Here is a 56,826-nt window from a genome sequence, read left to right as displayed (position 1 = left end):
ATCACCGCGGGGATCAGCGTCCGGACGAACGCGGGCAGGACAGTCGCGGTGCGCGACCTCATGGGGCGACCTCCCGCTCGCCGGCCTTCGCCGCAACCAGCTCCGGCTCCTGCCGCGCGGGCACCTGCTCGTCGGCCCACAGGTCCGGCTCCGACGCACCCCCGAACCGCAGGTACAGCACCGGTACGACGAACAGCGCGACCACCGTCGTCGTCACCAGCCCGCCGAGCATCACCACCGCCATCGCGTGCACGATCTCGAAGCCCGGAACGTTGCCGACCACCACGATCGGCGCCATCAGGACCGCCACCGCCAGCACGGTCGCCAGCGTCGGCTCGAGCACGTCCCTGGTCCCCCGTGCGACCAGGTCCGGCCCGAACTCCGTCTCGGCGTCCTGCCGGTACCGGCGGATCAGCAGCACGACCACCCGGGAAGCGATCCCGAGCACACCGAGCAGCCCGGCCACCGACCCCAGACCGAACGTTCCGCCGGCGATCACCGCCGCCACCAGTCCGCCGCACAGCGTCAGCGGCAGCACGACGAAGGCCAGCAGCGCCAGCCGCCAGCTCCCGAAAGCTGCCTGCAGCAACAGCAGGACCGTGATCGCCGCGGCCGCGCCGACCGCGATCGTGCGCAGCTGGGCGGCCCGCTCCTCCTCGTAGCCGCCGAGCAGCTCGGCGTGGTACTCCAGCGGGAACTGCACCTTGCCCAGGTGCGCCTGGACGTCGCCCGCGACCGCGTCGACGTCCCGGCCGCCCACGTCGGCGACGACGTCGAGGTACGGCGCGACCGCCTCGTGCCGGATCGCGACCTGGTTCGGTACGACCCGTACGTCGGCGACGTCGCCGAGCCGGACGTGGCCGCCGGCGGGCTTGTCGATCAACAGGTTCTCGACCCCGGCGACGTTCTGCCGGATCGCGGGCGTTCCCCAGACGACCACGTCGAACACCTTCTGCTGCTCGAACAGGTTGCCCACCGTGATGCCACCCATCAGCGCGGTCGCGGCGCGGCGTACGTCGCCGGGTTTCACCCCGGCGGCCTGGGCGCGGGCGAGGTCGACCTGCACCTGGACGGTCGGCTCGGTCAGTGCACGGTCCACCGTGACCCCGGTGACGCCGTCCGTGCCCGCCATCAGGCCGCGCAGCTCCTCGGCGGTGCGGTCCAGCTGCGCCGGGTCGTCGCCGTAGACCCGGACCACCAGGCCGTCGCGGCTGCGGTCGAGCACGTCGGTCACCCGCTCGTCGGAGTACGTCAGGACGTCGGCCCGTACGCCGGTGATGCCGCGCACGGTGTCCCGGATCGCCGTGAGTGTCGGGTCGTACTCCGCGTCGGCGCCGATGTTGACCCAGACCTCGCCGGAGTTGACGTTGACGATCTGGTCGGAGGCGATCGCGCGGCCGACCTGGCCGCCGGCGCTGTCGACGCCGGGAACGGAGCGCAGGCTCTGTACCGCCTGCTCGGTGAGCTGGGTCATCTTCGGCAGCGAGGTGCCTGGTGGCGCCTCGAGGTGGACGAGCACGTCGCGTTCCTTCAGCGCGGGGCGCAGCGAGGTGTCCAGGAACGGCACCGCCGCCAGGCCGATCAGCGCCACCACGGCTGCGGTGACGACGGCGGCCCGGGTCCGGCCGGCGAGCGCGGGCGCGCGGCGGTCGTACCCGGCGCTCAGCCGGCGGGCGAAGTGGCGGCCTTTCGGCGCGGGGTGGTCGCCGGCCAGCAGCATCGCCGCCACCACCGGCGTGAGGACCAGGGCGACCAGCATCGAGGCCGCCACCGCGAGCAGGTACGAGAGCACCAGCGGCGGCAGGAAGGCGTCGCCGACACCGGTGAGGAAGAAGAACGGGAGGGCAGCTGCCGCCACGACCAGAGCGGCGTACAGGATGCCGCCGCGGGTCGCGCCCGCCGAGGCGACCACGGTTTCCGTGCCGGCGGCATCCTCTCCGTGGCGTCTGGCGCGCAGGCGCGCGGCGAGACCGTGGGAGTCGGTGATCGCGTCGTGCACGATCGCGGTGAGACCGAGCAGGAGGCCGGCGACGACCATGAAGTTGATCGGGGTGTCGCGCAGGTACAGCACGACGGCCGCGACGGCGAGCGGGACCGGGATGGCGACCAGCGTGATCAGCGCCCGGCGCCAGTCGCGGAACAGCAGCAGGAGCAGCAGCACCAGCAGGATGCCCCCGGCAACGAGCGCCCACTGCAGCCGGTCGAACGACGACTCGATGAACGACGCCGGCCGGTAGAGCGAGGTGTCGATCCGCAGGTCGCCGAGGCCGGGCCGCATCGCGGCCAGCGCGGCCTCGACGTCCTTGGTGACCTGGACCGTGTCGGCGCCGGGGAACTTCTCCACCACCAGCAGCAGGCACCGTTCGCCCCCCGGGCAGATCGCGTCGCCGATCAGCGGCTGGTGGTTCTCCACGATCTGCGCCACGTCGCCCAGCGTCCGGGCGGTGCCGCCGGCCGGCTGGCCCTCCAGCGGTACGCCGGCCAGTTCCTGCGGGGTCGAGATGGCCTGTTCGTGGAAGATGCCGAGCCGCTGGTTGACGGTGTCGATGAAGCCACCGGTGCCCGGCGAGGAAGCCTCCAGGAACGACAGCGGTGAGACCTCGAGCGCGTTGCCGGTGGTGCGGATCACCTGCGCCAGGGTGGCGCCGGTGCCGCGCAGCCGCTGCGGGTCGACGAGCACCTGCAGCTGCCGGTCACGGAATCCCCAGACGGTCACGTTGGCCACGCCCTGCACCGACATCAGCCGGGGCGTGATCACCCAGCGGGCCAGGACGGACTGGTCGATCGGGGTGAGCGTGTCGGAGGAGAGTTTGATCATCGACAGCCGGCTCGTCGACGACAACGGCTGGATCATCTGCGGCAGCTTGGACACGTGCGGCAGTCCCGCCACGGCCGTTGCCTGCGACAACCGTTCTTGCACCACCTGGCGGGCGTCCAGCAGGTCGGTGCCCGGCTCGAACCTCATCACCACCGAGGACAGCCCGGGCAGCGACACCGACTCGATGCTGTCCAGGAAGGCCACGCCGGCGAGCAGGTCCTGCTCCAGCGGGACGGTGATCATCTGCTCGACCTCTTCGGCCGACAGCCCGAGCGCCTCGGTCTGCACCTCGACCGTGGTCGGGGTGAACTCCGGCAGCGCGTCGGTCCGCGACCGGCCGATCTGGACGATGCCGACGATCATCACCCCGACGGCCAGGGCGACGACAAGTCGACGGAACTTGATGCTCGATGCCACGATCCACCGCATGCTCGCCCAAACCTCCCCCAGAGGAGGCGGCGGCTCAGGGCAGCACGACGTGGCACGCCGGACTGCGAATCCCCGTGGCCACACCCCCTCGCTCATCCCGCGCGACCTGTGGCACGACTCGCGTGGGCCCCTTCCTTCGGAGAGTAGGTCGGTGGAAGACCGGCGTCAACGCGCTGGTTCTCAGGACTTTCTCAGTTCTTCGGTGGCCGGCAGCCGGAGCCGGAAACGCGCACCACCGAGCGGTGAGTCCTCGACCTCGACGCGGCCGCCGTGCGCCTGGGTGATGTCGGCAACGATCGCCAGGCCGAGGCCGGCGCCGCCGTGGTCGCGGTCGCGGGCGCCGTCGAGCCGGGTGAAGCGTTCGAAGATTTCCTGCCGGTGCTGGGGCGGGATGCCCGGTCCGTCGTCGTCGACCGTGAGCACCGCCTCGCTCCCGGTGACGGTGAGACCGACCCGGACCTGCCGAGTGGCATGGGCGACCGCGTTGTCGACCAGGTTGCGGACCGCCTGTTCCAGCAGCACCGGATCACCGGTCACCTGGACGGGCTCGACGGCCCGGATGTCCAACTGGACAGCGGTTTGGGTGACCGGGTGACCGCTCACCGTGTCCACGACGTCGTCGAGGTCGACGGCGACCTTGGTCCATCCCAGTGTGCCGGCGTCGGCCCGCGCGAGCAGCAGCAGCTGCTCGGCGAGCGCCTGCATCCGGACCGTCTCGGCGAGCAGGTCGGCGCTGACCTGCTCCCAGTCCACCGGGCGCCGGCTGTCGCGGGCCGTCTCGAGCTGGGTCCGCAGACTGGCGATGGGGCTGCGCAGTTCGTGCGCGGTGTCGGCGACGAACCGGCGTTGGCGTTCCGTGCTGGCCTGCAGGCGGGCGAGCATGGCGTTGACCGTCCGGGCCAGCCGGCCGAGCTCGTCTCGCTGCTCGGGTTCGAACACGCGGCGGTCCAGGTGCTGGGCGGTGATCGCGTCGGCCTCGCGCCGGATCCGCTCGACCGGTGCGAGCGTCCGTCCGAGCACGGTCCACATCGCCACCGACAGCAGCACCACGAAGACCGGGATCGCGGCCAGGCCGACCTGGCCGGCCAGCACCACCGTCTCGTCGATCTCCTCGATCGAGACCCCGACGTACACGGTGGCCGGGCCGTTCGGCGTACTGGTGCCGTGGGCAACGACGCGGTAGGCGCCGGAGTCGGCGGCCGGGATCCGGTCCACCCGGTGCACGACGGTGGTTCCCGGCGACTGCGGAGCAAGGTCGAGTGGTGCGGTGCCCGCGATGTTCCGGCTGGCGGACAGCACGCGGCCGCCGTCGCCGACCACCTGGACGAGGTCGCTGTCGCGCACCGCTGGGTCCGGCGGGAGCTTCAGCGCGGCCGCGAGCTCGCCCAGGTCCTGGGCGCGCAGCCGGGCGGTGTCCATCGCGTCGTCGACCAGCACGACCCGCAAGGCGGCCGCGAGCAGCACGCCGCCCACGATCAGGACCGTCGCCGTGGCAGCCGCGGCGATCAGGACCATCCGGGTCCGCAGCGACGGCGACCGTCTCCACGGTCGCAGCTCACCCATCGCCGGTCGCCACCGGCTCCGGGGCGCGGGGGTCCTCGTCGCCCATCAGGTAGCCGTGGCCACGGACCGTCCGGATGCTTCCGGTGCCGAACGGCTGGTCGATCTTGCGCCGCAGGTAGCCGACGTAGACCTCGACGACGTTCGGCTCCCGGTCGAAGTCCGCGCCCCAGACGTGGTCGAGGATCTCCGCCTTCGAGCGGGTGCTGCCGGCGTTGCGCATCAGGTACTCCAGCACCGAGAACTCCCGCCGGGTCAGCTCGATCGGCGTCGTGCCCCGCCGGACCGTACGCCGGGCCGGGTCGAGCACCAGGTCGCCGACGACGAGGTTGACCGGCCGGGCCGGCGCGGTCCGCCGCAGCAGCGCGTTGAGCCGCGCGATCAGTACCTGGTACGAGAACGGCTTGCGCAGGTAGTCGTCGGCGCCGAGGTTCAGCCCACCGGCTTCGGCCTCGGCGCCGACCCGCGCGGTGAGGATCAGGATCGGCGTCCAGCACCCTGCGGCCCGCAGCTGCCGGCACACCTCGTCGCCGGACAGCCCGGGCAGCATCAGGTCGAGCACGATCGCGTCGTAGTCCTGCTCCCGGCCCTTCCACAGGCCGGTTTCACCGTCGTGCGCCAGTTCGACGGTGAAACCGTGGTCCTCCAGACCGTGCCCGATGGCGCGGGCCAGCCGGCGCTCGTCCTCGACGACCAGGATTCGCATCTCACCTCCCGATCGCGGTCACCGCGCCGGCGCCGTGTGGGCGTAGACGTCCTTGCTGTGCCGGTAGGCGCTCTTCTCCAGTTTCAGCGCCTCGGCCCGCGCTTCGGCGCGGTCGGCGGTGCTGAGCATCCGGGCGCTGGTCAGCTCGAGCGTCTCCTTGGTCGGGTCGTTGCCGTAGAACCCGACCCGGACGTTGCCGACGCCCGGCGCGTAGTACTTGAGCTGGTGGGCGCCGGGTTCCTCCTTGCTGTACTCGTCGGTGACCAGGACGCCGCTGAAGCAGCCGGCCGCGACACAGGTGCGCTGGTTGGTCCGGTAGGTCTTCGCCCGGTCCGACCAGCCGACGGCCGGACCCCAGCCCTGGGCGTAGCTCGGCCCGCCCGGGTCCGCCGTGATGGTGATGCCGGCCCGGGCGCCCTTGACGCCGTGGATCCAGGTCGGGTTCTCGACCAGCCTTCCTTCCTCGTACACCTCCGGGTACTGACCGAAGTGCCACACGTCGCCGTTGGCGGCCTGGGCGAAAAACGCGAGTTCGGCCTCCTCCAGCACGCCGTCGCGGTAGTCGCGGTCCCACACCACCACGTTGCGCACACCGTCGATGACCTTGGTCAGGTCGGTGACGATGGAGGTGACGGTGTGCCCGATCACCTCACCGTCCTCGATCGTCTGGCCGCGGAACGTCATCCGCATCCCCGGCCGCAACGGCAACCACTTGTTGGTGACCGGGATCGAGCGGGCGAACGCGGCCCGGTCGTAGCCGGGTTGCGGGACGAACTCGGTCGTCGGCTTCGGCGAGGGCGCCTTGGACGGCGGCGTGGACGGCGGCGTCGCCGGCACGGACGGGCTGACGTCGCCCGGCGGCGAGGTGCTGACCGGTGTGCCGGTCGGTGCGGTGATCGGCGTGCTGACCGGTACGGTCGTCGGTGCCGGCGCCTGGGCGCCGCCGGCTGGATCGTCGGCACTGCAGGCCGCCAGTGCCGCGGGACCGGTGAGGCCGGCCGTGAGCAAGATGACGTGCGCGAAACGAGAACGCCGCATCCGGATTCCCTCCCCCATGTGGCACCGCGGTCGCAGGCCTGATGGCCTGTCCCCCAACCAGGTGCCTTTGGTTCGGAGTGTCGCGCGCCGGAGCCGCCACGAGAAGAGGTACCGGCGAACTGCGCGGTGACGATTTGTGATCCACCTCTTGCCGAGGCGGTGGCCGTGTGCTCAAGATGACAGGGAAGGCGCACGCGACACGGCACGCGTCGTACGGCCGTGGGGTGAGCCGGTCAGGGGGCGTTCATGGGGGACGTGGGAGTGGTCGCGTCCGAGCAGGGCGGCTGATCATGGCCGCCGGCCCGGCACTGGTTGCGACAGGGCTGCGCAAGGCGTACGGACGGGTCGTCGCGGTCGAGTCGCTCGATCTCGAGGTCGCCGCCGGGACCGTGCTGGGCTTTCTCGGCCCGAACGGTGCCGGCAAGACGACCGCGATCCGTCTGCTCACCACGGTTCTGGCCGCCGACAGCGGTTCGTTCACGGTCGCGGGTGTGCCCCACACCCGGCCCGCGCAGATCCGCCGCCGGGTCGGGGTGCTGCCGGAGAGCGCGGGCTATCCCCCGGCGCAGTCCGGCGAGGAGTGGCTGCGCTACCACGCCGAGTTGTTCGGCCGGGACCGTGCCGACGCCCGCGGTACGGCGCGCCGGTTGCTGTCCGACGTCGGGCTGGCCGACCGGGGGTCCGCGCTGATCTCGGCGTACAGCAGGGGCATGCGGCAACGACTCGGGATCGCCCGGGCCCTGGTCAACGACCCGGACGTGGTGTTCCTCGACGAACCGGCGCTGGGCCTGGACCCGATGGGCCAGGCGCAGGTGCTCGACCTGATCGGGCGGATCGCGCGCGACCGCGGCGCCACGGTCCTGCTGAGCACCCACGTACTCGCCGACGTCGAGCAGGTCTGCGACCGGGTGGTGATCCTCAACCGCGGCAAGGTCGTTGCCGAGGGCACGGTCGCGGAGGTGGTCCGGAAGGCCGCGGCGGCCCGGAACGGACGAGTCCGGGTGCCGCCGGAGCAGGTCGAGCGGGCACTCGGCGCGCTGGCCGGCACCGAGATTCTTGCCACCGCCAACGGCCGCGGGTCGCTCGGGGAGCTCGAGCTGAGTCTGCCGGCCGGGGTGGAGGTGGAGACCGCGGCGACCGAGGCGATCTCCAGCCTGCTCGCGGCCGGCGTACCGGTGCTGGGCTTCTCGCTGGAAGGCGGCCGGCTCAGCGACGCCTTTCTCGCCGTCACCGAGGAGGTCTGATGGCCGTCGATGCGGGATGCCGAGCCACCCAGCCGGAGGTCGAGAACCGATCGGCCGCGGACGGACCGCGGCGCGGCCGTCCGGCCTGGCTGGTGGTGGCCGGGCGCGAGTTGCGCGACCTGTGGCTCGGCGGACGGGCGCTCGTCCTGCTGCTGGCCTACTCGATCATGCTGAGCGTGACCACCTACCTGACCGCGACCAACGAGGCGCTCAACTTCCTCGAGCAGCGGGAGGCGGTGAGCCTGACGCTGCAGGTCGCCGTCGCGGTCGGCGTACTGCTGAGCCTGCTGGCCGCCGCGGACGCGATCAGCGGCGAACGCGAGCGCGGCAGCCTCGAGTCGTTGCTGCTCGCACCGATCCCGCGATGGTCGCTCACGGTCGGTAAAGGGCTGGCTGCGCTGACGTTGTGGCTGGCCGCGTTCGTGGTGTCCGCGCCGTACGTGTGGTACCTCGGTCGTGGCGTGAAGGTGGTCACCACGTCCCTGGTCAACGGCTTCCTGGTCGGCTGCCTGCTCGCGCTGGCGATGACCGGTCTCGGGCTGGTGATCAGCACCTTCGCGGCGTCGAACCGGGTCAGCCTCTCGGTGAGCGTGTTCGTGCTGCTCGCGCTGTTCGCGCCGACGCAGATGCCGTCGTCGGCGCAGCGCGGCTGGTTCGGGGACCTGCTGCTGCGGGTCGATCCGTTCACCGCCGCTCTGCGCTACCTGGGCCGGATCATCATCAACGCCCGCACGTTCGCCCAGGAAGGTCACTGGCTGGTCGGTCCCGCGATCGTCGCCGGCGTCCTGGTCGTCGCCGCCGTCGCCGTCTCGACGCGGTTGCGGCTCGGAACTGGAGGCCGGGGATGAGGCTCGGGGTGCGGCTGCTCGCGGCGGTCGCCGTTGTGCTGGTGACTGGTTCTGTGCCGGCCGCGGCCGAGCCGGGCGCTGCCGGGGCGGATCCTGTGGTCGTCACGCTCGACCGCAGCGAGGCGAGTATCGGGCTGGGCCAGACCTTGCGCTTCAGCTCGGAGGTCCGGAACTCCGGTGAGCAGGACGTAGCCGGAGTCATCGCGCACCTGAACGTCTTCGCTGTCGATCCTGGCGTTTACGTCGACCCGGAGGACTGGTCAGGCGAGCGCACGCAGTACCTCGAACCGCTCGGCGGAGGTGAGGCGGAGTCGCTGGAGTGGGAACTGCAGGCGGTGAACTCGGGCCGGTTCGTGGTTTACGTTGCGCTCAGCACCGACCAGCCCGCCGCACCGGTGACCTCCAGCAAGTCGCTGCGACTGAGTGTGGCTCAGGAACGCACGCTCGACACGAGCGGGGCCGTGCCCGTCGCGGCCGGGGTGCCCGCAGTGGTCGCGCTGCTGATGGGTCTGGTGATGGTTCGGCGCCGGCGGCACCGACCGAACGACCGGCAGCACGAATCCGCCTGAGGCCTACCTCGGTGGCACGCGGCGCGGGGCGCGGTCGTCGGCGAGGAACCACGCGGCCAGCACGCCCGCGATCGCGCCGAACAGGTGGCCCTGCCAGGAGATGCCGTCCTGCGGCAGCAGACCGCCCAGGAGCGCGCTGCCCCACACGATCACGACCAGCACACCGATCAGCACCTGCCCGATCCGCCGGTTGAACACCCCTCGCGCGACCAGGTACGCCGCGTACCCGAAGACCAGGCCGCTGGCGCCGATGGTGATGGTGTTCGGCGGGGACACCAACCAGGTGCCGATGCCGCCGACCGCGGTCACGATCGCGGTCACCGAGAACAGCCGGATCGCGCCGGAGAGCGCGATCAGCGCACCCAGCGTGACCAGCGGCAGCGTGTTCGAGATCAGGTGCCCGAAACCGAGGTGCAGGAACGGCGCGGTGACCACCCCGACCAGGCCCTCCGGATCGCGCGCCAGGATGCCGTACCGGTCGAGCGCGCCGTTCAGCGCGGTGTCGACGATCTCGCTCAGCCACATCAGGCCGACCAGGATGACGAGCAACTTGATCCCGCCGCCCGCCCGGGCACCGCCGGTTGCCGACGGCGAGCGGCGCGCTGGACTCGTGTAACTCATGCCTTCCACCATGCCCGATCGACCCAAGCGCCACCCCTGCGAACAGCGTTGCGCGCCGGTGCCCCAGCTGTGAGAACTCGGTCGGAATACTGGTCGGACCCGCCGGCCCTGCCACATCGCGGACGGCAGGAAGCGGGCACCTTGCGGTCTGTGTCACGATGTGCAACTCGCAGATCGCACTGTGCGATTGGGTGGGGGCACCCTGCTGGCCACCGCGGCGTTGTCATCACCGCGGCGCCACATCCTGTTCGTCCGCCGGGCCGTTCGGCCCTGCCCGTCCTGAGGAGGATCGCGATGCCGCCGGCCGTCTACATCATCGGACTCGCGATCTTCGCGCAGGGCACGTCGGAGCTGATGCTCGCCGGGCTGCTGCCCGAGCTGGCCACCGACCTCGGTGTCTCGATCCCGCAGGCCGGGCTGCTGATCTCGGCGTTCGCGGTCGGCATGCTGGTCGGCGCCCCGGTGCTCGCGGTCGTCACGCTGCACTGGCCACGCCGCAACACCCTGCTCGGCTTTCTCGCGGTCTTCGCGCTCACCCACGTCGCCGGCGCGCTCACCCCGAACTACGAGGTGCTGCTGGCCACCCGGGTCGTCGGCGCGTTCGTGTACGCGGGGTTCTGGACGGTCGCCGCGGTGACCGCGCTCGCTCTGGTCCCGGCGGGCCGGCGAGCGAAGGCGATGAGCGTGGTGACCGGTGGACTCACCGTTGCCACCATCATCGGGTTGCCGGCCGGCACGGTGATCGGCCAGCACCTCGGCTGGCGCGCGGCGTTCTGGGCGGTCGCGCTGATGTCGGCCCTGGCGATGATCGGCGTCCTGCGCACGATCCCGCCGGGCACCCCGTCCCCGCCGGGCACCCCGTCCCCGGCGGGAGAGCGCGCTCCCCGGCTCCGGACCGAGCTGCAGGTGATGGCGAACGCGCGGCTCTGGCTGGCCTACGCGACGACCGCGCTGGTGACGGCGGCCATCCTGGTCGTGTTCAGCTACCTCGCTCCCCTGCTCACCGAGGACACCGGCCTGCCGTCCGGCGCCGTGCCCGGCGTGCTCGCCCTGTACGGCGTGGGCTCACTGGTCGGGATCACGCTCGGCGGCCGGACCGCCGACGCGGCCCCGTTCGGCACGCTGGCGATCGGGATCGCCGGGGTGGTCGCGCTCTCCACCGTTCTCGCGCTGTGGGCGGCGCAGCCGGTGATCGCGATCTCGGCGATCTTCCTGCTCGGCGGTTTCGGCTTCGCGCTGAACCCGGCCCTGAACGCCCGGGTCTTCACGCTGGCCGAACGGGCGCCGACCCTGGCCACCGCGGTGAACTTCGCCGCGTTCAACGTCGGGATCACCGTCGGACCCTGGCTCGGCGGCCTCGCGATCGACGCCGGCGCCGGCTACCCGGCGCTCGGCTGGATCGCGGCCGCCCTCGGAGTCGTTGCCCTCAGCACCGTAGCCCTCGCCGTCGGCCTCCGCTCCCGCCCGGACCCTGTGTCGACCTGGTCGTGATCGGCGAGGTGCTCGTCGGAGCTGCTCAGGTGAAGGCGTTGCTGAGTCTTCGGATGCCCTCCTCGACCTGGCTGACGCCAGTGGTGTGGGCGAAGCTGAGCCGCAGATGGGGACCGGGCGCCTCGGCCGCGAAGTACGGGCTGCCGGCGACCACCGCGACTCCGGCGCTCAGGGCGGCGGAGACCACCGTGGTCTCGTCGGTGCCGTCGGGCAGCCGCAGCCAGAGGTGATTGCCGCCGTGCACCGGCTGGGCAGGTCGTAGCTGCGGCAGCGTACGGCGAAGTGCGGTTTGTGCAGCGACCCGGCGATCTCGCAGCGCCGCCGCGAGCGATCGCAGGTGCCGGCCCCACGCCGGAGCGCTGACCAGTTCCAGGGTGGTTTCCTGCAGTGGCCGGGGTAAGAAGAAGCTGTCGATGACCTGGATCCCCCGCAGCCGCTCGAAGATCGGCCCCCGGGCCGACAGCGCCGCGATCCGCAGACTCGGCGAGGCCGGCTTGGTCAGGGAGCGGACGTGCACCACGACGCCGTCCGGGTCGTCGGCGGCCAGCGGCGGCGGCAACGGCGGCGAGTCGGCGTGCACGAGCCGGCGCGCGTAGTCGTCCTCCACGACGAACGCGCCCGCTGTCCGCGCGATCCGCAGGACCTCCGCGCGCCGCTGCGGCGCGAGCACGGCGCCGGTCGGGTTCTGGAACAGCGGCTGGCAGACGAACGCCTTGGCACCGGTGGCCCGGAACGCGTCGGCCAGCAGATCAGTACGCACCCCGTCGCCGTCAACCGGCACCGGAACCGGTCGCAGACCGGCGGCACGCGCGACCGCCAGCAGACCCGGATAAGTCGGGGACTCGACCAGCACGGGTGCTCGCGGAACGGCCAAGGCCCGGAGCGCGGTGGTCAGCGCACTCTGGCCGCCCGCGGCGATCAGGACGTCGGAACCGCTCAACGGCCCGTTCACCCCGCCGATGTCACGGGCGAACCAGTCCCTCAGCTCCGCGACTCCTTCCACCGGCGGCCGGGACCACGCGCCCGGTCTCCGGGCCGCCCGGGCCAGCGCCGCGGAGAGAGCGCGTTCCGGCTGCAGCGTCGGATGCAGGTAGCCGCCGTTGAAGTCGATCACCCCGGCCGGCGGCGTGAACAGGCAGCCCAGGACGCCGGCCGTCCCCGTACGACGAGCTTCGGCATCTCCGGCGTCTGTCGCCGGATGCGCGCTGAGCGTCACTTCCTGCCAGGAGACGTCGCCGGCCACACCACCGGTCGGCGCGCCGGCCCGGAAGACACCAGCGCCGGGCCGGGAGACGACGATGCCCTCGGCCACCAACGCCGCGATCGCCCGGGACACCGTCACCGGACTCACCCGGTACTGGTCGACGAGCGCTCGGCTCGACGGCAGTTTCTCGCCTTCCGAGTAGCGGTGTACTGCGTCCCGCAGCCTCGCGGTCAACTGAGCGACACTGCTATCGTCGTGCATGACGGCACAGAATAGCGCTACCCTCCGCCCGGCGAAAGCAGTCGCCGGCGGCACCGTCCTGGCCGCCCTGGCAGTGGCGTCGTTCTCTCTCAGCTTCCCGGCCACCGTGTGGGCGCTGACCGGCTTCGGGCCGTGGACGGCGACCGGCGTTCGCGGACTGCTGGCCGGAGTGCTCGCGGTGAGCTGCCTCGCGGCGGTCCGCGTGCCTGTCCCGGCGCGGCACCACTGGCCCGGTCTGCTCACCGTGGCCGGAGGATGCGTCATCGGGTTTCCACTGCTGACCACGCTCGCACTGCAGACCTCCACCACCGCACACTCCGCCGTGGTCATCGGAATCCTGCCTCTGGCCACTGCCGCGATGTCGACCGCGATCACCGGCCGCCACCAGCCACCCGTGTTCTGGGGTGCCGCCGTCGTGGGCGCCGGCACCGTCGTCGCCTTCACCCTGCTGCAGAACCACGGACGCCCCACGCTCGGCGACGCCTACCTGTTCGGCGCCCTGCTGGTCTGCGCCGCCGGCTACGCCCAAGGTGGCCGGCTCGCCTCCCAGTTGCCAGGCTGGCAGGTCATCGCGTGGGGCGTGGTCGCCGCACTCCCGGTGTCCGTGGTGGTCACCGGACTCGCCCTGCTGTGGGAGCCGGTCCACCTCGGCGCCCAGGCGGTCACCGGCATGGCCTACCTCGCCGCCGTCTCCCAGTTCGGTGGCTTCGTGCTGTGGTACCGCGGGATGGCGGCGATCGGCGTACCGAAGGCGAGCCAGTTGCAGCTCGCCCAGCCGCTGCTCACACTGGTGTGGTCGGTGCTGCTGATCGGCGAGCACCTTCCGCCCCTGGCGCCGGTCGCCGCCCTGGTGATCGTGGCCTGTATCGCCGCGACCCAGCTGGTCAGTTGACCGGGCCGCGCGGGTCGATGTGGCTCGGGTCGAAGTCGGCCGTGCGGTGGAAGACGTACTTGTTCAGCACCCAGGTCAGCGCCCAGAGGCCGACGCCGACGATCATCAGGTATCCGGCGATCTCGTAGTCCTTGGTCGCCCGCCCCGACAACGGGCTGGCCAGGTAGACGCAGAGCACCCCACCGAGAACCGGCAGCACGGTCGGCGCGTGGAAGTGCTGGTGCTGCACGCGGTCCTTGCGCAGCACCAGCACCGCGGCGTTCACGATGGCGAACACCACCAGCAGCAGGAGCGCGGTGGTCCCGCCCAGCGCCGCCAGGTCGGCGAACCCGATCAGGAAGAACGCCAGCAGGGTGGTGAACAGGATCGCCACCCACGGCGTCCGCCGCCGGTGCAGGACGCGGCCGAGCGGGCCGGGCAGCACCTTCTCGTGGGACATGCCGTAGAGCAGCCGGCTGGCCATCAGCATGTTGATCAGCGCCGAGTTGGCGACCGCGAACATCGTGATCCAGGCGAAGATCTGCAGCGGGAAGGCGGGAGCGCCGGCCTCGACCACCTTGAGCAGTGGGGTGGAGCCCTCGTTCAGGTCCTCCGGCGAGACCAGGGCGACCGCCGAGATCGCGACCAGGACGTAGATCACGCCGGTCACGCACAGGCCGATCAGCATCACCTTGGGAAAGATCCGGACCGGATCCTTGGTCTCCTCGGCCATGTTCACCGAGTCCTCGAAGCCCACCATCGCGAAGAACGCCAGCGCGGTCGCCGCGGTCACCGCACCGAAGGCGCTGTCGCCCTCAGGGGTCTTGAACTCGGTCAGCCGGGCGGTGTCGCCGTCGCCGCCGGCGATCGCCCAGGCGCCGATCGCGATCACGATCAGCAGACCGGACAGCTCCACGCAGGTGAGCACCACGTTCGCCTTGACGCTCTCGCCGACGCCGCGAAGGTTGACCAGGGCAATCAAGGTCATGAAGAGCAGCGAGGTGATCACCAGCCAGGTGCCGCGGTCGGGGTCGATGTCGGCGGCGGAGAAGAAGTTCGCCGCGAACGCCTTCGACGCGCTGGACGCCGAGGTCAGCCCCGAGCTCATCACCGCGAAGGTCAGCAGGAAGGTCAGGAAGTGCACCCCGAACGCCTTGTGCGTGTAGACCGCCGCACCACCGGCTCGCGGGTACTTCGTGACCAGTTCGAGGTAACTGGTGGCCGTCAGCAAGGCGACGACGAACGCGCACAGGAACGGCAGCCAGACCGCGCCGCCGACCTCGCCGGCCACCTTGCCGGTCAGCGCGTAGACCCCGGTGCCGAGGATGTCGCCGATCACGAACAGCATCAGCAATCCGGGGCCCATCACCCGTTTCAGCTCGGGGCGGTCGGCTGCGGGCTCAGTCGTCGCCGTGCTGGTGCTCTCGCTCATCCTGCCTCCTGGGATCTGCTGCTGCAGTCGACCACAGCCCGACGCCACCGACAGACACTCGGCCTGAAGCTGACAGGTCGTTCTGACAGGGCGTGATGACCTGGTGACGCATCTTCGTCTCATCGTCCCACCGGGTCAAGGCGACCGTGGCGCGGACACGCTTGCCACCGGCCCGGGGTCGGGAGCAGCACCCGCGATGGTCCATGCCACGAGATAGCGTGTCGGATGCCGGACTTGTCCACCACTGGCCGGGAGACCGCATGCTCGAATCCGTCGGAGTCAGCGCCGCCGACGAGACCGCCTACCGCGCCCTGCTCGCGATGCCCGGCTGCTCCCTGGACGACCTCGCCCACCGCCTCGGCCGGCCGGCCGCCGACGTGCTCGGCACGGTCGAACGGCTGGAGGAGCTCGGCCTGCTGACCAAAACCTCCGACGACCAGCCACATCTGCTGCCCACCAGACCCGACGTCGCCGTCGACGCCCTGGTCGCCGTACGCCGGGCCGAGCTCGACCGGGTTCGCGCGGAGGCGCGCGAGCTGCTGTCCGAGCTCCGCGCCCAGGAGCAGTACCGGCCGGAGAACCTGGTCGAGGTCATCGTCGGGCAAGAGGCGATCGCGGCCCGGTTCGCCCAACTCCTGAAGGGCACCACGGACCAGCTGCTCGTGCTCGACCGGCCGCCGTACGCCGCGAAGGCCGAGCAGTCGGACACCACAGTGCGCGGACTACTGAGCGAAGGTGTCACCGTCCGGGGCATCTACTCCCCCGACTCGCTGGAACTGGGTGGCGTCGACGAGGCGTACAGCGCGGCCGACGCCGGCGAGACCTCGCGGGTGCATCCTCAGGTGCCGATGAAGCTGGCGGTGTTCGACCGGACGGCCGCGTTGCTGCCGCTGTCGGTCGATCAGCTGGTCGACAGTGCGCTGGTGGTCCATCCTTGTGCGCTGCTGGACGCGTTGATCGAGATGTTCACCCTGCTGTGGGACCAGGCGGTGCCGATGGCTCCGGCCGAGCGGGACCCGCTCGACGCGCGGCTGATGACGCTGCTCGCGGCCGGGTTCAAGGACGACGCGATCGCCCGGCAGCTCGCACTGAGCAGCCGGACGGTCGGGCGCCGGGTCGCCGAGCTGATGGACTCCCTCGGCGCCCGGACCCGTTTCCAGGCAGGCATTCACGCCCAGCGCCGCCACCTGCTCGACCCGAACTCCTAGCAGGCGGCGAGCATCTGCTGCAGCGCGGTCTTCTCGGCCGGCTGCAGGGACAGGGCGTAGGTGTACTTCACCCAGATCCACTCCCGGGCGTAGATGCAGTGCACCGAGGTGTTCGTCGGCTTCCACGACGCCGGGTCCTTGTCGCCCTTCGACCGGTTGCTCGACGCCGACACCGCGATCAGCTGCGCGATCGTCAGGTCGTTGGCGAACCGCTGCCGCTTCGCGGTCGTCCAGCTGTTCGCGCCCGACTTCCACGCCTCGGCCAGCGGCACGATGTGGTCGATGTCGATCGCGGAGTCGTCGGTGGTGTAGGTCGCGTCGTACACGCTGTACCAGCGGCCGGCGGTCGGTTCGCAGTTCGCGTCGACGGTCACGCCGGTGCCGTCGCGCTTGAGCACCTGGTCGCGGGTGTCGCACGTGCCCGAGACGGTGGTCCAGTGGGGGAACAGGTCGCGGCTGTAGCCGGTGGTCGAGCCCTCCGCCCGGACGGTGAGCGCGGCGAGCTGGGACTGCGCCGTGGTGGCCGACGGAGGGTCGGGCGGGTAGGCCAGCGCGGTGCCGGTTCCGACGAGCCAGGTGGTCACGACTGCGGTGACAACGGTGAGAGTACGACGCATCGGTCCGGTCCTCCGAGGGTTGGGCGGATCCCCCTGACGAGCTGACCCCAAGCCTTCCCTGTGCACCGGACCGCGGAAACCACCGGGCGGTGAAAGCTGCGTGAATCAGTCGTGCTCGACGACGGTCAGCGTCCAGCCGGCGCCGGTCCGGTCCAGCTCGGCGTTCCACCGCTCGGCGACGAGCTTGTGCAGTGCCTTCGCGGTGCCCGGGTCCTTGCCCGACTCCAGCAGGTGGCGGGCGACCAGGCCGCGGGTGTGCTTGGCATTGTGCGACACGACCGAGCGGACACCGTCTCGCTCCCGGACCACCGACACCGCGACCCACTTGGCCGCCTGGTCACCGGCCGGCCGCCACGCCGCGGCGTACGTCGACGAGCGGCAGTCGACGATCACACCCTGTCCGGCCGCGGCGTCGAGCGAGGCCTGCAGCGGATCGCGCCAGACCGAAGCCAGCGGCCCGAGCCCGGGCAGCGTCGTACCCATCGACAGCCGGTACGCCGGAACGCGGTCGGCCATCCGGAGTGCGCCCCAGGCGGCGGAGACCACCAGGAGCCTGCTGTTCGCCCGCCGCTTGCAGCCCGGCGACAAGGTGGCGTAGCCGAGCGCGTCGTAGAGCACGCCGGTGTAGAGCTCGGACGCGGGGACCGACGGCTCGGTCCGCCAGCGGAGGTTGCGCTCCACCTCGGCGGCCAGCGAAGGACCCACCCCGAGTACGGCGTACGCGTCGGCGCTCGCGGACACCTTCGCCAACGTGTCGAGCACCGTCTCCCGGGTCGGGGTGAGCTCGGGGAACGACAACCCGGCCAGCTCGACCGGGCGGCCGCGGGAGCGACCGGTCTTGCCCTCCGACGGCGGCAGCAGAATCAGGGTCACGCGGTCTCCAGGTGCGCTGTCAGGTGAGGTCGTCCAGAACGGCCAGATCGTCGAGCGACGGTTCCCACCGCCCGGCGGCGACGTTCTGCGCGATCTGCTCGGGCCGGGTCGCGCCGGCGATCACCGAGGCGACCGCGGGCTGGGCGGCCAGGCCGCCGATCGCGACGTCGAGCAGGGTCAGGTCGCGCTCGGCCGCGAACGTCTCCAGCGCCTCGATCCGGTCGAAGTCGGCGCGGGCCAGCCGGTCGGGCATCTTCGCCAGCCGGGTGCCCTCGGGCGGCTCGGCGCCGCGCTTGTACTTGCCGGTGAGCAGCCCGGACTCGAGCGGGAAGTACGGCAGGACGCCGATGCCGAGGTGCTCGCAGGCCGGCACCAGCTCCTCCTCGGCGGCGCGGTCGAGCAGGGAGTACTTGTTCTGCGCGCTGATGAAGTGCTCGGTGCCACCGGTCCGGGCGGCCCAGTCGGCGTCCACCACCTGCCAGGCCGCGAACTGCGAGCTGCCGAGGTAGCGGACCTTGCCCTCGGCAACGAGCTCGGTGAGCGCGGCGAGCGTCTCCTCGATCGGGGTGACCGGGTCCGGCACGTGCAGCTGGTAGAGATCGATCCAGTCGGTGCCGAGCCGGCGCAGGCTGGCCTCGACCGCCTTGCGGATGTAGCGCCGGGATCCGCGCACGCCCCAGTCGGGGCCGTTCGCGCCCTTCATGTCACCGCCGAACTTGGTCGCGATCACCACCTCGTCGCGGCGCGCCCCGAGCGCCTGACCGAGAATCTGCTCGCTGGAGCCCAGGTCACCGCGGTAGACGTCGGCGGTGTCGAACAGCGTGATCCCGGCGTCCACCGCCGCGGTCACCACCGCCTGGGCCTGCTCGGCGCCGATCCGGCCGCCGAAGTTGTTGCAGCCCAGGCCGACCACGCTCACGGTCAGGCCGGAGTCACCCAGCTGGCGGTACTCCATCTCGGTCATGGCGGAAATACTGTCACGGGCAAACCCTCTCGATGCCGCTGGGCCGGGCGGCATAGAGTGCCGGTCATGCCGAGTCTCACCGTCGACGGCGCCCGTACCCGGGCCGCCGCGCTCACCGTTCACAGCTACGCCGTCGATCTCGACCTGACCCGGGGCGACCGGACGTTCGGATCCACCACCCGGATCCAGTTCGCCGCGGCCAGCCAGCACAGCTGGCTCGACGTGAAGCCCGGCGAACTGCTGTCGGTCACGCTGAACGGTGAGGCGGTCGACGTCGCCGGCCTGAGCGACGGACGGCTCGAGCTGACCGGCCTGACCGCCGAGAACGAGCTCGTCGTGGTCGCCTCGATGCTGTACTCCAACGACGGCGAGGGCCTGCACCGCAGCGTCGACGCCGCCGACGGGCTGACCTACCTGTACGCGATGTCGTTCCTGGACGCCGCGCCGCGGATCTTCGCCTGCTTCGACCAGCCCGACCTGAAGGCGCCGTACCGGTTCACCGTGACCGCGCCGGAGGACTGGATCGTGCTGGGCAACGGCGCCGCGACCCAGGTCTCCCCCGGCCGCTGGGAGCTGGCCGAGACCCAGCCGCTGTCGACGTACTTCGTCACGCTGGTCGCCGGCCCGTACCACCAGCTGCTCGACTCCCACGACGGCATCCCGCTCGGGGTGGTGTCGCGGCAGTCGCTGAAGGAGGCGCTGGACCGCGAGGCGGCCGACATCTTCGAGGTGACCAAGCAGGCCTTCGACGAGTTCCACCGGCTGTTCGGGTACCGCTACCCGTTCGGCGCGTACCACCAGGCGTTCGTGCCGGAGTTCAACGCCGGCGCGATGGAGAACCCGGGCTGCGTGACGTTCCGCGACTCGATGGTGTTCCGCTCGGCCGCCACCGACGCCGAGCGGTCGAACCGGGCCCGCACGATCGTGCACGAGATGGCCCACCAGTGGTTCGGCGACACGGTCACCATGCGGTGGTGGAACGACCTGTGGCTGAACGAGTCGTTCGCGGAGTACATGGCCCACCGGGTGTCGACCGCGGCCACCAAGTACGCCGACAACTGGATCGACTTCGCCTTCGTCCGCAAGTGGTGGGGGCTGCAGGCCGACCAGCGCTCGTCGACGCACCCGGTCGCCGCCGACCCGGTGAAGGACGCGCTCGCCTCGCTCGACGACTTCGACGGAATCTCCTACGCCAAAGGCGCAGCCGTGCTCAAGCAGCTGAACGCCTACCTCGGCGACGAGGTGTTCCTGGCCGGGGTGCGCGCGCACATCAAGGACAACGAGTTCGGCAACGCGACCTTCCCGGAGCTGGTCGCCAAGTGGACGGCGGCCGGCGCTGTCGGACTGGAGGACTGGGCGCAGGCCTGGCTGCGCACGCCCGGGCTGGACACGATCACCGCCGAGCGCACCGCCACCGGCGTACGGCTGGTCCGGACCGCGCCGGCCGACCACCCGGCGAACCGGCCGCACAAGTTCACGATCGGCGCGTACGACGCGTCCGGGCAGGGCGAGCTGCTGCCGGTGCTGCTGGACTCCGACCAGGTCGAGATCGAGCTGGACCCGTCGGTCGCGGTCATCGTGCCGGACGCCGCCGACGACACCTGGGCCAAGGTCCGGCTCGACGCCGACAGCCTGGCCCGGTTGCCCGAGGTGCTGCCGAAGATCGAGGACGGCGTCACCCGGGCGGTCGTGCTGAACAGCGTGCGCGACGCCAGCGCCGACGCCGAGCTGGACCCGAAGCTGGGCTTCGAGATCGTGCTCGCGGCGCTGCCGACCGAGACCAGCGACATCGCCGTCAACTCCCTGGTCGGCTGGGCGCAGACCCGCCTGCTCGGCATCTACCTGCCGTACGAGCCGTACCGCGGCCGGCTGGCCGCCGTACTGACCGAGCGGCTCGGCACGGTCGAGGCCGGCAGCAGCGTGCAGCTGATGGTGCTGCGCGCCGCGATCCGCACCACCGATGACGTCGACCTGCTGCGCGGCTGGCTCGACGGGGTCGCCGTGCCGGGCGGTGTCACGGTCGACGCGGAGCTGCGCTGGCTGATCACCCTGCAGCTCGCCCGGCTCGGGGCGATCGACGACGCCGGCATCGACGCCGAGCTGGCCCGCGACACGTCGTCGGAAGGCGTCGTGCACGCGACCCGCTGCCGGGCCGCGCTGCCGACCGCCGAGGCGAAGGAACGGGCCTGGGCGCAGATCATGACCGACGGCGACCTGGCCAACTACGAGCTGTACGCGGTGTGCGAAGGCTTCTGGCACCCGGCGCAGGCCGAGCTGACCGCGCCGTACGTCGAGCGGTTCTTCGCCGAGATCGCCGGCACCGAGAAGCTGCGGTCGGGCTGGGTGGTGGCCCGGTCGGCGCTGCTCGCGTTCCCGTCGTACGCGATCGACGAGCGGGTCGCCCAACTGGCGGCCGTGCTGGTCGCGGACGAGTCGGTCGCGGCCGGCATCCGGCGTTCGGTCGGCGACGAGGCCGACGACCTGTCCCGGGCGCTCGCCGTCCGGGCGGCGTACCCGGCCTGATCGGGGTCGAGCTCCTGGCGGAGAAGCCCCCGTCAGGAGCCGCCGCGACGGCCGGCTGGGATGTCGCAGCGGCGGTTACTCCGGGTTGTGACTAGTGTGACTGGTGTGACCAGAAGGACCCCGCTGAGCAGGCAAGATGTGATTTCGTGACGTAACCTCCACAATGACCGCCCGGCACGGCGCGCCGGTCTTGGTCAGGCAGCACGTCCCGGGAGAGACTGTCGAGAACCGCACAGGAGAACAAAGGCAATGCGCGAGGCGAGGCTCGTCGGTCTGAGCCAGGACGGCAAGCAGCTGATCCTGGCTGTGGACGGCACGGGTGAGGAGTTCGCCGTCCCGGTCGACGACCGGTTGCGTGCGGCCCTGCGCGGCGACCGTGCCCGACTCGGCCAGCTGGAGATTCAAATGGAGAGCGCGCTGCGCCCACGAGACATCCAGGCTCGTATCCGCGCCGGCGAAAGTCCCGAGGCGGTCGCTGCCGTCGCCCAGATGCCGATGGAACGCGTGATGGCGTTCGCCGGCCCGGTGCTCGCCGAGCGCGACCACGTCGCCAACCTCGCCCAGCGTGCGTCCGTCCGCCGCCGCGGTGGCGGCGACGCCCCGACCCGCAACCTCGGCGCCTGGGTGACCGAGCGGCTGCGGATCCGCGGCGTCGACCCCGCCGCCGCCGAGTGGGACGCCTGGCGCCGCGAGGACGGCCGGTGGGCGGTCCGGGTCTCGTACTTCGTGGCCGAGGACGACGAGAAGGTCGCGATGTTCGCCTACGACGCTCCGGGGCGCTACGCCGTACCGGACGACGACGAGGCGCGCTGGCTGGTCGGCGAGCAGGCGCAGGTGATGCCGCCGCAGCAGTCCGAGCGGCGGCTGACCGCGGTCGCCGACATCGACCTGAGCCTGGCGCCGGACCACGGGGCGGACAGCTACGAGGCCGGGTTCGAGGACACCGTCAACCTGACCCGCGGCCGGCAGTTCGGTCGCGGGGACCAGCCGCGCGACTACGGCCGGGACGTGGACCGTGACTTCGGGCGGGAGCCCACGCCGCGCGACACCGGGCGGGACTGGCCCGGGCACACGCGGGAGGTTGCTGCGCGGGACACCGGCCGGGATGCGGGCCGGGACGGTGGGCAGGGCTTCGGCCGGGAGCCGGCCGCGCGGGAGTCCCGTGACGCAGGCCGGGACGGTGCCGGGTTCGGCCGCGACGGTGGCCAGGGGTTCGGGCGGGACGCGGGTGGGCGTGAGTTCGGGCGCGAGGGCGCTCGGGAGTCGTTCACCGGGCGGGACGCCGAGCGGGGCCCGCGCCGGGTGCACTCGGTGCCGAGCCCGGACGAAGAGCCGACCCTGATCGACGTACCGATCGAGCCGCCGCCCGCGCTGCGGCCCGCCGTTCGCGCGGTCGAGCGACCGGCCCAGCCGCCGGCCGAGGCCTCGTCGATGGCCCCGCCGGAGGAGCAGGCCGCCGCGCCGGAGAACCGCTTCACCGAGCGCCGCGTCTCCCCCGCCGACCCTCGGCAGCCGGAGCATCAGCAGTCCGGCGGCAGCCAGGCGGAGTCCCCGCCTGCTGAGCCGATGGTGGACCGCCGGGGCGACACCCGCTCGGATCAGCAAGCAGACGCGCCCGCGGGGCGCCGGCCGGGTGTGTCCGTGGGAGACCGAGCAGGCGCTCCGACGGGCAGTCGGCCAGGCGCATCGACCGGGGTGCGTGCGGACGGGCCTGCCGCGAACAGGGGCGGCGGCCCCGGAGGTACCCAGCTCGGTGCGCCAGTCGCGAACCAGCCCAGCGCCCCAGCGGGTGGCTCGGCAGGCGGCCAGGGTGGTGCTGTGGCCGCCGGCCGGCAAGGCGGAGCACCCGCAGGCCAGCCGAACCGGCCTGCACCTGCGGACGGCCGCCCTACTGCGCCGGCCGGCAACGAGTTCCGCGACCCCGCTGCGCGGTCGGGTCAGCCCGCCGCCAGGTCGAGCGAGCCGGTCACCAGGTCGAGCGAGCCGGCTGCGAGGTCGGGCGAATCGCGTCGGCCCGAGAGCCGGCCGCACCCGAACGCCCCGGCGAACCAGCCGTCGATCCCGAACCCGTTCGATCCTCGGCGCGCGGACCAGCGTCGTACCGAGCCTGCCTCCGGCAACCAGCCCGCCGCTCGCGGCGACCAGTCGGCGCCCGGTGCACCCGCCGACGCTCCGGCCCGACCGGGCACTGCGCCGGAGAGCGGTGCAGCAGCGGCCTCGGCCGGCGGTGCGCCGCCTGCCGGTGCGCCTGAGGGCGAAGCTGCGGCGGAGCCGAAGAAGAAGCCGGCTCGGCGCGGTTCCAAGCGGGCCAGTGTGCCGAGCTGGGACGAGATCATGTTCGGCAAGAAAGCGGACTGAACCGAACGAACGCACACCTGGTTCACCACATCGACAAGCGCCCTGCCCGACACGTCGGGTGGGGCGCTTCTCGTTGCTGTTCACGCCCCGCGCCGCGCTGGAATGCGTCCGCAGCAGGAAGCTCACGCTGCGGCGACGGCTTGGTCACGGATTGTCGTCTCAGATGCCGGTCGGTGTTTGGCGCGGCCGGCGGTCTCTGCCATGATCTTCCGCATGCGGATCACGCTGTGTTGTTGCTGTTGTTGTTGTCGCTGACGCGCGCCGTCTGAGGCGCACGAGGCCCTGCCTGCTTCGAGGCACTGTCCCCGGCCCGCCCGCCGACACCCAGCACCCACAGGATTCCGGACTCTCCGCAATGAACCTCTTTGCTTTCGCCGACCTGCTCGCGTCCCGCGGGCTGCGCCTGCTGCCGGGCTCGCACGCCGTTCCGGTCGAGCTGCTCATTCAGTTGCCGGACGCAACGATCGCCCGGTTCACCGCCCGCGGCACGACCCTGCGGCTGCGCCAGTACGCCGCGACCGCGCTGACCTCGGTCGTGATCGCGGCCGAGTGCGGCTGCGGCGACCACCACCCGCAGACCGGCCCGAACCGCGTCACCCTGAGCGCGTACGCCGAGCCGCTGGCCGAGCGGCTCATCGACGGCGAGCTGATCTTCGGCTGGACCCGTCATGAAGCCGGCCTGCTCCGCCTGGCCGACACCGCGCCGTACCTGTTCGACCTGCTCGCCGCGCTCCCCCAGCCGGTCGCCCGCGCCCGGCATGCAGTTGCTGCCGAGCACCGCAACCTCGTCGGCGTCGCCTGACATCGCAGAGCCGACCTCAGCGGAAGTCCTCCGCGTGGTCGACTGCCCACTGGGCGAACGTCCTCGGCTCCCGGCCGGTGACCTGGTGGACCGTCGACGTCACCGGTAGCCTCCCCGTCCCATCGACAGCATCCGCAAGCACCGCCAACCGCCACTCCAGGTACTCCTCCGGGCACCCTTCGGACCGCCACTGGTCGACCGCCTGCGCCGGAGTCAGCTCTTCGAACGGCACCTCACGTCCGATCGCGTCGGCGATGGCGCGTACCTGCTCGGCCTGCGAGACCTTGGCCGGACCGGTGATCGTGCAGGCCTGCCCGACGAGCTGGTCACTCAGCAGCGCCCGGACCGCGATCTCCGCCACGTCCGCCTCGTGAACCCACGGATAGCCCGCCTCGCCGTACGGCGCCCGGACCGGCTGTCCTGCCCGGACCACCGGCGCCCACCCGAGTGCGTTGGCGGCGAACAGGCCCGGCCGGATGTGCGTCCACTCCGCGCCGGTGCGCTCGACCGCCACCTCGACGTCCCGGTGGGCTGCCCGTTCCTCCTCGAGGTGGGTTTGCAGCGCACCGGCCGGCGCGGCTTCCGCCACGAATCCGGCCGCGGCCGCGGAGTGCACCACGAATCGGTTCACTCCGTGCCGTACGGCGGCGGTGACGAACCCGTCGTCCGGCACGGAGCCGGCCAGGTACGCGAACGGGAACAGGTAGACGCGGTCAACCTGGGCCAGCGCCGCGCTCCAGGACTCCGGCTGCTCGAAGTCGCCGTACACCACGTCGACGCCCGGCGGCAGCTTTGCAGCGGTCGGCGTACGCGTCATCGCGCGCACGTCAGCACCTGCCGCTGACAACTGCCGCACCACCTGACGGCCGATCGTGCCCGTGGCGCCGGTGACGAGAATGGTCATGCCGCCGGCCGCAAGGTCTCGCCGGCCCACTGCGCGAAGGTGCGTGGCTCTTGACCGGTGATCGCGCGCACCGTTCGGGTCACGTCGCGAGGCGAACCGTCGGCCTCGGCCCAGATGGACAACAGGGCGTCCACCACGGGGGTGGGCAAGTAGGGGACCGTCGCACGCCACTCGTCGCCGGTCAGCTCACGAATCTTGACCGGTGTTCGGAGAGCGGCGGCCATGGTTTCGATCTGCTCGGCCTGGGTGATCGACTCCGGCCCGGTGAGGGTGTAGTCCTGGCCGACATGCCGGGTGTCGTTCAGCAGGGCCACCGCCGCATCCACGACGTCGTTCTCGTGCACGACCGCGACCTGCGCAGCCGGGTACGGAAGTGCGACCTCGCCGGCCTGGATCGGCTCCACCCAGTCGAGCGCGTTCGTGGCGAACACGTCGGGGCGCAGGATCGTGAGCGGCAGCCCTCCGGCGCGATACACCTCTTCCGCGGCCCGGTGCTCAGCCGCGATCACGCCGGCCGCCGGCAGCAGCACCGAAGCCGACGACAGCAGCACGACCTGCTCCACGTCGGCCGCACGCAGTTCGGCGACGACGCCCTCGGCTGACTCCGTGGACGGGTAGAGGAAGCACGACCGTACGCCGTGCAGCGCCGGCCGCAGCGTTTCCGGCCGGGTCAGGTCGACGGCAACGACGTCGTACGGACGGCCGGCCGCTTGTTCCGGACGGGAGGAAGCGGCCCGCACCGCGACACCGCCACGCCGTAGAGCCGCGGCCACTCCCCCGCCGATCTTGCCGGTGACACCGGTGACCAGGACTGTCATCAGTCTCCTTTTCATCTGAATGGATGAAAAGCAGGATATCATCCACACGGCTGATAACCTAGGATCATGGACGGACGGACCCGAAACGCCGAGCGCAGCAAAGCTGCTCTGCTGGACGCGGCGCTCACCGAGTTCGCCGACCATGGCCTGGCCGGCGCCCGCGTCTCGGAGGTCGCCCGCCGGGCCGGGGTGAACAAGCAGCTGATCAGCTACCACTTCGGCGGCAAGCAGGGGCTGTACGACGCGGTGATTCGCGGCTGGCAGGAGCAGGAGCGATCCTTCCGCGCAGAGTCGGCCTCGCTCGGCGATCTCGCCGTGCGTTATCTCGAAGCGGTGACGGCGGATCCCCGCTGGGCCAAGCTGACGGCACGGGCGATTCTCGACGCCGGCGCACGGGGTGCATCGGCCGACGACGACGACAGCAGCGACCTGTCCGACCTGCACCGGCGCAAGCAGCAGGGCGAGCTCGCCGACGATCTCGACCCGGCAGCGGTTTTGCTGGCGATCACCGGCATGGTGACCGCCCCGGTGCTCTACGGTCCGATCCCTGGCAACTACGCGGACCAGCTTCGCCGCATCGTGGACCGGCTCAAGGCCTGAGCGGCATCACGCGACCCGGTCGGGCAGTGGCCGGGACGGGCTGGTGGTCGCGACGTACGCCAGCGCGTCGTACTCCTCGGTGAGGTGGGTCGGTGCGAACTGGTACCGGTAGGTCCAGCGCTGGACGTAGGCGCCGAAGCTGCGGAACATCTGCGGTTCCTCCAGCCACTTCTTCACCTCGACGGGCGCGTTCGCCGCGGCCCGGAGGTCGAGGAAGTGGTCGCCGGGATTCGCGGCCGCCAGTTGACCCTCGAGCGAGTTGAAGCCGCCGCGGTCGAGCTTGTTACTGATCACCGGCCCGTCCATCGCGCCCGGCCACGGACCGGGCAGCATCCTCCGCGCCCGGAAAGCGCCGGACCCACAGAGCAGCGCCACCGCGTAGTACGCCGATCCGTACCGGTCGCGGAGGTGCTTGCCGAGCGGCCACAGACCGGCGGTCTGCCGACTGGCCGCGAGGTGGCCGTTGTGCGCCCAGAGCACGACCTTGCCGTTGTCGCCGGCAACATCACTCACGGCATCGGCCATCAACCAGTCACGGACCGCGAAGGTCGTCTTCGCCGGATCCTTGTGCTCTCGTGCCGTGCACACCACCTCGGCCGCACGCACCAAGCGACGCGCGGCAGCCAGCACGTCGGCGGGCGCCTCGTGCTGGTCCAGATACCCGACGAGTGCCTCGGTCTCCCGGACCAGCATGCGGGTGGGATCGGGTTTGGCGCCCGGTCCGGCGTCAACCTCCGCGGCGATTCCGCTGTCGAACAGTTCGAGGCGTTCCGGCGCGTGCTCGGCCAGGTGGTCGCGCACGCGGGCGAGCGAAGCCGAGCACTTCTGCGGGTCGACGCCGGCGAACCCGACCTGCTGCCCCGCCGGGCGGCCCTCGTTGCAGGAGCGCATCCACTCGACCATCGCGACGACCTCCTCGGTCCGCCAGGTCCAGAAGCCGAGGTCGCTCACCACCGTGGCCGCGTCCCCGGGTCCGCCGCGCACGTACGCGTCGACCGCGGGCGCGGCCGACTCGCTGGCCTCCATCGCGAGTACGTCGTACCCGAGTTCGGTCACCAGGTACTCCAGCAGCCGGTGCTTCAGCTGGAAGAACTCGCGCGTCCCGTGCGTCGCCTCGCCCAGTCCGACCAGGCGGACGTCCTCGAGCAGGTCTTTCAAGGGGGCGAGATCGCCGGTGGGCCCGCCCGGTTCGACTCCGGCCAGCGGCCACGCCGTCTGCTGCAACCAGGTGCGCACCCCAGGCTCATCCACCGGCAGAAGCCTATCCAGCCGCGCCGGACGGTCGAACTCTTGAATAAGTAACACGCATGGTTTAACTTACACGCACGTCACCGCAGGGTGTGCGGCAGATCACGTCCGCCCGCCGCCCCGGCGGTCCCCCGCCTGCTCCGGCCCGCCACCTGGAGGTCCCCGCCATGCCCGTACGACGACGTCTGCTGGCGGCATTGCTGCCCGCCGTGCTGCTGACCGGCATCCTGACCACTCCACCGGCCACCGCGGCGACGATGTACCCGAGCGGCGTCGGCGCCGATCTCGGTCCCACCCCGACGACTCTCGGCGTCACGCCGGCTGCCGGCGCCGATCCAGCCGGCTTGCGCACGGGAACCGAGCAGGGCCGCACCTTCTGGCGGACGGACCAGGCCGCCGGCACCAGCTACTTCAGCTTCGACGTGGACCGCGACTACGTCGACGAGCTCGGCACCGACGACGTCGTCGTCACCGTGACCTACCTCGACAGCGGCACCGGCACCCTCGATCTCCAGTACGACGCACAGGCCGATCCGGAAGCGAGCGCCGACGACGTCCAGCTGAAGAACACCGGCCAGTGGCAGACCGGCACCTTCGCCCTGTCCGGCATCGCGTTCGCAGACCGCCTCGGTGGCGCCGACCTCCGATTGTCCGGCAGCGCCGACATCACGGTGGCCGGCCTGCGGATCAGTACGGCGGGCGCCTCCGTCACGCTCGGCGCGACGCCGGTGGAGAGCGGGATCTCGGTGCGGGCCGGGGACCGGCCGGAGAACCTGATCACCGGCGTGCAGGACGGGCGTTCCTACTGGCAGACCGACCGGACCGCTCCCGCGCCGGGCACCAGCTTCTTCTACGTCAACGTGTCCGACACCTACCTGTACGACAACCGCGGCCTGGTGCTCGTCAGCGTCGACTACTTCGACCAGGGCAGCGGCCAGTTCGGGCTGCACTACGACTCCCCGGGCGACACCATTCCGGAGAGGTTCAAGAACTCCGAGGTGGTGACCTACGGCGACACCGCGACCTGGAAGACCCACACCTTCGCTCTGCCCGACGCGGTGATGACCAACCGGTCGAACGGCGCCGACTTCCGGATCCACCACGGCGACGGCGCGGTCGATCTCAAGGTGGCGGCGGTCCGGGTCGCCAAGGTCGCCGGCGCACTCGACGTCACCGAAGGCCTGAACGACCTGATCGACGCGGCGACCCGGGCCCACAAGGCCGCGCGTGAGGGCACCCGCGACGGGCAGTACCCGGTGGGCAGCCGCACCACGTTGCTCGCCGCGATCGACGACGCGCGTGCGGTGGCAGCGACTCCGGGCGTCACAGACGTCCAGGTCAAGGCCGCACTGCAAAACCTGCAGAACAAGCTCGACGCCTTCACCGCCTCCGTCGTCGACACGAACTTCGCCCCTGCCGGCACCGCGACAGCGAGCAGCGGCACCGGCGTCGCGAACGTCAACGACCGTGACCACGGAACCGCCTGGACCAGTGGCGCCGGCGACGCCTGGCTGCAGATCGACCTCGAGACGCGGCGTGCGGTGAACGACGTCCGGGTCGAGTGGGCGCAGGCCTACTCCCCCGACTACACCGTCCAGGTCTCCAACGACGGCCAGACGTTCACCACCGTCGGCCGGACCGGCTCCCCCGGCGCCAACCAGTTCAGCAAGACCCGCTTCGCCACCACGACCGCGCGCTACGTCCGGATCGCGCTCTCCGGCTCTCCGAGCTACGTGGTCAAGGAGCTCCAGCTGCGCGAGTCCCCGGTCGTCGTGCCCCGGCCGACGCTCGTCCGGACAGTGAATCCGACTGAGGACGCCGTGGTCGCCGACTTCGACGCCACCCGGTACGGCGCCGACCGCAGCGGGCGGGCCGACGCGACCAAGGCCATCCAGAGAGCTCTCTACGCCTGCCAGGACGCGGGTGGCGGCACGGTGTGGCTGCCGGCCGGCCGGTACCTGGTCAAGGACACGCTCGAAGTCCACTCGTTCTGCACCTTGCGCGGCGACCGCCGCGACCCCGACCAGACCGGACGCGACCTCGCGAAGGGCGGCCGGGGAGGGCGCGCCCCCGACTACGGAACGGTGGTGATCGCGGATCTGGCCTCCGGTGACGACGGCCCCAGCCTGTTCCGCATCGGCGGGTCGGCCGGTGTCGTCGGCGTGACCACCTGGTACCCGCGGCAGAGCGCGACCCGGCCGGTCCCGTACAACTACACCTTCGAGATCCCCGGCGGCGCCTGGATCGGCAACGAGAACTACATGATGGCGACCGTCCAGGACGTCACCCTGCTGAACTCCTACCGCGGCCTCGGCATCAGCACGATGCCCAGCGACCGGGGCACCGCGCCGAGCTCGGGCCAGGTGCACGAGTCCAGCACCATCCGGAACATCCGCGGCACCGCTCTCTTCGAGGGGGCCCGGGCCTACAACGGCGCCGACGTCGGCACCTGGGAGAACGTGACCTTCAGCAACGCCTACTGGTCGCAGGCCCCGGCCGCCTTCCGGCCGCCGGCCCGCGAGGCGCTGGACAGCTGGACCCGGGCGAACGGCACCGGACTGGTGCTCGGCGACCTGGAGTGGGACCAGTTCCACAAGATCACGCTCTCCGACTACAAGGTCGGCATCCAGGTGGTGGCCGGCCAGCGCGCCCAGTTCACCGGCAGCTTCCTGCAGCCCGACATCCGCCGCACCGGCACCGCCATTCTGGTCGACGTCATCGACGACCGCTGGGGCATGACGCTGGCCGGTGGTCACGTCGAGGGCAGCGCACACGCGATCCGGAACAACTCCCGCGGCTACGTGAAGATCACCGGCACGGAAACCCAGGGAGCGCTCTCCGGCACCGTTCACCGGATGTCGGGCACCGCTCCCACGTACACCCAGCGCCCGCTGCCCGCGCCGGCGCGCAAGAGCCTCACGGTCGTCGACGCGCCGCACGGCGTCGGCTACCTGCCCACGGCCGACGCAACCAGAGCGGTCCAGAAGGCGCTGGACCAGGCCGGCCGCAACGGCGGTGGCATCGTCTATCTGCCCGCCGGGTGGTACCGGATCGGCACCCACCTGACCGTGCCCGCCAACGTCGAGCTCCGCGGCGCTTCCGCCGTACCGAACCGGGACCAGAGCGGCGCGAGCGGCGGCACCGTGCTGCACGCCTTCGAGGGCCGCGGCACCGCCGCGTCCGACACCGCCACCGCGCTGCTCACCCTGAACGGCAGCCGGGCCGGCATCCGCGGACTGCGTGTCTTCTACCCCGAGCAGAACCCCGGCAAGCCCGAAGGCATCGTCGCCTACCCGTACGCCGTCCGCGGCAAGGGCAGCCAGACCTACGTGATCAACGCAGGCTTCCCGAACGCGTGGAACGGCATCGACCTCACCACCCACCGCAACGACCGGTTCGTCGTGCGCAAGGTGGCCGGCGCGTTCTTCGACCACGCGATCTCGGTCGGCCGCAGCGCCGGCGGCCGGATCGAGGGCGTGCTGTCCAACGGCAACGCGGTCACCCGGGTCGGCTACCAGCAGCCGCACTGGATGAACGAGGGCGGCATCTTCGAGCTGGTGATCGACAAGTACATGCGCAAGCAGGCCACGATCGTCACCGTCGACGGCGCCACCGGGCTGACGCTGTTCAACGTCTTCGCCTACGGCTTCCACGACGGCCTGGTGGTGAACGACGGCCAGGTCGACGCGTTCAACCTCGGCACCGACAACCTGGGCGCTGACGGCCACACGGTGAAGGTGGTCAGGGGCGACGTCGAGGCCACCAACCTGGCCCGCTACAACGGCGCCACCAGCACCGGTCCGGTCACCCTGCACAACGTGATGGTGATCAACGTGAACCAGCGCCCGGTCAGTGTGCAGGCCAGCGGCGACGGCACCGTGAAGCTGCTCGGCAACGAGTCCGAACCCGGCACGTACGAAGTCGGCGCGCAGGTCACCGCGACGGCCACGCCGGGATCGGATAGCGTTTTCCAGCACTGGACCGTCAACGGCGACGTGGTCTCCACCGACGCGTCGTACAGCTTCACCGTCACGGCGGACCAGGTGCTGACCGCGCACTTCACCACTGGTTAAGGAGCAAGATGGCTGACTCGACCACGCCGCACCAGGTCGCGATCGTGGGGTGCGGCATCATCGGGCACACCCACGCCGACACCGTCGCCGCCCGGGCCGACGCGGTCGTCACCGCCCTCGTGGACGGCGACGAAGCCGCGGCCTCGGCCCTGGCGGCCCGGCTCACCGAGGCCGGGCAACCGGAGCCGACGGTGTACGCCGACCTGGGCGCGGCGCTGGCCGGGTCGGACGTCTCGCTGGTCGCGATCTGCACGCCGAGCGGGACCCACGCCGCGCTCGCGGAGCAGGCCCTGGCGCAGAAGGTGCACGTGGTGATCGAGAAGCCGCTCGACGTCGACCTGCCCCGGGCCCGCCGCCTCGGCGCGGCGGCCACCCGGGCGGCGAACCACGGCGTGATCTCCTCGGTGATCAGTCAGCACCGGTTCGATCCGGGCAGCGCGCGGGTCGCGGAGGCCATCCGTGCCGGCCGCTTCGGGCAGCTCACCTCGGCGGTCGCCACGGTGGCCTGGTGGCGCAGCGACGAGTACTACGCGTCCGCCGGCTGGCGCGGGACCTGGGCACAGGACGGCGGTGGTGCGCTGATGAACCAGGGCGTGCACACCGTCGACCTGCTGCTGTGGTTCATGGGCCGGCCGGTCAGCATCCAGGCCCAGGCCCTGCGCGCGGCTCACCACGCGATCGAGGTCGAGGACACCGTCGTCGCCACGCTCACGTTCGAGAACGGCGCGGTCGCCACGCTGCACGCGACCACCGCGGCCTTCCCCGGCGGCCGCACCCGGGTCTCGGTGCACGGCACAGCGGGCGGCGCGGAGCTGGAGGACGACGTACTGCGCCGGTTCACCGCCGACGGCAAGGAGGCGGACCTCCCGGTCGAGACCGAGCCACCCGGCGGCCACGTCGCGCAGTACGCGGACATCTTCGATGCCATCGGCAACGGCGAGCAGCCTGGCATCACCGTGCACGACGCGATCGACGCGCTGGCCACCGTCCGCGCCGTCTACGTCGCCTCGACCCTGCAGCGCCCCGTCAAGTTCGCCGACGTGCTCGAAGGCCGGTACGACGACGTCGACGTCTCCCGCGGCATCGGCTTGCCGCCCGGCTAGGCCGGCGGCTGTCCGGGCTCGCGGTCGTTGAGGATGCGCTGATAGAGGTTGCTGTCGCGCCACTGGCCGTCGATGTGCAGATAGCGCGGTGCGAACCCGTACTGCTGGAAGCCGCACTTCAGCAGCACCCGTTGCGACCTGGTGTTGTCGTGGTTCGTGCTCGCCGCGATCCGATGCAGCAGCAGGATCTCGTCGGCGATCGCGCACACCTCCGTGACCGCGGCCGTCGCCAGTCCCCGGCCGACCTCCGCGACGTCGACCCAGTAGCCGAGGTCGGCATTGCGCCACGGCCCCAGGACGATGTTCGACAGCGTCACAGTGCCGATCACCCGCTCACCGTCCGCGAGGACCCAGGGCACGGTGTTGTCACGCTCCAGCAACTCGGCGATCCTGGCCGCCTGGAAGTCCGGGTCGTACCACTGCGCATCTCGCCGCGGCTCGTACGGCGCCAGCTGCTCGCGGCTGCGCCATTGCGCCTCGCAGAACGACGCGGCGTCATTGGTTCGCAGCGGCCGGAGCAGAACGTCAGGGCCGAGTCGACGGGTCAGAGCCGAGGTCATCGGGACAGGTTAAGCCGTCGGCCGCGCGGCAGTTTCGTTACCATGCCTCATGGCCGGTGAACGCCCTGCCGTGGGCCAGCAACGGCGCGAACAGCTGCGCGACTTCCTTCGGACCCGTCGGGCGCGGCTCACCCCCCGCGACGTCGGTCTGCCGACGTCCGGGCGACGGCGTACGCCGGGACTGCGGCGCGAGGAGGTCGCCACCCTGGCCGGCGTCGGCGTCTCCTGGTACACCTGGCTCGAGCAGGGCCGCGCCATCAACGTCTCCGTCGAGGTGCTCGACGCGATCAGCCGCGCGCTGCGGCTCACCGGCCCCGAGCGAGCGCACCTGTACGTGCTGGCCGGGGTCAACCCGCCGCCGGCCGCTCCCGCGCCCGGTGCGGAGATCACCGCGGAGCTCCGGCACCTGCTCGACGCGTGGACGGCCGGCCCCGCGATGCTCCAGGACCGCTCGTGGAACCTGCTCGCGATCAACGACGCCGCCCGGACCGTGTTCGGGTACGACGACACCGACTACAACTGCCTGGTCTCGTACTTCACCAACGCCCGGTACCGCGCCCTGCACGTGCACTGGACCTCACTCGCACCGGAAATCGTGGCGGCCTTTCGCGCCGATGCGGCGAAGTACCCCGGTGACCCGGGCTTTGCCGCGGTGATCCGGGAGCTCAGCGCCATCAGCCCGGAATTCGTGGAGCACTGGCAGCGGCACGACGTGGCCACGCACACGCAGGCGGTCAAGGCAGTGCTTCACCCCGCAGCCGGCGAGCTGATCTTCGACAAGACCGCACTGGTTGTCGCGGACCGCCCGGAGTGGCGATTGGAGCTCTACCAGCCACGCCCCGGGTCGGGGACCAAGGAGCGGTACGAGCAGCTGCTGAGCACCCCGTTGGTCCGGCCGGCCTGACCGAGCCTGGTGGTGCCACTCACAGGTTCAGCACGCACTGTTCGTGGGGTGGGCGGCTCGGCAGGCTGAAGTCATGACAACGAGCATCTCCCGTTTCCACGACAAGTTCGCCCTCGTCACCGGCGGCACGAGCGGCATGGGCCTGGCCACCGCGCGGCGCCTGCTGGCCGAAGGGGCACAGGTGGCCGTCACCGGCCGCGACAAGGTGCGGCTCGACGCCGCCGTCGAGCAGCTGGACGCCGGTGGCCGCGTCCTCGCGCTGCCCGGCGACGTGGCGAACGTGGCCGATCTCGACGACCTGGCCGCCGCGATCCGTGACCGGTTCGGCCGCCTGGACGTGGTGTTCGCCAACGCGGGCGTCGCCACCTTCGGACCGTACGGCGAGGTCACCGAGCACGAGTTCGACCGCGTCGTGGGCATCAACTACAAGGGCGTCTACTTCACCCTGCAGAAGACGATTCCGCTGCTGTCCGACGGCGCCGCGATCGTCATCAACGCGTCCTGGACGCTGCACCGCGGCCTGGCCGGCAGCGCGCTGTACGCGTCGACCAAGGCCGCGGTGCAGAGCATGGCCCGCACGCTCGCCGCCGAGCTGGCCCCCCGGGGCGTGCGGGTGAACTCGGTGAGTCCCGGCTACATCGAGACCCCGATGTTCCACGACGCGATTCCCGCCGACGAGCACGCGGCGGTGGTCGCCAAGGTGGCCGCCGGGCGGCTGGGCCAGGCCGACGACGTCGCCGACGCGGTCGCGTTCCTCGCCTCCGCCGAAGCCTCCTACATCAACGGGCAGGACCTGGTCATCGACGGCGGCCTGGTCGCCGCGGTGGCCTGACCGGCCGGCGGCCGAACCCCGTCGTATCCTCGCCGCCGGACGACGAGCCGGTCCGTCGCGCTACTTCGGCAGCCGGCGGGCCTGGCTCGAACCGCCCACCCGCGGCGTGAAGGCGTCGTGGAAGATCGTCGACGCGGCACCGACCGCGGCGGCGTCGGTCTGCAGCATCGACTCCTCGACCGCGACCGTGCGGGTGCCCTTCGCGATCGGGAACGCGTTCACCGCCCGGTCGATCTCGGCCAGCAGGTCGCCCGCGATCTCCGGCTCGAAGGCCGGACCGCCGACCACGATCAGGTCGATGTCCAGCAGGTCGACCAGTCCGACCGCGCCCTGCGCGATCACGCCGGCCACCTGGGCGACCGCCTTCCGGGCCGCCTCGTCACCGTCGGCCGCCGCCCTGCAGACCGCCTTGTAGCGCTTCGCCTCGTCGGTGGCCTGCGGGTCGGTCTCGACGTAGCCGAAGCCGGCCGCGATCACCGGCAGCGACGCCGTCGGGTTGCACTCGGCCATCATCCGCGGGCCGCCGCTGCCGTCCCACTCCCCCATCCGCAGCGCGGCCAGCTGGCCGAACTCGCCGGCGTTCGCGGTCAGGCCACGGTAGATCGAGCCGTTCAGGATCAGGCCGCTGCCGACCCCGGTCCCGAGGTACAGGTAGGCGAAGTCGCGGGCCCGGGCCGAGCGGCCGATCCAGCGCTCGCCGATCGCGGCGGCCGTGCCGTCCTTTTCCACCAGCACCGGGTGGTTGAGCTTGTGCTGCAGCAGCTGCCGGATCTCCAGCCCGCGCCAGGCCGGCTGCAACGGCAGGTCGAGCAGGGTGCCGTCGGCGTTGATCGGCCCCGGTACGGCGACCCCGACGCCGAGCAGCGAGGCGGTGTCCACCTGGCTGATGCTGACCGCGGCGGTCACGGTCGCGGCGGCCAGGTTCACCAGCCGGTGCGCGTCGAGGTCGGCGGCCAGATCGACGGTCTCCCGGCGCACGATCGTGCCGTCCAGGTCGACGACCGCGACGGTCAGCAGCTCCGGGTCGATGTGGATGCCGACCGCGTGCGCGGCGTTCGAGCGCAGCCGGACCGGCGTCCGCGGCTTGCCCAGCCGCTCGGCCCGCTCCTGCGCCTCCTCGACCAGCAGGCCCTGCTGCAGCAGCACCCGCAGGATCCGCGACACCGACTGCTGGGTGAGCCCGGTCCGCCGGGAGATCTCGGTCCGGCTGATGATGCCGGCCAGCCGGATCGTCTCGATGATCACGGCCTCGTTGAACGAGCCCAGGTCGTACTGGTTCGCGCCCGACCGGGTCGGTTCGTCCAGCACCGCCGCGTCACTGTCAGGCGTGACCATCGCCCACCTCCTCGTCCTCGTGTCCCCGGATCGGAACAGCAGCTGCCGCGAGCACCGGTCAGCTCGGCACGTCAGCGCAGATCGTACGCCTCGCCCGCTCGCCGTCGCCCGGCTGCGGCCCGCGTGCCGGGACCGGGCCCGCCCTGCTCACGGCGCCTCCAGCGCTCCGTCGATCCGTCGTACGCCGGCCGCCCACTCGTCGTGGCCGGACAGCTCCGCGGGGTACCGGGCGGCCGCCTCGAGGTCGATGTCGATGCCCCAGCCGGGTCTCTCGTTCGGGGTCAGCCAGCCGTTCCGGATCCGCAGCGTGCCAGGGAAGACCTCGTGGGTGGCGTCGTTGTAGATGTGCCCCTCCTGGATGCCGAAGGCCACCGAGCTGACGTCCAGGGCGACGTTGGCCGCGGCGCCGATCGGCGAAGTGTCGCCCGGCCCGTGCCACGCCGTCCGGACCCCGCAGAGCTCAGCGAGGTCGGCCAGCTTGCGCGCCGGGGTGAGACCGCCGATGTCGGACACGTGCGAGCGGATGAAGTCGACGCCGCCGTCGCGGACCAGCCGGACGGCGTCGCTCATCGAGGTGGTCAGCTCGCCGACGGCCAGCGGCACCGGAGAGGCTGCCCGGACCTCGGGCAACCGGTCCCAGTGCTCGGGCGCCAGCACGTCCTCCAGGAAGAACAGCCGGTACGGCTCCAGCGACCGGGCCAGCAGCACGGCCTCCTTCGGCGTCAGCCGTGAGTGGGTGTCGTGCAGCAGCTCGATGTTGTCCGGCAGCGACTCCCTGGCCGCCGCGAACAGCTCCGGCGTGGTCCGCAGGTAGTCCCGCGCGGACCAGCCGTTGTGGTACGGCATGTCCGGGTACAGCGTGGCCAGCCGCGGCGCGCCGTACCCGCCGCCTCCGGGCGTGGACACCTGCAGCCGGATGTGCCGCCAGCCTTGGGCGACGAGCTCCTTGGCGTGCTCGAGGCACTGCTCGATGTCGATGCCGCTGGCATGGATGTAGGTGTCGGCGGCCGCCCGCACCTTGCCGCCGAGCAGCTCGTGCACCGGCATGCCGGCGCGCTTGCCGGCGATGTCCCACAGCGCCTGGTCGATGCCGGAGATCGCGTTGTTCGTCACCGGACCGCCACGCCAGTACCCGGAGAACGCCGCCAGCCGGGTCAGGTCGCCGATGTCACCGGGGTACCGGCCGATCATCAGCCGGGCCAGGTGCTCATCGACGAACGTCTGCACCGCCTTCCACCGCTGGGTGAAGGTCGCGCAGCCCAGCCCGTACAGGCCCGGCTCGGTGGTGTCGACCTTCACCACCACGAGCGGGATGCCCTGCGGCGCGGTGACGATCGCCTTCACCGCGCGGATCCGGACGTCGTCGCGGACCGGCCAGGGCTGGGCGAAGGTGGCGGGCGTCTCGTGCGGCATTCAGCTCTCCAGTCGGTGGGTCGGCAGGTCCAGCTCGTGCTGGGCCTGGAAGCCCAGCACCGTCCGCGCGGCGGTCAGGTCGATCGGCACCTCGCGCCCGCTGAAGCGCCGCAACCGGGGCACCGCCGGCGCGAACGCGTCCAGCAGCTCCTCCGTCGCGTACGGCGCGTTGGTGGTGTTCGCGGCGACGAAAAACGTCTGCTGCCCCTTGAAGGGCGCGGTCAGCCCCAGCTCGATCGCGTACGCCGCGTCGCGGACGTCCAGGTAGGCCCAGCCCTCCCGCATCCCGGCCGCCGGGTTCACTCGCATTCCCTCGGCCTGCCGGCGCAGCGCCCCGGCCGAGTTGACGTGCGGGAACCGGAACGCCACCACGTCGATGCCCCAGTGCCGCCAGGCCATCCGCGCGGTGTTCTCGTCGTTCTGCTTCGACAGCGAGTACCAGTCGGCGACGTCAGACGGGATCTTCTCGTCCAGCGGGAAGTACGCCGGCGCGACGTCGTGCGGGTTCATCGGCACGCCGTACGCGTTGATGCTGCTGGCGATGACCGCCCGGGAGATTCCCCGCGCGCCGGCCTGGGCGAGCACGTTGAAGGTGGAGACCACGTTGCCGGTGTACACGTCGTACGGCGTACCGGAGTCGCGGTGGGGCAACGCGGCGAGGTGCACGACCAGGTCGACGCCGTCCAGCGCGTCGGCGACGTCGTCCTCGGACCGGGTGTCGCCGATCACCACCCGGTCGGCCTTCAGCGACGGCTCCTCCACGATCGTCAGCGCGGTGACCAGCGCGCCCTGCGCGGCCAGGTGCTCGGTGGCGACCGACCCGATCCGGCCGGCCGCCCCGGTGACCAGCACCCGGGCACCGCTCAGCGATGAACTCACTCCTTGATCCCTCCCGACATCCCGACACCTCTGAGGAACTGCTTCTGGAACACCAAGAACAGCACCACAGGTACCAGAACCGCCAGGAACAATGCGCTCATCTGCAGGGAGATCTCGGTCGTCTCCTGCACCCGCGGCAGCGCGACCGAGATCGGCTGCAGCTTCGGGTCGGGCAGCACGAGCAGCGGCCAGAGGTAGTCCTTCCACGAGGCGATCACGGTGAGCAGCGCGACCACGCCCAGGATCGGCTTCGACAGCGGCACGATCAGGCTGGTGAACAGCCGCACGTTGCTCGCGCCGTCGATCCGGGCCGCCTCGATCAGCTCGCGCGGGATCGCGTCGAAGTACCGCTTCATCACCAGGATGTTGAACGCGCCGGCCGCCTGCGGCAGCCAGACCGCCCAGAACGTGTTCTGCAGGTTCACCCCGAGCACCGGCATCTTCAGGATGGTCAGGTACAGCGGGACCAGCGAGATCACGCCGGGCAGGAACAAGGTGGCCAGCACGGCGCCGGTCACCACCGGTCCCCACTTCGGCCGCAGCACGCTGAGCACGAAGGCGCCCGTCGTGCAGACGAAAAGGGTGGACAGCAACGATCCGATGGCGATGATCGCGGTGTTGCCCAGGTACGAGCCGATCTGCACCTTGGTCCAGGCGTCCGGCAGGTTGGACCACTGGATCCCGCTCGGCCAGAGCTGCATCGGGCCGCGCACGATGTCCTGGCTGGTGGACAACCCGGACTTGAGCAGCCACACCAACGGCCCGACGCCGGCCACCAGCACGCCGATGAACAGCAGCACCTGGACGGCCGGCAGCCCGTAGCGGACGAGCGGCCGCCTGCGGTCGGCGGTGGAGATGATGCCGCGTTCCTGCGGCTCGGCCGGACGCCGCCGGCGCCGGGCCTCGGTGGTGGCCTGGTCGGGCGCCGTGGCGACCTGTTCGGTGATCGGGAGACTGGTCATGTCGTGCTCCATCGCCGGGTGAGGAAGTGGTACACGACCGACAGCACGCACAGCACCGCGGCGAGCAGCACGCTGAGCGCGGTGGCCGCGCCGAAGTCGCCGTTGACGAACGCGTAGCGGTAGATCAGCAGCAGGATCGTCGTGGTCGCGTTGTCCGGACCGCCGCCGGTGAACAGGAACGGCTCGGTGAAGACCTGGAACGTGCCGATCAGCTGCAGCAGCATCATGATCGCGATGATGCCGCGGATCTGCGGCAGCGTGACGTGCCAGACCCGGGACCAGATGCCCGCCCCGTCCAGCTCGGCCGCCTCGTACAGCTCGGTCCGGACGCCGGTCAGCGCGGCCAGGTAGATGATCGCGGTGGCGCCGGCGCCGGCCCAGGTGGCCTCCAGCACGATCGCCGGCATCGCCAGGGTCGGCGAGTTCAGCCAGGACAGCGGATCGATGCCGAACCAGCCGAGCACGGTGTTGAACACGCCGGTCGCGCTCGGGTCGTAGAAGAACTTCCAGAGCAGGATCGCGGCCACCGGCGGAACCACCGCCGGCAGGTAGGACAGCACGTTGTAGAGCCAGCCGGTACTGCGCAGCTCGCTGATGAACACCGCCAGGAACAACGGCACGGGGAAACCGAACACCAGTGCCAGCAGCGCGAAGTACAGGGTGTTGGCGGCCGCCTGCGGGAGCTGGGGATCGGTCAGCACGTAGCTGAAGTTGGACAGGCCGACCCACTCGGGGGCGGTCACCAGGTTGTTCTTCTGGAAGCTGAGCACCAGCCCGCGCACGATCGGGCCCCAGGAGAAGTACAGGAAGACCAGGATCAGGGGCAGGACGAAGAGCACGGCGCTCAGCCCGCCGGAGCGGTACCAGGTGAGCACGCTCCGGCGCGAGCGGACGTTCGGTCGGATCGACAGGGCCATGGTGGCTTACCGGGCGAGTCGCGCGTCGATCTTCGAGGCGGCGTCGGCGAGCAGTTTGTCGATGTCGGCGTCCTTCTTGGTCAGCACCTGCTGGACCACCGGGTCGAGCAGCGCGTAGACCTCCTGGCCCTTGTTCGACGGCTCGGGCAGCAGCTCGAGCGTCTTCATCGAGTCGCTGTAGCCCTTGAACTGCGCGACCGGCACGTTGTTGTAGGGCTCACGCCACTTGTTGTACTGGTCGTAGGTCTCCTGGCTGAGCGGCGTGACGCCCGGCCGGCCGACGAAGCCCTTGTCGGCGATCGCGGTCTTGGCGTCCTGCACCGCGAGCTGCTCGTCGGTGTACTTGTCGAACTCCGTCGCCTTGATCCACTTCAGCGCGGCGACGATCTCGTTCTTGGACGCCTTCGGGTTGATCATCTTGATCGAGCCACCGGTCAGCGTGCCGTGCGGGCCGCCGTCCTGCGGCAGCCCGCCGTGACCGTAGTCGGCCGGCTTCATGCCGAAGTTCTTCACGCACATGTCGTAGGCGTCGGAGGCCTGCATGACCATGCCGATCTTGCCGGCCGCGAAGTCCTGCCGGACCTCCTCCTGGTTGTAGAGGAAGTTGCTGCCCATCGTGTTGTCGGTCCAGCGCATCTCCTGCAGCAGCCGCAGCGCCTTCTTGGCCGGGGCGTCGTCGAAGGTGCTCTTCTTGCCGTCGTCGGACTGGACCGTGCCGCCCATGCTGTAGGTCATCGTGGTCAGCATCCAGCCGCCGGTGTTGTCCTTGGTCAGCTGCGCGTACCCGGCCTTGCCGGTCTTCTCGGTGATCTGCCGGGCGTACTGCCGGACTTCGTCCCAGGTCGTCGGCGGCTTGTCCGGGTCGAGCCCGGCTTGCGTGAACAGGGCCCGGTTGTAGGCCAGCCCGACCGAGAACGCCTCGAACGGCACGCCGTAGATCCGGCCGGCGTCGTCCTGCACCAGTTTCAGGGTCTCGGGGTTGAGGTCCTTGGTGAGGTCGACCAGCTTGAGCTCTTCGGTGATGTCGGGCAGTTGCTTGTTCGGGATCATGTTCAGCGGCTCGGTGAAGCTGATGCTCATCACCGTCGGCAGCGAGCCACCGGCCACCTGGGCCTGGAAGGTCTGCGCGTCCCACTCGGTCTCGGTCGACTTCACCGTGATGTTCGGGTGCTTGGCCATGAAGTCCTTCACCTTGCGGTCGAAGGACGCGACGTCGGCCGGTTTGTCCGGCTTGGGCCGGTTGCCCACGGTGATCGTCACCGGCGCGTTCTGGTCGATCGCGCCGCCGCTGTCCGCGGCCGGCGTGGTGCCGTCCGCGCAGGCGGCCGCCGCCAGCAGCGCCACCGCCGTGGACAGGGTCGCGACGCGCCTAGCCGTTCTCGTCATCGGAACTCCTCAGCTCTCCGGGAGCACCCCGCCACCGGGCGGTCAGGGGTGTGGTGTGGGCCACAGCAGGCTCCAGTGCCGAGTAAGTTAAACCATGCGTGTTATTTTATCAACGGCTGGTTCGAGCGCGATCGAGCGGAGAGCGGAAAGGTGGGTGGCGCGCCGGATCAGCTGTCGAGCGCGCCGCCCGGGATCAGCTTGGGCTGCTGCTCGTCGGCCAGGAAGTCGAGCAGCAACTGGTTGACCAGGCCGGGCTTTTCCAGCGTCAGCCCGTGTGAAGCCCCCGGTACGACGGCCAACTGGGCGTCCGGCAGCGCCTTCGCGACCGTGACGCTGTGCTCCAGCCGTACGCCGTCGTCGTCGCCCTGCATCACCAGGACCGGCATCGTCAGCTTCTTCAGATCGGCCAGGTCGAAGTCGGGCATCGTGCGCCACATCTCGGCCCATTTCGCGAACACGACCGGAAAGTGCCCCGGCCCGTCCGGCGCCACCGGCTCGTACTCCGGCCGAAGCGCCTCGGCCAGGTCCTGCAAACCTTCCGGCGTCATCAGCTGCTCGGTGGCCGGCGTCTGCCCGGCGCGGGTCAGCTCGGCGCTGATCAGCACCAACTTGCGCACCAGCTCCGGCCGGGCCAGCGCCAACCAGGCACCGACCTTGCCGCCGTCGCTCCAGCCGATCACGTGCGCGGGCGCGATCTCCAGCCGGTCGATGAATGCCGCCAGGTCGGCCGCCAGCAGCTCCATCGTCACCGGGCCGTCGACGTCCGGGGTCCGGCCGTGGCCGCGGCGCTCGGGCACGATCACGGTGTAGTGCCGCGAGAGCGCGGCGACCTGCGCGAGCCAGGTATCGCCGCCCACCCCTCCCCCGTGCAGCAGCAGGACAGGGTCCCCCGCGCCCTCGACCTCGAAGTACGTCAGCACTCCCCCGGCCTCGACGTACTGGCCCACGGCAACCACCATCCTCAGCTCGCCCGAACGACCGCCCCATCATCGGCCAGCGCGTCCAGACGGTCCATCGCCGCCTCGACGGCCGCGGCGCCGGCAGGCAGCAGCGGAAGCCGGACGTCCGGAGCCGGAATCCGTCCGTGCGCGTGCAGAACGCCCTTGATCACCGTGGGGTTCGGCTCGGCGAACACGGCGTGGGACAGCTGCCCGAGACGGTGACCGAGGGTTCGCGCTTCCTGGACGTCTCCGGTGTGCCAGCGGGCGATCAGATCGGCGAACCGGCGGGTGGCCAGGTGGGCCGACGCGAGGATCGCGCCCTGCGCACCGAGCGCGAGCAGCGGGGAGACGAACAGGTCGTCACCGCCCAGGACCGCGAATCCCGGGTGGTCCTGGCCGAGGAAGAGCATGGTCTGCTCGTCGATGCCGCCGCCGGCGTACTTGATACCGGCGACGCCCGGGATCTGCGCCAGGCGGTGGAGGGTGTCCGCGGTCAAGGTCTGCCCGGTGCGGTACGGGACGTGGTAGACGAGCAACGGGACCGGGCTCGTCGCGGCCAGGCGAGTGAAGTGCGCCAGCACGCCGGCCTCGCCGGGGCGGACGAAGGGCGGCACGAGGCTCAAGGCGGCGACGACCTCGTCCCGCGCGAGCAATGCAGGGTCCGCGCCGCCGACCACCAGCGGAGCGGAGTACTCGCGGCAGGCGCGGGCGGCGACCTCCACGACCGCGCGGCGCTCCGGCGGGGTGAGGGATTCGGGCTCGCCGGTCGTGCCGAGCGCGACGAGGCCGGTTGCTCCGTCGGCGAGGAGTTGGCGGGCGAGGTTGCCCAGGGCGTCGAGCGCGAGCGTGCCGTCGGCGGCGTACGGGGTGATCAGGGGGACGAAGAGGCCGGTGAGCGTCATGTGTCCAGCCTCGACGGGGTCCCTGCGATAGGTCTAGTTCGCTTTGCTGTGCTGTTGCTTAAGCTGAGCTTGTGCTCGACGTCCGCCGACTCAGGCTCCTTCGCGATCTGGCCCACTTGGGTACGATCGCCGCTGTCGCCGAAGCGCACAGCTACACCCCGCCGGCGGTGTCTCAGCAGCTGGCGGTGCTCGAACGTGAGGCCGGGATGCCACTGCTCGAGCGGACCGGTCGCCGGGTCGTGCTGACCCCGGCCGGGGAACTGCTCGTCCGGCACGCGGAGAAGGTGTTGTCCGCGCTGGAGGAGGCATCGTCAGCGCTGACGGCCGTCCGGGGCCGGCTGAGCGGGCCGTTGCGGATCGGGGCGTTCCCGACCGCGGTCCGGAGCCTGCTGCCCGATGCGCTGGTGTCGCTCGGTCATGACCACCCGGGCCTCGAGCTGAGCGTCACCGAGCTCGATCCGGTCGATGCTCCGGCCGCGTTGCGCGAACGCCGGATCGACGTTGCCCTGGTCAACGACTACGACGTGCAGCCGGCTGCGCCCGACGCGGCCGTCGCGACGGAGCCGCTGCTGGAGGAGATCGTGTTCCTTGCGGTCCGGGACGGCAGCCGGATCCGCTCGATCGAGGACGCGGAGGGCTGCCCCTGGATCGCCGGCACGCCCGGCACGGCCTGCCACACCGTCACCCTGCACGCCTGCGGATCGGCCGGCTACCGCCCGGTCGTCCGTCACACCGCCGACGACTTCGACGCGGTGCTCGCGCTGGTCGCGGCTGGGCTCGGGGTATCGCTGGTGCCCGAACTGGCCACCGGCCACCCGCCGGCCGGGGTCCGCCTGGTTCCGCTGAGCATCCGGCGGCGTACCGGGATCGCCTGCCGTTCCGGCGCGGCCAGTCATCCTGCGGTGGCCGCCTTCGTCGCAGCTGTGCGAGCCGCGGCCTGAGTCTGCGGACCGTCCGAGCCCCTGGACGCCGGTCCCGCAGACCGATGCTCGTCGCAACCTTTCCGCCCTCGCCCGCATCGAGCGGGTAGGACGGGTCGCCGGCCTGGCACGGACCGAGCGCGGGCGGCCGGTAATTCCGGTGACGGGCCGCTGCCGGCCGGGGAGGATGGAGGGATGCTTCTCCGACCGGCGGCGGCCGACGACCGCGACTTCCTCGCCGAGATGTTGCTGGCCGCCTACAACTGGGACGGCCGGCCACGCTTCACCGCCGCGCAGCTGCGCGCCGAGGACCACGCGTGGCGGTACGTCGACGAGTGGCCCCGGGCCGGTGACTTCGGCGTCGTCGCCGAGAACGCCGGTCGCCCGGTCGGCGCGGCCTGGGCCCGGCTGCTCCCCGGCGCTCGGCCCGGCTACGGCTACGTCGCCGACGACGTGCCGGAGCTGAGCATCGGCGTCACACCTGAGGCCAGGGGACGGGGAGTCGGCCGCGCCCTGCTGACCGAGCTGATCGCGGCCGCCCGGCGGGCGCAGTACGGTCGGTTGAGCCTGAGTGTCGAACCGGCCAACCGCGCGGCCGACCTGTACCGATCGCTCGGCTTCGCGGAGGTCGGCCGCACCGGCGGTTCGGACACGATGGTGCTCGAGCTCTAGCCGAAGTTGCGGACGCGGAACTGCATGGTCCGGTACGGCCAGCCGGCGTCGGTCTTCCACTGGCTGACCGACAGGTGCAGGTCGCTCAGCGTCGAGCCGGGGATGAGGTAGCCGCCGTACAACTGGGCCACGTGGTTGTCGTTCTCCTGCCCCCACGCGCCGCCGTAGAGCAGCGTCTGCCGGTAGGCGGTGTAGAGGTTCGAGGTCGGGGTGTCCATGATGATGCCGTCGATCCGGTAGTCGCCGGCGTTGAACCAGGTCAGCACCCACTTGCCGCCGAGCGGCCGCAGGCACAGCTCGCCGAAGCTGCCGGACAGGATCGGCGTCGCCGGGTGGCCCCACGCCCAGCGGCCGTCGCGGTACCCCCACGGCTCGTACGCCGCCGGGTTCGCGATCTGGGTACTGCGGACCCGCTTGAGGATGATCGGCTTGTTCCGCTGGAACCCGGTCGAGTAGACGTACACGTAACCGTCGTTGCCCTCGCCCCAGGTCAGGCACTGGAACATCCCACCGTCGAGGTTCGGGTCGAACTTCGCGCCGGTGTGGTACCAGCTGGCACCGGAGTTGTCGCTGCGCCAGATCTCTGTCCACACGACGTTGCCCAAACCTTTGTTGACCATCGCGTGCAGGTACATCGACCCGCCGATCGTGATCACGTCCGACGGCAGCACGGTCGAGAACGTCGGGTTGTCGTGCGGGTAGTCCCACAGCTGCTGCGCCGCCGCTCCCCCAACCGCCCCCGACCATCTCACCCCGCCCGCCAGGTCGGTCGTCGTCGACCACAACGCGACCGGCGACCGCCACCAGCCGCCGCCGACGTACGGCTGCTCGAAGGTGTCGCCGAACATGAACAGCATCCGCCCGTCCGGCGTTCGCGCCGGAATTCCGAGATCGGTGGCGGCCATCCGGAACCGGTCGGTCAGCCCGGGCCCGGTCAGGTCGGCGACCTTGGTCGTCAGCACCGCCTGCACGCCGGCGGCGGAGCTCCGTGTGGTGGCAGCGGAGGCGGCACCAGGCGCGGCGAGCAACGCCCCCGCCCCCGCGGCGGCTCTCAAGAAGGTACGTCGCATCATCGGCTCGGGCATCAGGGGACTCCTCGACCGGGGCGGGAAATCGATTGCTCTCGAGCCTGCGACCGGGCCGCAACGAAGTCAAGCAGCCGATCCCGCGTTACCACCCTGCTCGAAAGGCCTGGCTGCACCCCGTGGGGCGCGTCACCGGTTCTGGTCGAGCAACGCGCCTTCGACAGCGGACTGGTCTACGCGCGCTACCGGACCCGCTGAGGCGCGCGGGTGTGCGCCCGTGCGTGGTCGAGCTCGCCGGTGCGTGGTCAAGTGCGTGGTCAGGTGCGTCGGTGCGTGCGCGGGTGCGGAGTACCTGGGCGCGCCGGCCGACGGTCAGGCCGGGCCGGTGGCGACAGGGCGGTCGGGGTCGGTGATCCACTCCGACCACGAGCCGACGTAGACAGCAGCGTCGAGACCGGCGATCTCCAGCGCGAGCGACTCGTGGGCCGCGGTGACGCCCGACCCGCAGTACGCCCCGACGGGCCGGGAGCCGTCGGCGCCGAGCGCGGCGAAGCGGGCCCGGAGGTCGTCGGCGGGCAGGAACCGGCCGTCGGGGCCGACGTTGCCGGTCGTCGGCGCGTTCACCGCGCCCGGGATGTGCCCGGCGACCTTGTCCATCGGCTCGACCTCCCCGGCGAACCGCTCCGGCGCCCGCGCGTCCAGCAGCACGCCCGACGACGCCAGCTCGGCCGCGCCGGCCGCGTCCAGCACCGGCAGCCCACCCGGTACGGCGACAAACGATCCGGCCGCGTCGGCGGGCACCTCGGTGCTGACCTCTCCCCCGGCCGCGCGCCAGGCCGCGAGCCCGCCGTCGAGCACGCGCACGTCGCGCAGACCGAAGTACCGGAACACCCAGCGTGCCCGGGCGGCGGCCATCGAGTTCGCGGCGTCGTAGACGACGACGGAGCTGTCCGGCCCGGCGCCCGCACGGCGCAGGGCGGCCTCGACGACGCTTGCGGACGGCAACGGGTGCCGGCCCCCGTCGCCGGGCGGGCCGGCCAGCTCGGTGTCCAGGTCGACGAAGTGCGCGCCCGGCACGTGGCCGGCGTCGTACGCCTCGCGGCCGGGCGGGCCGGCCAGGTTCCAGGTGACGTCGATGACGACGACGTCGTCCGGGGCGTCGAGCAGCTCGCCGGCGGTGATCAACGGGTTCATGCGGAACCTCCGAACGGGAGAACCTCGGGAGACAGCGTCGCACGGGCCTTGGCCGCGGTCAGCCGGCGCCGGTGGTGCCGGCGGCAGAGCACCTCGTAGGCGAGCTGACGGTCGTCCTGCTCGATGTCGCCGACCACCAGCTGCTCGCCTTCGGTGACCATCTCGCCGCCGCTGGTCCGGGCGTTGTGGGTGGCCCGCTCGCCGCACCAGCACAGCGCCTCGACCTGCAGCAGCTCCATCCGGTCGGCGAGCTCGACCAGCCGGGCCGAGCCCGGGAACAGCGTCGCCCGGAAATCGGTCAGGATGCCGAAGCAGAACACGTCGATCTGCAGCTCGTCGACCATCCGCGCCAGCTGCTCGACCTGCTCGGGCTGGTAGAACTGCGCCTCGTCGCAGACCGCGTAGTCGATCCGGCCACCGTGGGTCAGCTCGCCGACGACGTACTCCCAGAAGTCGAAGTCCGGCCGCACCTCGATCGCCTCCGCGGCCAGCCCCAGCCGCGACGACAGCACCGACTCCCCGGCCCGGTCGTGACTGGTGAAGATCCGCCCCTGCCGTCCCCGCGCCTTGTGGTTGTGATCCATCTGCAGCGCGAGGGTGGATTTGCCGCAGTCCATGGTCCCGGTGAAGTAGAGCAGCTCAGCCACGGGCGCCCATCCTGCCAAAGTGCCTCCCGGGTCAGCGACCCCGGGGTGCGTCGGCTTTCGTTCTGGGGGTTCGGCAGGTTCTACTTGGTCGTGCGCAAAGCTCTGTACTCCGTGGTGTCGCTCGTCCTGTCGTGCGGTCTGGTGGCGGTCGGTGTCGCCGTGCCTGCCACCGCAGCCGTGCCGGCGAGGTCGGAGGCCGGGTTGCGGGCGTACTTCGTGATCACCGCGCCGAAGCAGACCGCCGCGGTCAGCTCGGCGATCACCGCCAACGGCGGCAGCGTGTACGCCCGGTACGACGCGATCGGGGTGCTGGTCGTGCACTCGGCCACCGCCGACTTCGCCGCCAAGCTGCGCTCGGTCGGTGGGGTGCAGAAGGTCGGCGCGACCCGGACGTCGGACGTTCCGGCGGCCGCGGCGAACCCGGCCGTCCCCCCGGCGGCGCCGGTGAGGCCGGACGAGTCGCCGGAGATCCCACGCTCCGACATGGAGCAGATCGGCGCCGACAAGGCCTGGGCGGTCAACCCGGGCTCCAAGGCCGTCACCGTCGCCGTCCTGGACACCGGCGTCGACGACCAGCACCCGGATCTGCGGCCGAACTTCGACGCGGCCCGCTCGGCGTCCTGCGCGTACGGCAAGACCGACGTCCGGCCCGGGGCGTGGCGGCCGGTCGGCGAGCACGGCACCCACGTGGCCGGCTCGATCGCCGCCGCCAAGAACGGCAAGGGCATGGTCGGGGTCGCACCGGGGGCGCGGATCTCCTCGATCCGGGTCGCCGAGGCCGGCAGCCAGCTGTTCTTCCCGGAGAACACGGTCTGCGCGTTCGTGTTCGCCGCCGACAAGGGCGTGTCGATCACCAACAACAGCTACTACGTCGATCCCTGGCTGTTCGCCTGCCCGACCGATCCGGACCAGGACGCGATCGCCGAGGCGGTCCGTCGCTCGGTCGCGTACGCGGACAGCAAGGGCGTGGTGAACGTCGCCGCCGCGGGCAACGAGAACTACGACCTGGCCGAGAAGGGCGAGGACGACACCAGCCCGAACGACTCCCAGCCCGGGCCGCGCACGGTGACCAACGAGTGCCTCAGCCTGCCGACCGAGCTGCCGAACGTCGTCGTGGTGGCCTCGGTGGACTCGTCGAGCCAGAAGTCCAACTTCTCCAACTACGGCGCCGCCAAGATCTCCGTCGCCGCTCCCGGCGAGGACGTCTACTCGACCATCCCGGGCGGCGGCTACCAGAGCCTCGACGGTACGTCGATGGCCGCGCCGCACGTCGCCGGCGTCGCCGCCCTGCTGCGCAGCGCGAATCCGAAGCTGACGCCCGAGCAGGTCCGGGCCCGGCTGGCCGCCCAGGCCAACGACCTGGCCTGCCCGGTCGCCTCCGGCGGCGAGTGCGCCGGCTCGGCAGCGAACAACTCGTACTACGGCGAGGGACTGGTCGACGCCGCCGAGGCAGTCGGCGCCACGACGACCACCTCGGCCTCCGGCGTCACCGTCACCAAACCGTCCGAGCAGCTCGGCGTCGGCGGGCTGCCCGCGGTTCCGCTGCAGATCAAGGGGTCCAGCAGCAAGGGCGACATCAGCTACTCCGCGGTCGGCTTGCCGCCGGGCCTGACGATCGACGCCGAACGGGGCTGGATCACCGGTGTGCTGCTGCGCGGCGCGGGCCGGTACAAGGTGACGGTGAAAGCCCAGGACGCCGAGGCGCAGGTCGCCGCCGCTTCGTTCTACTGGAACGTCTGGAGCTTCTAGCCGACCGCCCTCGACCGCGGGAAAGCTGCTAGCCCGCGTCGACCAGGAGCGGAATGGCCATCTCGTCCTCGGTCAGCGAGCCGTGCAGGCCGATCAAGCCTGCTTCCTGCGGGAACCGCCGGCCCGCGACCAGCGCGACCGGACCGAGCGAGGCCACCACGACGTCCCCGATCCGCGGCGCGACGCGCTCCTCCACGGGCCCGAACCACCCGCGTGCGGCCGCCTCGGCCCGGGACAGCACGAGCGCCCGGTCGCCGAGCAGCTCTCGGTACCGGGTCGCGACGTCCTGCTCGGCGCCCGGTACGCAGTACAGGTGGCGAAAGCGGGACTCGCCGCCGATCAGCCGGAGGCCGTCGGTGAGCGTCGGGTCCGCGTCGAGGTCGATCCGGTCGTCCGGCGCGACGTCGATCATGCCGTGGTCGGCGACCACGACCAGGACGGCGTCGCGCGGCAGCGCCGCACGCACCCGCTGCGCGAACGAGTCGGCCGCGGTCAGCTCCTTGCGCCACTGCCACGATTCGCATCCCTGTCCGTGGCCGGTGTAGTCGAGCTGCGAGTCGTATACGTACACCAGCGAGGAGCTGCCCTCGCGGCTCGCGAACCTGGTCGCGTCCAGCCGGTCGTCGACGGTGTCCGCGCCCCGGTGCGCACTCCCCCGGAACGCCGCCGCGGTCAGCCCCGACTTGTCGAAGCGGGCCTTGCTCACGTTGCGCGTCGCCACTCCGGCGGCGGCGATCCGCTCGAAGACCGTCGGATGCGGTTGCCACCGGCGCGGATCGACCGGCGCGTCCCAGGCGAGCGCGTTCAGCAGTCCCCCGGTCTCCGGCACGATCGAGGAGTACCCGACGATCCCGTGCGCCCCCGGCGGCAGCCCCGTCCCGAGACTGGTCAGGCTCGCCGCGGTGGTCGACGGTACGCCGGCCGTCAGCGCCCGCGCGGTCAACGAGGACAGGTACGGCGCGAGCTCGGCGTGCCGCTGCAGCAGGTTCCACCCGAGGCCGTCGAGCAGGAGTACGGCGTACCGGGACGCGGGGGGAAGGCCGAGCTGGTTCTGCTCACCGGGGACCGACAGCGCGCCGGCGACCGACGGCAGGACGTCGGCCAGCGAGCCGCCGCCGTACGCGGGCAGGACCGTCGGCGGGCCGGGCACGGCGGCTACCTGCTGGTCGCGAACGACAGTGCCGCGGCGAAGTCGAGCGCCTGCTGGATCCCGGCCGGGCCGTCGGCCGCCGCGCTGATCCGCAACGAGATGTCGTCGGCGGCGACGGACCCGGTGTAGCCGTGGTCGGCTTCGCAGTTCGGGTCGGCGCAGACGGCGGGCTCCAGATCGATCCGGTTCACCATGCCCCAGCCGATCGTCAGCACCACCTCACCGCCGCCGGCGGCCGGGTCCGCCTTGCCCGGCGCGTAGCCGGCCGGGTTCGGCACGACGCGGTTGACCACGACGGCGTTCACCCGGTTCAGCGGGATCGCCTCGGTCGAGGTCGACGCGTACGGCGCCCGGATCAGGTCGTCGGCGGCGTGCTCGTCGGTGTGCCCGACGATCAGCCGGCTCGGGGTCAGCGCCAGGATGGTGATGTGCCGCCGGACCTCGTCACGGTCGAACGTCGGTTCGTGCTGCAGCACGAAGGCCCGGATCGGTTCGCCGGCGATCGCGATCGCGAGCGAGTCCGTCACCACGTCGGGGTAGTAGCCGCACCGGTCGATCGCGTCGCGCAGCGCGGCAGACGCGTCCGCGAGCTCCGGGACCGGCGCATTCAGGTCACGCATACCCTCATCCTTGCATGCACCGGTCCCAGCGCCACTCACTGCTCCCGGCTGTCAGCCCGCGCTCGCCCTGCGCAACACCGGGGCACCGGCGGCCCCGGCGACCGCGACCAGGACCAGCCCGACCACCACCTGGCCGCACAGCAGCAGGACTCCGGAACTGCCCTCGGTGATCACCTTTCCACCGCTCAGCGCCAGCCCGCACAGCGCGCCGAAGCCAACCACGGGCAGCCCGACCCCGACCACCGGGACGACGGCCGCCAACCGGGCCGATCGCTCGATCACCGACAGCGGTACGCCGGACCGCCGCAGCGCCTTCGCCGGAGCCGCCTGGTCCAGCGCTGTCCCGACCGCACCCGCGGCGGTCGAGGCGGCACCGGTGACGAAGACCAGCCCGAGCAGCAACGCGACCCCGAGTCGCATGTCGAGGTACACGCCGGCCTCGTGCGCTTCCTTCTCCGCCGCCGTGAGCGGAACCTGGTCCGGCGCCACGTCGTACAGGATCGTGCGGACCCTTTCCCGGTCGGTGGTCGCGACGGTGATGTCGACGACCTGGTCCCGAGCGGTCACCTCGCCCTGCAGTCCGGCCTGGGCCAGTCGCCGTTTCGCGTCCTGAGCGACCGCGGAGGTGGTCGCCTGAGAGGTGTGGAGCTCGAAGGCGGCGTCCTTGCCGTCCTGGGTGATGCCGTACGGCATGAACAGCGCCAGGAAGCCGGTGACGAACCCGCTCAGCACCAGCGCCGCGACGGGACGGAACGCCGCCTTCGGATCGTCGGCGAGCCGTCGCCCGGCGAGCAGGGCGACCGGGCCGCTCGCCGTCCGGGCCAGGAACCGGCCGATCACCTGGACCGCGAACGGGCCGACCACCCGGACGGCCAGTGCGGCCAGGCCGACACCGATCAGCAGCGGCAGGACCGCGCCGCCGGTGCCGAGCACCGCGAGCATGACCGGGCCGACAACCAGCAGGCAGAGCCGCAGCGCGCTCATGCCCCTGCGGGTCTGGCCGCGGACGACGCCGAGCGGGGTGATGCTGACCCGACCGAGACCGATCATCGCGCTCAGCACCGACAGCAGCGGTACGGCGACCAGAACGACGAGGACGAGCCACCAACTGACGGTCAGGTCCTGCAGGTACCACCGGCCGCCACCGAGCGGGATCCGGGCGATCAGCGGGCTCAGCGCGGTGTAGGCGATCAGTCCCGCGACGGCACCGGCCACAGCGAGCACGGCTTGCTCGACCGCGCTGAGCAGAAGGACCTGGCTCCGGGTCGCGCCGGCCAGCCGGAGTGCGGCGAGCCGGTGCTCGCGCCTCTTGGCCGCCACGCCGGCCGCCTGGCCGACCAGGCTGAGCAGCGGGAAAAGCACGAGCATGATGCCGAAGGCAACGAAAACGAGCAGCATGCCGATCCGGGTGTCGATCGCGGTGCCGCGCCAGGTCTCGAGGTAGTTCGGATGGTCGGACGCCTGCAGGCCCGGCGAGTTCACCGGGACGCCGCGGATGACGACCAGCTCGTCCGGTGACGACAAGCCGGCGCTCGAGATGGTGCCGGTCGGCGCCGGCAGCTGGTAGCGCTGCGCGAGATCGCTGCCGGCCCACAGCTTGGCCACCTCGGGCGAGACGAAGACCTCGCCCGGCCTCGGCGCGTGCGGCAACCCCGGCGGGGGCGGCAGCTCGGCATTGCGCTGCTCGTTGATGATCGCCACGTCCAGGCGGGTCAGCGGCCGGCCCGCGGCCATGTCGTCGACCGTGTCGGTCACCCCGACCGCGGTCCGGGCATCGCCGTCGCCGGTGGCCCGCCAGCCGATCCGGTCCGAGCGGTGGCTCAGGCCGAGCGTGCCGGCGATCAGGAAGGTGACCAGCAGCGCGACCACCGCGGTCGCGCCGAACGCTGCGAGGTTGGCGGCCCGGCCGCCAGGACCCGGCCGGCGGACGAACCGCAGGCCGAGATCGGTCATCGGGTTCATCGCTGGCTCACCCGGCCGTCGACGATCCGGACCACGCGGTGGCAGCGGGCGGCGACCGCGTCGTCATGGGTCACCACGACCACGGCGGCACCCCGGTGGGTCGCGGCACCGACGAGCAGGTCGATCACCTGTGCGCCGGTGGTCGCGTCCAGCGCGCCGGTCGGCTCGTCGGCGAACACCGCCTGGGGCTCACCGACCAGGGCCCGCGCGATGGCGACCCGCTGGGCCTGACCGCCGGACAGCTCGCCCGGCCGGCGGTTCACCTCGTTGGCGAGACCGACCTGGGCCAGCGTCGCGCGCGCCCGGCCGATCGCGTCCCGGCGGGAGATGCCGTCGACCATCAGCGGCAGCGCCACGTTCTCGTCGGCGGGCAGCTCGGCGAGCAACTGGTTGTCCTGGAAGACGAAACCGAGGCGGCGGCGGCGCAGTACGGTCCGCTGGGCGTCGCTCAACTGGTCGACGCGGTCGCCACCGAGCCAGACCTCGCCCTGGTCCGGAGTGAGAATGCCCGCCAGGACGTGCAGCAGGGTGGTCTTGCCGTTGCCGCTCGGACCCATCACGGCCAGCGCCTCCCCCGGCCGGACGGCGACGTCCACCCCGGCCAGGCCGACGACCTCGCCGTAGTACTTGACCAGGCCGCGGCCGGTCAAGGCCGGCGACGTGGTTCCGGGCCGGGGGTTGATCGGTTGGTGCTGCGACAGTGATTGCTGGGTGGTGTGGGGACTGGGCTGCGTCATAGCTGAAGGCTTTCGCGATCACCGTCGGCAGGCGTCGGTCCCCGGGCCGGTTCTCCGATCGCCCTTAGGTCGCCGAACGGTGCTCGCGGGTAGTACTCAGGTCGTACGCCGCGCTAGCCGTTCGAGAACGCGGACGGGTAGGCGTCGCGGTAACTGAGCAGCCTGCCGCCCGGGGTCCGGACCGTTTCGGCCGCCAGGACGGCATGCACGATCGCCCGGGTCAGGCAGCGCGCTCCCGCCGAGAACACGCTCTCCAGCTGACCCAGCGCGGCCGGATCGGTCACGCTGAGCCGGGTCACGCCGTGCGGCGCCGTCGACACCCCGAAGACCGAGTCGCCGTCCAGCAACGTGTGCACCGGATCGACTCCCCGGGCCAGCCCGTCGTGCGCCACCATCGCCAGCCGCCGGGCCGCCGCCTTGTCCAGCGGCGCATCGGTCGCCACGACCGCGATCACGGTGTTCATCCCCGGCCGAGCCCCTTCGGGCGGTTCCGGAGCCGCCTCCGTCGGCGTCTCGAGCGGCGGGACCTCACCGTCCAGCAACCGGTCCTCTCCGTAGAGCCGGCCGTTCGGTGCGACGGCCGAGCCGACCGCGTTGAGCACCACGAGCGCGCCCACCGTCGTACCGTCGCCGAGGCCGACGCTGGCACTGCCGACACCGCCCTTCAGCCGTCCCGCCCGGGCCCCGGCTCCGGCGCCACGGTTGCCAGTGGCAACAGGTCCGCCGGACGCCGAGGCCACCGCCGCCCGGCCCCACTCGTGCGTCGGCCGGGCGCCGAACTCACCACCCCGGCCGAGGTCGAAGATCACCGCCGCGGGCACGATCGGGACCACGTCCCGCTCCCCCGGCCCGACCCGCACGCCCTCGCCACGTTGCTCCAACCAGGCCATCACCCCGGTCGCAGCGTCCAGTCCGTACGCGCTGCCGCCGGTCAGCACGATCGCGTTCACGTTCGCGTTGGAGTTGACCGGGTCGAGCAGGTCCGTCTCCCGGGTGCCCGGCGCGCCGCCGCGCACGTCCACACCGGCAACCGCCGTTCCGGGGAAGTGCAGCACCGTCACTCCGGTCAGGTACGGCGGCTCGACCCGTTCCACCTGCCCGACCAGGACGCCGGGCACATCGGTGATCGCGTTCTGCGGACCTGGCTGCATGCCCCCAGCATCTCGCACCCGAAATCCGGTTGCCACGGTGCTTAGCGTGGAAGCCATGAACGCCGACCAACTCTGCGGACTGCTCGCCGAACCGTCGCGCCTGCGCGTCTACGCCGCCGTCGTGCTGGGCGCCGCGACGCCCGAGCAGGTTGCCGCCGGCACCGGTCTGGACGCCGCGGTCGTCACCAAGGCGCTCCAGCGGCTGATGAAGGGCGACCTCGTCAGCGCCACCGCGGCCGACGGGCTGCGGGCCGACGAGCAGGCGTTCAAGGACGCCGTGCGATCGGGCCGCCCGGAGCGTGAGCCACTGTCGGCCGACCCGGAGCGCGACGCCGTGCTGCGCTCCTTCATCCGGGACGGCCGGCTGACGCACTTCCCGACCGTCCCGGCGAAGTACCGGACGGTGCTGGAGTACCTGGCCGAGTCCTTCGAGCCGGATGTCGGCTACCCCGAGGCCGAGGTCAACCGGATGCTCAACAGCTGGCACGACGACCACGCCGCCCTCCGGCGCGGACTGGTCGACCACGGGCTGCTGACCCGCGACGAGGGCGTCTACCGGCGCGCGAGCTGACCCCAGCAAGCCGACGCGGTCAGGAGTGGGCGGCGCGGTAGCGCGCTGCCTTGCTCTGGTTCCCGCAGGTCTTCATGCTGCACCAGCGGCGACGGCGACCGCGTGAGCTGTCCAGGAAGAACCAGCCGCAACGATCGCAAGTCCGCACCCGGCGAGGCGGCGGGCTCAACGTCAGCGTCAGCCCGCGCAATGCGACGTACGCGAAGGCACCGCG

The 56,826-nt window shown here is 71.5% G+C and carries 50 protein-coding genes (2 of these 50 running past the window's edge); 18 read left to right on the top strand and 32 right to left on the bottom strand.

Annotation, left to right across the window (positions count from 1 at the left end; all coding sequences use genetic code 11):
- From KFLA_RS17475 to KFLA_RS17455, 5 genes are all read right to left on the bottom strand, one after another.
- A protein-coding gene (locus KFLA_RS17475) for an efflux RND transporter periplasmic adaptor subunit (protein ID WP_012921130.1) crosses the window boundary here: on the bottom strand, positions 1–62 show its 5' end (the start). It extends 394 nt beyond the left edge of the window; 62 of the gene's 456 nt are visible here — the first part of the coding sequence; its start codon is at positions 60–62; its stop codon lies beyond the left edge, outside the window.
- Positions 59–3,247 carry an efflux RND transporter permease subunit gene (locus KFLA_RS17470; protein ID WP_012921129.1) on the bottom strand — a complete coding sequence of 1,063 codons (3,189 nt, stop codon included), beginning with the start codon at positions 3,245–3,247 and terminating at the stop codon, positions 59–61. The genes KFLA_RS17475 and KFLA_RS17470 overlap by 4 nt, the downstream gene beginning before the upstream one ends.
- A 180-nt stretch (positions 3,248–3,427) precedes the next feature.
- On the bottom strand, positions 3,428–4,810 hold the full coding sequence (locus KFLA_RS17465) for a sensor histidine kinase (RefSeq protein ID WP_237706833.1): 1,383 nt from the start codon (positions 4,808–4,810) through the stop codon (positions 3,428–3,430).
- Positions 4,803–5,513: a response regulator transcription factor gene (locus tag KFLA_RS17460; RefSeq protein WP_012921127.1), complete on the bottom strand. Its 711-nt coding sequence runs from the start codon at positions 5,511–5,513 to the stop codon at positions 4,803–4,805. The genes KFLA_RS17465 and KFLA_RS17460 overlap by 8 nt, the downstream gene beginning before the upstream one ends.
- Before the next feature lie 18 nt (positions 5,514–5,531).
- Positions 5,532–6,551, bottom strand: coding sequence for a hypothetical protein (locus tag KFLA_RS17455; RefSeq protein WP_012921126.1), 1,020 nt, complete (start codon positions 6,549–6,551; stop codon positions 5,532–5,534).
- A gap of 290 nt (positions 6,552–6,841) precedes the next feature.
- Here KFLA_RS17455 and KFLA_RS17450 point away from each other — a divergent pair, with 290 nt between their 5' ends.
- The 3 genes from KFLA_RS17450 to KFLA_RS17440 are packed head-to-tail and all read left to right on the top strand — an operon-like array spanning position 6,842 to position 9,212.
- The gene (locus KFLA_RS17450; RefSeq protein ID WP_012921125.1) at positions 6,842–7,795 is read left to right on the top strand and encodes an ABC transporter ATP-binding protein; all 954 of its coding nucleotides are present in this window, start codon (positions 6,842–6,844) and stop codon (positions 7,793–7,795) included.
- Positions 7,795–8,643 (top strand): ABC transporter permease, encoded by an 849-nt coding sequence (locus KFLA_RS17445; protein ID WP_012921124.1) that lies wholly within the window; start codon positions 7,795–7,797, stop codon positions 8,641–8,643. The genes KFLA_RS17450 and KFLA_RS17445 overlap by 1 nt, the downstream gene beginning before the upstream one ends.
- Entirely contained in the window at positions 8,640–9,212 is a 573-nt protein-coding gene (locus KFLA_RS17440; protein ID WP_012921123.1) for a hypothetical protein, read from the top strand. Before KFLA_RS17445 ends, KFLA_RS17440 begins: the two co-directional genes overlap by 4 nt.
- A gap of 3 nt (positions 9,213–9,215) precedes the next feature.
- Here the strand turns inward: KFLA_RS17440 and KFLA_RS17435 are convergent, their stop codons facing one another.
- Positions 9,216–9,833, bottom strand: coding sequence for a rhomboid family intramembrane serine protease (locus KFLA_RS17435; protein ID WP_012921122.1), 618 nt, complete (start codon positions 9,831–9,833; stop codon positions 9,216–9,218).
- Between the two features lie 294 nt (positions 9,834–10,127).
- On the opposite strand from KFLA_RS17435, the gene KFLA_RS17430 reads away from it, so the two are divergent.
- Positions 10,128–11,324 (top strand): Cmx/CmrA family chloramphenicol efflux MFS transporter, encoded by a 1,197-nt coding sequence (locus KFLA_RS17430; RefSeq protein ID WP_012921121.1) that lies wholly within the window; start codon positions 10,128–10,130, stop codon positions 11,322–11,324.
- A 25-nt stretch (positions 11,325–11,349) separates the two neighbouring features.
- Here the strand turns inward: KFLA_RS17430 and KFLA_RS17425 are convergent, their stop codons facing one another.
- Complete coding sequence (locus KFLA_RS17425) at positions 11,350–12,789, bottom strand: aminotransferase-like domain-containing protein (protein WP_012921120.1); 1,440 nt, start codon at positions 12,787–12,789, stop codon at positions 11,350–11,352.
- Here KFLA_RS17425 and KFLA_RS17420 point away from each other — a divergent pair.
- Positions 12,788–13,681: a DMT family transporter gene (locus KFLA_RS17420; RefSeq protein WP_012921119.1), complete on the top strand. Its 894-nt coding sequence runs from the start codon at positions 12,788–12,790 to the stop codon at positions 13,679–13,681. The genes KFLA_RS17425 and KFLA_RS17420 overlap by 2 nt on opposite strands.
- Here KFLA_RS17420 and KFLA_RS17415 read toward each other — a convergent pair.
- Complete coding sequence (locus KFLA_RS17415) at positions 13,674–15,092, bottom strand: APC family permease (protein ID WP_012921118.1); 1,419 nt, start codon at positions 15,090–15,092, stop codon at positions 13,674–13,676. The two genes, KFLA_RS17420 and KFLA_RS17415, sit on opposite strands and share 8 nt — an antisense overlap.
- Positions 15,093–15,352: 260 nt before the next feature.
- On the opposite strand from KFLA_RS17415, the gene KFLA_RS17410 reads away from it, so the two are divergent.
- Positions 15,353–16,300 carry a LuxR C-terminal-related transcriptional regulator gene (locus KFLA_RS17410; RefSeq protein WP_012921117.1) on the top strand — a complete coding sequence of 316 codons (948 nt, stop codon included), beginning with the start codon at positions 15,353–15,355 and terminating at the stop codon, positions 16,298–16,300.
- On the opposite strand, the gene KFLA_RS17405 is transcribed toward KFLA_RS17410, so the two are convergent.
- The 3 genes from KFLA_RS17405 to KFLA_RS17395 form a co-directional block, all read right to left on the bottom strand.
- A complete protein-coding gene (locus KFLA_RS17405) occupies positions 16,297–16,917 on the bottom strand; it encodes an HNH endonuclease family protein (protein ID WP_012921116.1) in 621 nt (206 codons plus the stop codon). The two genes, KFLA_RS17410 and KFLA_RS17405, sit on opposite strands and share 4 nt — an antisense overlap.
- A gap of 105 nt (positions 16,918–17,022) precedes the next feature.
- Positions 17,023–17,790, bottom strand: a complete 768-nt coding sequence (locus KFLA_RS17400; RefSeq protein ID WP_012921115.1) for a YaaA family protein — start codon at positions 17,788–17,790, stop codon at positions 17,023–17,025.
- A gap of 19 nt (positions 17,791–17,809) precedes the next feature.
- Positions 17,810–18,754, bottom strand: coding sequence for an aldo/keto reductase (locus tag KFLA_RS17395; protein ID WP_012921114.1), 945 nt, complete (start codon positions 18,752–18,754; stop codon positions 17,810–17,812).
- 66 nt (positions 18,755–18,820) lie between these two features.
- On the opposite strand from KFLA_RS17395, the gene pepN reads away from it, so the two are divergent.
- The 3 genes from pepN (at position 18,821) to KFLA_RS17380 (ending at position 24,437) form a co-directional block, all read left to right on the top strand.
- The gene (pepN, locus tag KFLA_RS17390) at positions 18,821–21,277 is read left to right on the top strand and encodes an aminopeptidase N (protein WP_012921113.1); all 2,457 of its coding nucleotides are present in this window, start codon (positions 18,821–18,823) and stop codon (positions 21,275–21,277) included.
- A gap of 249 nt (positions 21,278–21,526) precedes the next feature.
- The gene (gene sepH, locus KFLA_RS35670; RefSeq protein ID WP_012921112.1) at positions 21,527–23,635 is read left to right on the top strand and encodes a septation protein SepH; all 2,109 of its coding nucleotides are present in this window, start codon (positions 21,527–21,529) and stop codon (positions 23,633–23,635) included.
- A 355-nt stretch (positions 23,636–23,990) separates the two neighbouring features.
- The gene (locus KFLA_RS17380; RefSeq protein WP_012921111.1) at positions 23,991–24,437 is read left to right on the top strand and encodes a hypothetical protein; all 447 of its coding nucleotides are present in this window, start codon (positions 23,991–23,993) and stop codon (positions 24,435–24,437) included.
- 16 nt (positions 24,438–24,453) lie between these two features.
- Here KFLA_RS17380 and KFLA_RS17375 read toward each other — a convergent pair whose 3' ends face one another.
- Both KFLA_RS17375 and KFLA_RS17370 read right to left on the bottom strand, forming a co-directional pair.
- Positions 24,454–25,371, bottom strand: coding sequence for an NAD(P)H-binding protein (locus KFLA_RS17375; protein ID WP_202797132.1), 918 nt, complete (start codon positions 25,369–25,371; stop codon positions 24,454–24,456).
- The gene (locus tag KFLA_RS17370; protein WP_012921109.1) at positions 25,338–26,159 is read right to left on the bottom strand and encodes an SDR family oxidoreductase; all 822 of its coding nucleotides are present in this window, start codon (positions 26,157–26,159) and stop codon (positions 25,338–25,340) included. The genes KFLA_RS17375 and KFLA_RS17370 overlap by 34 nt, the downstream gene beginning before the upstream one ends.
- A gap of 66 nt (positions 26,160–26,225) precedes the next feature.
- Between KFLA_RS17370 and KFLA_RS17365 the strand changes: the two genes are divergently transcribed.
- Positions 26,226–26,759, top strand: coding sequence for a TetR/AcrR family transcriptional regulator (locus KFLA_RS17365; RefSeq protein ID WP_012921108.1), 534 nt, complete (start codon positions 26,226–26,228; stop codon positions 26,757–26,759).
- A 6-nt stretch (positions 26,760–26,765) separates the two neighbouring features.
- On the opposite strand, the gene KFLA_RS17360 is transcribed toward KFLA_RS17365, so the two are convergent.
- Positions 26,766–28,010, bottom strand: a complete 1,245-nt coding sequence (locus KFLA_RS17360; RefSeq protein ID WP_237706832.1) for an erythromycin esterase family protein — start codon at positions 28,008–28,010, stop codon at positions 26,766–26,768.
- A gap of 164 nt (positions 28,011–28,174) precedes the next feature.
- On the opposite strand from KFLA_RS17360, the gene KFLA_RS17355 reads away from it, so the two are divergent.
- Entirely contained in the window at positions 28,175–32,080 is a 3,906-nt protein-coding gene (locus KFLA_RS17355; RefSeq protein ID WP_012921106.1) for a glycosyl hydrolase family 28-related protein, read from the top strand.
- Between the two features lie 8 nt (positions 32,081–32,088).
- Entirely contained in the window at positions 32,089–33,183 is a 1,095-nt protein-coding gene (locus KFLA_RS17350) for a Gfo/Idh/MocA family protein (RefSeq protein ID WP_012921105.1), read from the top strand.
- On the opposite strand, the gene KFLA_RS17345 is transcribed toward KFLA_RS17350, so the two are convergent.
- Positions 33,180–33,743, bottom strand: a complete 564-nt coding sequence (locus tag KFLA_RS17345; RefSeq protein ID WP_012921104.1) for a GNAT family N-acetyltransferase — start codon at positions 33,741–33,743, stop codon at positions 33,180–33,182. The genes KFLA_RS17350 and KFLA_RS17345 overlap by 4 nt on opposite strands.
- Before the next feature lie 49 nt (positions 33,744–33,792).
- Between KFLA_RS17345 and KFLA_RS17340 the strand changes: the two genes are divergently transcribed.
- A complete protein-coding gene (locus KFLA_RS17340; RefSeq protein ID WP_012921103.1) occupies positions 33,793–34,647 on the top strand; it encodes a helix-turn-helix transcriptional regulator in 855 nt (284 codons plus the stop codon).
- 73 nt (positions 34,648–34,720) lie between these two features.
- Positions 34,721–35,479 (top strand): glucose 1-dehydrogenase, encoded by a 759-nt coding sequence (locus tag KFLA_RS17335; protein ID WP_012921102.1) that lies wholly within the window; start codon positions 34,721–34,723, stop codon positions 35,477–35,479.
- A gap of 60 nt (positions 35,480–35,539) precedes the next feature.
- Here the strand turns inward: KFLA_RS17335 and KFLA_RS17330 are convergent, their stop codons facing one another.
- From KFLA_RS17330 to KFLA_RS17295, 8 genes are all read right to left on the bottom strand, one after another.
- Positions 35,540–36,814 carry an ROK family transcriptional regulator gene (locus tag KFLA_RS17330; RefSeq protein WP_012921101.1) on the bottom strand — a complete coding sequence of 425 codons (1,275 nt, stop codon included), beginning with the start codon at positions 36,812–36,814 and terminating at the stop codon, positions 35,540–35,542.
- 147 nt (positions 36,815–36,961) lie between these two features.
- On the bottom strand, positions 36,962–38,227 hold the full coding sequence (locus KFLA_RS17325) for an enolase C-terminal domain-like protein (RefSeq protein WP_012921100.1): 1,266 nt from the start codon (positions 38,225–38,227) through the stop codon (positions 36,962–36,964).
- A complete protein-coding gene (locus tag KFLA_RS17320; RefSeq protein ID WP_012921099.1) occupies positions 38,228–39,106 on the bottom strand; it encodes an NAD-dependent epimerase/dehydratase family protein in 879 nt (292 codons plus the stop codon).
- Positions 39,103–40,068 (bottom strand): carbohydrate ABC transporter permease, encoded by a 966-nt coding sequence (locus KFLA_RS17315; RefSeq protein ID WP_012921098.1) that lies wholly within the window; start codon positions 40,066–40,068, stop codon positions 39,103–39,105. Before KFLA_RS17315 ends, KFLA_RS17320 begins: the two co-directional genes overlap by 4 nt.
- Entirely contained in the window at positions 40,065–40,985 is a 921-nt protein-coding gene (locus KFLA_RS17310; protein WP_012921097.1) for a carbohydrate ABC transporter permease, read from the bottom strand. The genes KFLA_RS17315 and KFLA_RS17310 overlap by 4 nt, the downstream gene beginning before the upstream one ends.
- A 6-nt stretch (positions 40,986–40,991) precedes the next feature.
- Positions 40,992–42,371, bottom strand: a complete 1,380-nt coding sequence (locus KFLA_RS17305; RefSeq protein ID WP_012921096.1) for an ABC transporter substrate-binding protein — start codon at positions 42,369–42,371, stop codon at positions 40,992–40,994.
- A 167-nt stretch (positions 42,372–42,538) separates the two neighbouring features.
- Positions 42,539–43,330, bottom strand: coding sequence for an alpha/beta fold hydrolase (locus KFLA_RS17300; RefSeq protein ID WP_012921095.1), 792 nt, complete (start codon positions 43,328–43,330; stop codon positions 42,539–42,541).
- Between the two features lie 2 nt (positions 43,331–43,332).
- Positions 43,333–44,214: a dihydrodipicolinate synthase family protein gene (locus tag KFLA_RS17295; protein WP_012921094.1), complete on the bottom strand. Its 882-nt coding sequence runs from the start codon at positions 44,212–44,214 to the stop codon at positions 43,333–43,335.
- A gap of 71 nt (positions 44,215–44,285) precedes the next feature.
- On the opposite strand from KFLA_RS17295, the gene KFLA_RS17290 reads away from it, so the two are divergent.
- Entirely contained in the window at positions 44,286–45,155 is an 870-nt protein-coding gene (locus KFLA_RS17290) for a LysR family transcriptional regulator (protein WP_012921093.1), read from the top strand.
- Between the two features lie 174 nt (positions 45,156–45,329).
- Complete coding sequence (locus KFLA_RS17285) at positions 45,330–45,806, top strand: GNAT family N-acetyltransferase (RefSeq protein WP_012921092.1); 477 nt, start codon at positions 45,330–45,332, stop codon at positions 45,804–45,806.
- Here the strand turns inward: KFLA_RS17285 and KFLA_RS17280 are convergent.
- The 3 genes from KFLA_RS17280 to KFLA_RS17270 all read right to left on the bottom strand — a co-directional run bounded on the left by KFLA_RS17280 (position 45,803) and on the right by KFLA_RS17270 (position 48,672).
- A complete protein-coding gene (locus KFLA_RS17280) occupies positions 45,803–46,891 on the bottom strand; it encodes a DUF4185 domain-containing protein (protein ID WP_012921091.1) in 1,089 nt (362 codons plus the stop codon). The two genes, KFLA_RS17285 and KFLA_RS17280, sit on opposite strands and share 4 nt — an antisense overlap.
- 312 nt (positions 46,892–47,203) lie before the next feature.
- Positions 47,204–48,025, bottom strand: coding sequence for a sulfurtransferase (locus KFLA_RS17275; protein ID WP_012921090.1), 822 nt, complete (start codon positions 48,023–48,025; stop codon positions 47,204–47,206).
- A complete protein-coding gene (locus KFLA_RS17270) occupies positions 48,022–48,672 on the bottom strand; it encodes a thymidine kinase (RefSeq protein WP_012921089.1) in 651 nt (216 codons plus the stop codon). Before KFLA_RS17270 ends, KFLA_RS17275 begins: the two co-directional genes overlap by 4 nt.
- Positions 48,673–48,762: 90 nt before the next feature.
- Here KFLA_RS17270 and KFLA_RS17265 point away from each other — a divergent pair, with 90 nt between their 5' ends.
- Positions 48,763–50,421 carry a S8 family peptidase gene (locus tag KFLA_RS17265; protein WP_237706831.1) on the top strand — a complete coding sequence of 553 codons (1,659 nt, stop codon included), beginning with the start codon at positions 48,763–48,765 and terminating at the stop codon, positions 50,419–50,421.
- A 28-nt stretch (positions 50,422–50,449) separates the two neighbouring features.
- Here the strand turns inward: KFLA_RS17265 and KFLA_RS17260 are convergent, their stop codons facing one another.
- The 5 genes from KFLA_RS17260 to KFLA_RS17240 all read right to left on the bottom strand — a co-directional run bounded on the left by KFLA_RS17260 (position 50,450) and on the right by KFLA_RS17240 (position 56,041).
- Positions 50,450–51,571, bottom strand: coding sequence for an alkaline phosphatase family protein (locus tag KFLA_RS17260; protein ID WP_012921087.1), 1,122 nt, complete (start codon positions 51,569–51,571; stop codon positions 50,450–50,452).
- Between the two features lie 5 nt (positions 51,572–51,576).
- Positions 51,577–52,191: a DUF5998 family protein gene (locus KFLA_RS17255; RefSeq protein WP_012921086.1), complete on the bottom strand. Its 615-nt coding sequence runs from the start codon at positions 52,189–52,191 to the stop codon at positions 51,577–51,579.
- A gap of 51 nt (positions 52,192–52,242) precedes the next feature.
- Positions 52,243–54,153 (bottom strand): FtsX-like permease family protein, encoded by a 1,911-nt coding sequence (locus tag KFLA_RS17250; RefSeq protein ID WP_012921085.1) that lies wholly within the window; start codon positions 54,151–54,153, stop codon positions 52,243–52,245.
- Positions 54,150–54,890: an ABC transporter ATP-binding protein gene (locus tag KFLA_RS17245; protein ID WP_012921084.1), complete on the bottom strand. Its 741-nt coding sequence runs from the start codon at positions 54,888–54,890 to the stop codon at positions 54,150–54,152. The genes KFLA_RS17250 and KFLA_RS17245 overlap by 4 nt, the downstream gene beginning before the upstream one ends.
- 113 nt (positions 54,891–55,003) lie before the next feature.
- Entirely contained in the window at positions 55,004–56,041 is a 1,038-nt protein-coding gene (locus KFLA_RS17240) for a P1 family peptidase (RefSeq protein ID WP_012921083.1), read from the bottom strand.
- Positions 56,042–56,096: 55 nt separating this feature from the next.
- Between KFLA_RS17240 and KFLA_RS17235 the strand changes: the two genes are divergently transcribed.
- On the top strand, positions 56,097–56,612 hold the full coding sequence (locus KFLA_RS17235; protein ID WP_012921082.1) for a DUF2087 domain-containing protein: 516 nt from the start codon (positions 56,097–56,099) through the stop codon (positions 56,610–56,612).
- A gap of 19 nt (positions 56,613–56,631) precedes the next feature.
- Here the strand turns inward: KFLA_RS17235 and KFLA_RS38895 are convergent, their stop codons facing one another.
- Positions 56,632–56,826, bottom strand: the 3' end of a protein-coding gene (locus tag KFLA_RS38895; RefSeq protein ID WP_012921081.1) for a CGNR zinc finger domain-containing protein. It continues 378 nt past the right edge of the window; the window shows 195 of its 573 coding nt (coding positions 379–573); its start codon lies off the right edge, out of view — the gene reads right to left on this strand; its stop codon occupies positions 56,632–56,634.

This window comes from Kribbella flavida DSM 17836 (assembly GCF_000024345.1).
GTDB lineage: Bacteria > Actinomycetota > Actinomycetes > Propionibacteriales > Kribbellaceae > Kribbella > Kribbella flavida.
This window is presented reverse-complemented; position numbering and strand designations above follow the sequence as displayed.

Coding starts and splice junctions, on each gene's coding strand:
- KFLA_RS17470 (WP_012921129.1), bottom strand. CDS start 3,247: ATGCGGTGGATCGTGGCATCGAGCATCAAGTTCCGTCGACTTGTCGTC.
- KFLA_RS17465 (WP_237706833.1), bottom strand. CDS start 4,810: ATGGGTGAGCTGCGACCGTGGAGACGGTCGCCGTCGCTGCGGACCCGG.
- KFLA_RS17460 (WP_012921127.1), bottom strand. CDS start 5,513: ATGCGAATCCTGGTCGTCGAGGACGAGCGCCGGCTGGCCCGCGCCATC.
- KFLA_RS17455 (WP_012921126.1), bottom strand. CDS start 6,551: ATGCGGCGTTCTCGTTTCGCGCACGTCATCTTGCTCACGGCCGGCCTC.
- KFLA_RS17450 (WP_012921125.1), top strand. CDS start 6,842: ATGGCCGCCGGCCCGGCACTGGTTGCGACAGGGCTGCGCAAGGCGTAC.
- KFLA_RS17445 (WP_012921124.1), top strand. CDS start 7,795: ATGGCCGTCGATGCGGGATGCCGAGCCACCCAGCCGGAGGTCGAGAAC.
- KFLA_RS17440 (WP_012921123.1), top strand. CDS start 8,640: ATGAGGCTCGGGGTGCGGCTGCTCGCGGCGGTCGCCGTTGTGCTGGTG.
- KFLA_RS17435 (WP_012921122.1), bottom strand. CDS start 9,833: ATGAGTTACACGAGTCCAGCGCGCCGCTCGCCGTCGGCAACCGGCGGT.
- KFLA_RS17430 (WP_012921121.1), top strand. CDS start 10,128: ATGCCGCCGGCCGTCTACATCATCGGACTCGCGATCTTCGCGCAGGGC.
- KFLA_RS17420 (WP_012921119.1), top strand. CDS start 12,788: ATGACGGCACAGAATAGCGCTACCCTCCGCCCGGCGAAAGCAGTCGCC.
- KFLA_RS17425 (WP_012921120.1), bottom strand. CDS start 12,789: ATGCACGACGATAGCAGTGTCGCTCAGTTGACCGCGAGGCTGCGGGAC.
- KFLA_RS17415 (WP_012921118.1), bottom strand. CDS start 15,092: ATGAGCGAGAGCACCAGCACGGCGACGACTGAGCCCGCAGCCGACCGC.
- KFLA_RS17410 (WP_012921117.1), top strand. CDS start 15,353: ATGCTCGAATCCGTCGGAGTCAGCGCCGCCGACGAGACCGCCTACCGC.
- KFLA_RS17405 (WP_012921116.1), bottom strand. CDS start 16,917: ATGCGTCGTACTCTCACCGTTGTCACCGCAGTCGTGACCACCTGGCTC.
- KFLA_RS17395 (WP_012921114.1), bottom strand. CDS start 18,754: ATGACCGAGATGGAGTACCGCCAGCTGGGTGACTCCGGCCTGACCGTG.
- pepN (WP_012921113.1), top strand. CDS start 18,821: ATGCCGAGTCTCACCGTCGACGGCGCCCGTACCCGGGCCGCCGCGCTC.
- sepH (WP_012921112.1), top strand. CDS start 21,527: ATGCGCGAGGCGAGGCTCGTCGGTCTGAGCCAGGACGGCAAGCAGCTG.
- KFLA_RS17380 (WP_012921111.1), top strand. CDS start 23,991: ATGAACCTCTTTGCTTTCGCCGACCTGCTCGCGTCCCGCGGGCTGCGC.
- KFLA_RS17370 (WP_012921109.1), bottom strand. CDS start 26,159: ATGACAGTCCTGGTCACCGGTGTCACCGGCAAGATCGGCGGGGGAGTG.
- KFLA_RS17365 (WP_012921108.1), top strand. CDS start 26,226: ATGGACGGACGGACCCGAAACGCCGAGCGCAGCAAAGCTGCTCTGCTG.
- KFLA_RS17355 (WP_012921106.1), top strand. CDS start 28,175: ATGCCCGTACGACGACGTCTGCTGGCGGCATTGCTGCCCGCCGTGCTG.
- KFLA_RS17350 (WP_012921105.1), top strand. CDS start 32,089: ATGGCTGACTCGACCACGCCGCACCAGGTCGCGATCGTGGGGTGCGGC.
- KFLA_RS17345 (WP_012921104.1), bottom strand. CDS start 33,743: ATGACCTCGGCTCTGACCCGTCGACTCGGCCCTGACGTTCTGCTCCGG.
- KFLA_RS17340 (WP_012921103.1), top strand. CDS start 33,793: ATGGCCGGTGAACGCCCTGCCGTGGGCCAGCAACGGCGCGAACAGCTG.
- KFLA_RS17335 (WP_012921102.1), top strand. CDS start 34,721: ATGACAACGAGCATCTCCCGTTTCCACGACAAGTTCGCCCTCGTCACC.
- KFLA_RS17330 (WP_012921101.1), bottom strand. CDS start 36,814: ATGGTCACGCCTGACAGTGACGCGGCGGTGCTGGACGAACCGACCCGG.
- KFLA_RS17325 (WP_012921100.1), bottom strand. CDS start 38,227: ATGCCGCACGAGACGCCCGCCACCTTCGCCCAGCCCTGGCCGGTCCGC.
- KFLA_RS17315 (WP_012921098.1), bottom strand. CDS start 40,068: ATGACCAGTCTCCCGATCACCGAACAGGTCGCCACGGCGCCCGACCAG.
- KFLA_RS17310 (WP_012921097.1), bottom strand. CDS start 40,985: ATGGCCCTGTCGATCCGACCGAACGTCCGCTCGCGCCGGAGCGTGCTC.
- KFLA_RS17305 (WP_012921096.1), bottom strand. CDS start 42,371: ATGACGAGAACGGCTAGGCGCGTCGCGACCCTGTCCACGGCGGTGGCG.
- KFLA_RS17300 (WP_012921095.1), bottom strand. CDS start 43,330: ATGGTGGTTGCCGTGGGCCAGTACGTCGAGGCCGGGGGAGTGCTGACG.
- KFLA_RS17295 (WP_012921094.1), bottom strand. CDS start 44,214: ATGACGCTCACCGGCCTCTTCGTCCCCCTGATCACCCCGTACGCCGCC.
- KFLA_RS17285 (WP_012921092.1), top strand. CDS start 45,330: ATGCTTCTCCGACCGGCGGCGGCCGACGACCGCGACTTCCTCGCCGAG.
- KFLA_RS17280 (WP_012921091.1), bottom strand. CDS start 46,891: ATGCCCGAGCCGATGATGCGACGTACCTTCTTGAGAGCCGCCGCGGGG.
- KFLA_RS17275 (WP_012921090.1), bottom strand. CDS start 48,025: ATGAACCCGTTGATCACCGCCGGCGAGCTGCTCGACGCCCCGGACGAC.
- KFLA_RS17255 (WP_012921086.1), bottom strand. CDS start 52,191: ATGCGTGACCTGAATGCGCCGGTCCCGGAGCTCGCGGACGCGTCTGCC.
- KFLA_RS17250 (WP_012921085.1), bottom strand. CDS start 54,153: ATGAACCCGATGACCGATCTCGGCCTGCGGTTCGTCCGCCGGCCGGGT.
- KFLA_RS17245 (WP_012921084.1), bottom strand. CDS start 54,890: ATGACGCAGCCCAGTCCCCACACCACCCAGCAATCACTGTCGCAGCAC.
- KFLA_RS17240 (WP_012921083.1), bottom strand. CDS start 56,041: ATGCAGCCAGGTCCGCAGAACGCGATCACCGATGTGCCCGGCGTCCTG.
- KFLA_RS17235 (WP_012921082.1), top strand. CDS start 56,097: ATGAACGCCGACCAACTCTGCGGACTGCTCGCCGAACCGTCGCGCCTG.